Origin of the sequence: Marinomonas foliarum, from assembly GCF_003337275.1 — a bacterium.
GTDB lineage: Bacteria > Pseudomonadota > Gammaproteobacteria > Pseudomonadales > Marinomonadaceae > Marinomonas > Marinomonas foliarum.
In genome coordinates this window covers 57672-115342 of record NZ_QPJQ01000004.1, presented here as the reverse complement: position 1 = coordinate 115342, position 57671 = coordinate 57672, and the positions used below count along the sequence as shown (strand labels likewise).

The 57671-nt window shown below is 42.0% G+C and carries 54 protein-coding genes, 2 tRNA genes and 1 pseudogene (1 of these 57 only partly in view); 37 read left to right on the top strand and 20 right to left on the bottom strand.

Annotated features, from left to right (window positions below; genetic code table 11):
- From DFP77_RS03380 to sthA, 6 genes are all read left to right on the top strand, one after another.
- Positions 1–133, top strand: partial view of an NADH:ubiquinone reductase (Na(+)-transporting) subunit D gene (locus DFP77_RS03380; protein ID WP_114410888.1) — the end only. Its footprint begins 530 nt before the window's first position; 133 of the gene's 663 nt are visible here — the last part of the coding sequence; its start codon lies off the left edge, out of view; its stop codon occupies positions 131–133.
- A complete protein-coding gene (nqrE, locus tag DFP77_RS03375) occupies positions 134–742 on the top strand; it encodes an NADH:ubiquinone reductase (Na(+)-transporting) subunit E (protein WP_114410887.1) in 609 nt (202 codons plus the stop codon).
- Between the two features lie 42 nt (positions 743–784).
- A complete protein-coding gene (gene nqrF / locus DFP77_RS03370) occupies positions 785–2011 on the top strand; it encodes an NADH:ubiquinone reductase (Na(+)-transporting) subunit F (protein ID WP_114410886.1) in 1227 nt (408 codons plus the stop codon).
- 64 nt (positions 2012–2075) lie between these two features.
- Entirely contained in the window at positions 2076–3089 is a 1014-nt protein-coding gene (locus tag DFP77_RS03365; RefSeq protein WP_114410885.1) for an FAD:protein FMN transferase, read from the top strand.
- A gap of 28 nt (positions 3090–3117) precedes the next feature.
- On the top strand, positions 3118–3351 hold the full coding sequence (gene nqrM, locus DFP77_RS03360) for a (Na+)-NQR maturation NqrM (protein WP_114410884.1): 234 nt from the start codon (positions 3118–3120) through the stop codon (positions 3349–3351).
- A gap of 21 nt (positions 3352–3372) precedes the next feature.
- A complete protein-coding gene (sthA, locus tag DFP77_RS03355; RefSeq protein WP_114410883.1) occupies positions 3373–4767 on the top strand; it encodes a Si-specific NAD(P)(+) transhydrogenase in 1395 nt (464 codons plus the stop codon).
- A gap of 79 nt (positions 4768–4846) precedes the next feature.
- Here the strand turns inward: sthA and DFP77_RS03350 are convergent, their stop codons facing one another.
- A complete protein-coding gene (locus DFP77_RS03350) occupies positions 4847–5398 on the bottom strand; it encodes a hypoxanthine-guanine phosphoribosyltransferase (RefSeq protein WP_114410882.1) in 552 nt (183 codons plus the stop codon).
- 37 nt (positions 5399–5435) lie between these two features.
- Entirely contained in the window at positions 5436–6296 is an 861-nt protein-coding gene (locus DFP77_RS03345) for a YihY family inner membrane protein (protein WP_114410881.1), read from the bottom strand.
- 334 nt (positions 6297–6630) lie between these two features.
- On the opposite strand from DFP77_RS03345, the gene DFP77_RS03340 reads away from it, so the two are divergent.
- The 8 genes from DFP77_RS03340 to DFP77_RS03305 all read left to right on the top strand — a co-directional run bounded on the left by DFP77_RS03340 (position 6631) and on the right by DFP77_RS03305 (position 15150).
- A tRNA-Arg gene (locus DFP77_RS03340) sits at positions 6631–6707 on the top strand.
- Positions 6708–6827: 120 nt separating this feature from the next.
- Complete coding sequence (gene tig / locus DFP77_RS03335) at positions 6828–8153, top strand: trigger factor (protein WP_114410880.1); 1326 nt, start codon at positions 6828–6830, stop codon at positions 8151–8153.
- A gap of 74 nt (positions 8154–8227) precedes the next feature.
- A complete protein-coding gene (clpP, locus tag DFP77_RS03330) occupies positions 8228–8860 on the top strand; it encodes an ATP-dependent Clp endopeptidase proteolytic subunit ClpP (RefSeq protein WP_114410879.1) in 633 nt (210 codons plus the stop codon).
- Between the two features lie 16 nt (positions 8861–8876).
- A complete protein-coding gene (gene clpX, locus DFP77_RS03325; RefSeq protein WP_114410878.1) occupies positions 8877–10157 on the top strand; it encodes an ATP-dependent protease ATP-binding subunit ClpX in 1281 nt (426 codons plus the stop codon).
- 213 nt (positions 10158–10370) lie between these two features.
- Entirely contained in the window at positions 10371–12764 is a 2394-nt protein-coding gene (gene lon / locus DFP77_RS03320) for an endopeptidase La (protein ID WP_114410877.1), read from the top strand.
- Between the two features lie 126 nt (positions 12765–12890).
- The gene (gene hbs, locus DFP77_RS03315; protein WP_012069435.1) at positions 12891–13163 is read left to right on the top strand and encodes a non-specific DNA-binding protein Hbs; all 273 of its coding nucleotides are present in this window, start codon (positions 12891–12893) and stop codon (positions 13161–13163) included.
- Positions 13164–13170: 7 nt separating this feature from the next.
- Positions 13171–13247: transfer RNA gene (locus DFP77_RS03310), tRNA-Asp, on the top strand.
- Between the two features lie 76 nt (positions 13248–13323).
- Positions 13324–15150: a SurA N-terminal domain-containing protein gene (locus DFP77_RS03305; RefSeq protein ID WP_114410876.1), complete on the top strand. Its 1827-nt coding sequence runs from the start codon at positions 13324–13326 to the stop codon at positions 15148–15150.
- 98 nt (positions 15151–15248) lie between these two features.
- On the opposite strand, the gene DFP77_RS03300 is transcribed toward DFP77_RS03305, so the two are convergent.
- From DFP77_RS03300 to DFP77_RS03270, 7 genes are read right to left on the bottom strand one after another with little or no spacing between them, the layout of a single operon-like run.
- Entirely contained in the window at positions 15249–16172 is a 924-nt protein-coding gene (locus tag DFP77_RS03300) for a Dyp-type peroxidase (protein WP_114410875.1), read from the bottom strand.
- 27 nt (positions 16173–16199) lie between these two features.
- The gene (locus DFP77_RS03295; protein ID WP_114410874.1) at positions 16200–18017 is read right to left on the bottom strand and encodes a BatD family protein; all 1818 of its coding nucleotides are present in this window, start codon (positions 18015–18017) and stop codon (positions 16200–16202) included.
- Positions 18011–19747 carry a VWA domain-containing protein gene (locus DFP77_RS03290; RefSeq protein WP_114410873.1) on the bottom strand — a complete coding sequence of 579 codons (1737 nt, stop codon included), beginning with the start codon at positions 19745–19747 and terminating at the stop codon, positions 18011–18013. Before DFP77_RS03290 ends, DFP77_RS03295 begins: the two co-directional genes overlap by 7 nt.
- Positions 19744–20772 carry a VWA domain-containing protein gene (locus DFP77_RS03285; protein ID WP_114410872.1) on the bottom strand — a complete coding sequence of 343 codons (1029 nt, stop codon included), beginning with the start codon at positions 20770–20772 and terminating at the stop codon, positions 19744–19746. The genes DFP77_RS03290 and DFP77_RS03285 overlap by 4 nt, the downstream gene beginning before the upstream one ends.
- Complete coding sequence (locus DFP77_RS03280) at positions 20765–21268, bottom strand: DUF4381 domain-containing protein (RefSeq protein WP_114410871.1); 504 nt, start codon at positions 21266–21268, stop codon at positions 20765–20767. The genes DFP77_RS03285 and DFP77_RS03280 overlap by 8 nt, the downstream gene beginning before the upstream one ends.
- On the bottom strand, positions 21268–22179 hold the full coding sequence (locus tag DFP77_RS03275; RefSeq protein WP_114410870.1) for a DUF58 domain-containing protein: 912 nt from the start codon (positions 22177–22179) through the stop codon (positions 21268–21270). Before DFP77_RS03275 ends, DFP77_RS03280 begins: the two co-directional genes overlap by 1 nt.
- Positions 22180–22212: 33 nt before the next feature.
- The gene (locus tag DFP77_RS03270; protein WP_309477155.1) at positions 22213–23199 is read right to left on the bottom strand and encodes an AAA family ATPase; all 987 of its coding nucleotides are present in this window, start codon (positions 23197–23199) and stop codon (positions 22213–22215) included.
- A 111-nt stretch (positions 23200–23310) separates the two neighbouring features.
- On the opposite strand from DFP77_RS03270, the gene DFP77_RS03265 reads away from it, so the two are divergent.
- From DFP77_RS03265 to DFP77_RS03245, 5 genes are all read left to right on the top strand, one after another.
- Entirely contained in the window at positions 23311–23532 is a 222-nt protein-coding gene (locus DFP77_RS03265; RefSeq protein ID WP_114410868.1) for a DUF2835 family protein, read from the top strand.
- A 123-nt stretch (positions 23533–23655) separates the two neighbouring features.
- On the top strand, positions 23656–24696 hold the full coding sequence (locus DFP77_RS03260; RefSeq protein WP_114410867.1) for a quinone-dependent dihydroorotate dehydrogenase: 1041 nt from the start codon (positions 23656–23658) through the stop codon (positions 24694–24696).
- Between the two features lie 118 nt (positions 24697–24814).
- Complete coding sequence (rlmKL, locus tag DFP77_RS03255) at positions 24815–26980, top strand: bifunctional 23S rRNA (guanine(2069)-N(7))-methyltransferase RlmK/23S rRNA (guanine(2445)-N(2))-methyltransferase RlmL (protein WP_114410866.1); 2166 nt, start codon at positions 24815–24817, stop codon at positions 26978–26980.
- Positions 26981–27087: 107 nt separating this feature from the next.
- A complete protein-coding gene (gene purU, locus DFP77_RS03250) occupies positions 27088–27948 on the top strand; it encodes a formyltetrahydrofolate deformylase (protein ID WP_114410865.1) in 861 nt (286 codons plus the stop codon).
- 239 nt (positions 27949–28187) lie between these two features.
- Positions 28188–28448 carry a formyltetrahydrofolate deformylase gene (locus tag DFP77_RS03245; protein WP_114410864.1) on the top strand — a complete coding sequence of 87 codons (261 nt, stop codon included), beginning with the start codon at positions 28188–28190 and terminating at the stop codon, positions 28446–28448.
- 221 nt (positions 28449–28669) lie between these two features.
- On the opposite strand, the pseudogene DFP77_RS19735 reads toward DFP77_RS03245, so the two are convergent.
- Positions 28670–29632: pseudogene (locus tag DFP77_RS19735) on the bottom strand (integron integrase).
- 366 nt (positions 29633–29998) lie between these two features.
- Between DFP77_RS19735 and DFP77_RS03230 the strand changes: the two are divergent.
- The 8 genes from DFP77_RS03230 (at position 29999) to DFP77_RS03190 (ending at position 36141) form a co-directional block, all read left to right on the top strand.
- A complete protein-coding gene (locus DFP77_RS03230) occupies positions 29999–30883 on the top strand; it encodes a potassium channel family protein (protein ID WP_114410862.1) in 885 nt (294 codons plus the stop codon).
- Positions 30884–30885: 2 nt separating this feature from the next.
- The gene (locus DFP77_RS03225) at positions 30886–31833 is read left to right on the top strand and encodes a nucleotidyltransferase domain-containing protein (protein ID WP_114410861.1); all 948 of its coding nucleotides are present in this window, start codon (positions 30886–30888) and stop codon (positions 31831–31833) included.
- Positions 31834–31880: 47 nt separating this feature from the next.
- Positions 31881–33791: a tetratricopeptide repeat protein gene (locus DFP77_RS03220; RefSeq protein WP_114410860.1), complete on the top strand. Its 1911-nt coding sequence runs from the start codon at positions 31881–31883 to the stop codon at positions 33789–33791.
- 86 nt (positions 33792–33877) lie between these two features.
- Entirely contained in the window at positions 33878–34558 is a 681-nt protein-coding gene (locus DFP77_RS03215) for an HNH endonuclease signature motif containing protein (protein WP_114410859.1), read from the top strand.
- Entirely contained in the window at positions 34548–34949 is a 402-nt protein-coding gene (locus DFP77_RS03210) for a hypothetical protein (RefSeq protein WP_114410858.1), read from the top strand. Before DFP77_RS03215 ends, DFP77_RS03210 begins: the two co-directional genes overlap by 11 nt.
- Complete coding sequence (locus DFP77_RS03205; protein WP_147270548.1) at positions 34930–35295, top strand: nucleotidyltransferase family protein; 366 nt, start codon at positions 34930–34932, stop codon at positions 35293–35295. Before DFP77_RS03210 ends, DFP77_RS03205 begins: the two co-directional genes overlap by 20 nt.
- A 218-nt stretch (positions 35296–35513) precedes the next feature.
- Complete coding sequence (locus DFP77_RS03200) at positions 35514–35771, top strand: type II toxin-antitoxin system prevent-host-death family antitoxin (RefSeq protein ID WP_114410856.1); 258 nt, start codon at positions 35514–35516, stop codon at positions 35769–35771.
- A 79-nt stretch (positions 35772–35850) separates the two neighbouring features.
- Positions 35851–36141 carry a BrnA antitoxin family protein gene (locus tag DFP77_RS03190; protein ID WP_114410855.1) on the top strand — a complete coding sequence of 97 codons (291 nt, stop codon included), beginning with the start codon at positions 35851–35853 and terminating at the stop codon, positions 36139–36141.
- Between the two features lie 37 nt (positions 36142–36178).
- Here DFP77_RS03190 and DFP77_RS03185 read toward each other — a convergent pair whose 3' ends face one another.
- Positions 36179–37060 (bottom strand): SDR family oxidoreductase, encoded by an 882-nt coding sequence (locus DFP77_RS03185; RefSeq protein WP_114410854.1) that lies wholly within the window; start codon positions 37058–37060, stop codon positions 36179–36181.
- A 95-nt stretch (positions 37061–37155) separates the two neighbouring features.
- Between DFP77_RS03185 and DFP77_RS03180 the strand changes: the two genes are divergently transcribed.
- Positions 37156–37764 (top strand): TetR/AcrR family transcriptional regulator, encoded by a 609-nt coding sequence (locus DFP77_RS03180; RefSeq protein ID WP_114410853.1) that lies wholly within the window; start codon positions 37156–37158, stop codon positions 37762–37764.
- Between the two features lie 80 nt (positions 37765–37844).
- Here the strand turns inward: DFP77_RS03180 and DFP77_RS03175 are convergent, their stop codons facing one another.
- A complete protein-coding gene (locus DFP77_RS03175; protein ID WP_114410852.1) occupies positions 37845–38921 on the bottom strand; it encodes a DUF3549 family protein in 1077 nt (358 codons plus the stop codon).
- 100 nt (positions 38922–39021) lie between these two features.
- On the opposite strand from DFP77_RS03175, the gene DFP77_RS03170 reads away from it, so the two are divergent.
- The 5 genes from DFP77_RS03170 (at position 39022) to can (ending at position 43908) form a co-directional block, all read left to right on the top strand.
- A complete protein-coding gene (locus DFP77_RS03170) occupies positions 39022–39363 on the top strand; it encodes a YqcC family protein (RefSeq protein WP_114410851.1) in 342 nt (113 codons plus the stop codon).
- The gene (locus tag DFP77_RS03165) at positions 39360–40223 is read left to right on the top strand and encodes a DUF1853 family protein (protein WP_114410850.1); all 864 of its coding nucleotides are present in this window, start codon (positions 39360–39362) and stop codon (positions 40221–40223) included. Before DFP77_RS03170 ends, DFP77_RS03165 begins: the two co-directional genes overlap by 4 nt.
- A gap of 49 nt (positions 40224–40272) precedes the next feature.
- A complete protein-coding gene (locus DFP77_RS03160; protein ID WP_114410849.1) occupies positions 40273–42306 on the top strand; it encodes a putative bifunctional diguanylate cyclase/phosphodiesterase in 2034 nt (677 codons plus the stop codon).
- Positions 42307–42425: 119 nt separating this feature from the next.
- A complete protein-coding gene (locus DFP77_RS03155) occupies positions 42426–43283 on the top strand; it encodes a putative RNA methyltransferase (RefSeq protein WP_114410848.1) in 858 nt (285 codons plus the stop codon).
- The gene (gene can / locus DFP77_RS03150) at positions 43276–43908 is read left to right on the top strand and encodes a carbonate dehydratase (RefSeq protein WP_114410847.1); all 633 of its coding nucleotides are present in this window, start codon (positions 43276–43278) and stop codon (positions 43906–43908) included. The genes DFP77_RS03155 and can overlap by 8 nt, the downstream gene beginning before the upstream one ends.
- A gap of 100 nt (positions 43909–44008) precedes the next feature.
- On the opposite strand, the gene DFP77_RS03145 is transcribed toward can, so the two are convergent.
- Both DFP77_RS03145 and DFP77_RS03140 read right to left on the bottom strand, forming a co-directional pair.
- Positions 44009–44962 (bottom strand): LysR family transcriptional regulator, encoded by a 954-nt coding sequence (locus tag DFP77_RS03145; protein ID WP_114410846.1) that lies wholly within the window; start codon positions 44960–44962, stop codon positions 44009–44011.
- A 104-nt stretch (positions 44963–45066) separates the two neighbouring features.
- Complete coding sequence (locus DFP77_RS03140) at positions 45067–46257, bottom strand: AGE family epimerase/isomerase (RefSeq protein WP_114410845.1); 1191 nt, start codon at positions 46255–46257, stop codon at positions 45067–45069.
- 188 nt (positions 46258–46445) lie between these two features.
- Here DFP77_RS03140 and DFP77_RS03135 point away from each other — a divergent pair, with 188 nt between their 5' ends.
- Positions 46446–47672: an ROK family transcriptional regulator gene (locus tag DFP77_RS03135; RefSeq protein ID WP_114410844.1), complete on the top strand. Its 1227-nt coding sequence runs from the start codon at positions 46446–46448 to the stop codon at positions 47670–47672.
- The gene (locus tag DFP77_RS03130; RefSeq protein ID WP_114410843.1) at positions 47669–49171 is read left to right on the top strand and encodes a TyrR/PhhR family helix-turn-helix DNA-binding protein; all 1503 of its coding nucleotides are present in this window, start codon (positions 47669–47671) and stop codon (positions 49169–49171) included. Before DFP77_RS03135 ends, DFP77_RS03130 begins: the two co-directional genes overlap by 4 nt.
- 61 nt (positions 49172–49232) lie before the next feature.
- On the opposite strand, the gene DFP77_RS19515 is transcribed toward DFP77_RS03130, so the two are convergent.
- The 4 genes from DFP77_RS19515 to DFP77_RS03115 all read right to left on the bottom strand — a co-directional run bounded on the left by DFP77_RS19515 (position 49233) and on the right by DFP77_RS03115 (position 52200).
- Positions 49233–49394, bottom strand: a complete 162-nt coding sequence (locus DFP77_RS19515; protein ID WP_181858487.1) for a hypothetical protein — start codon at positions 49392–49394, stop codon at positions 49233–49235.
- A gap of 236 nt (positions 49395–49630) precedes the next feature.
- Positions 49631–50452, bottom strand: coding sequence for an HAD family hydrolase (locus DFP77_RS03125; protein WP_114410842.1), 822 nt, complete (start codon positions 50450–50452; stop codon positions 49631–49633).
- Positions 50453–50594: 142 nt separating this feature from the next.
- The gene (locus DFP77_RS03120) at positions 50595–50945 is read right to left on the bottom strand and encodes a HopJ type III effector protein (RefSeq protein ID WP_114410841.1); all 351 of its coding nucleotides are present in this window, start codon (positions 50943–50945) and stop codon (positions 50595–50597) included.
- A gap of 55 nt (positions 50946–51000) precedes the next feature.
- Entirely contained in the window at positions 51001–52200 is a 1200-nt protein-coding gene (locus DFP77_RS03115; RefSeq protein ID WP_114410840.1) for a Bcr/CflA family multidrug efflux MFS transporter, read from the bottom strand.
- Between the two features lie 296 nt (positions 52201–52496).
- On the opposite strand from DFP77_RS03115, the gene DFP77_RS03110 reads away from it, so the two are divergent.
- Positions 52497–54380 (top strand): ABC transporter ATP-binding protein, encoded by a 1884-nt coding sequence (locus DFP77_RS03110; protein WP_114410839.1) that lies wholly within the window; start codon positions 52497–52499, stop codon positions 54378–54380.
- Positions 54381–54422: 42 nt separating this feature from the next.
- A complete protein-coding gene (locus DFP77_RS03105; protein WP_114410838.1) occupies positions 54423–54752 on the top strand; it encodes a DMT family transporter in 330 nt (109 codons plus the stop codon).
- A 91-nt stretch (positions 54753–54843) separates the two neighbouring features.
- On the opposite strand, the gene DFP77_RS03100 is transcribed toward DFP77_RS03105, so the two are convergent.
- Positions 54844–55710: an ABC transporter substrate-binding protein gene (locus DFP77_RS03100; RefSeq protein ID WP_114410836.1), complete on the bottom strand. Its 867-nt coding sequence runs from the start codon at positions 55708–55710 to the stop codon at positions 54844–54846.
- A gap of 141 nt (positions 55711–55851) precedes the next feature.
- Positions 55852–57609, bottom strand: a complete 1758-nt coding sequence (locus DFP77_RS03095) for an alpha-amylase family glycosyl hydrolase (RefSeq protein WP_114410835.1) — start codon at positions 57607–57609, stop codon at positions 55852–55854.
- Positions 57610–57671: the final 62 nt, after the last annotated feature.

Genomic DNA, 57671 nt, shown 5'->3' with positions numbered 1-57671 from the left:
GATGTTGCTACCTCCAAGTGCATTCTTTGTAATCGGCTTGGTTATTTGGGCTTTACGTTCTTACAAAAAAGAACAAGTGGAAGAGCCTGAATTTAAAATTGCAGCGAATTCTCGTTCTCAGGAGGCGCTATAAATGGAACATTTAATTAGTCTGTTTGTTAAGGCTGTTTTTGTTGAAAACATGGCTTTGGCCTTCTTCCTTGGTATGTGTACTTTCTTGGCATTGTCGAAGAAAGTAGAAACAGCGATAGGTCTAGGTATTGCGGTTGTAGTTGTATTGGCAATTACGGTTCCGCTAAACAATTTGCTGTACCAAAATCTATTAGCTGATGGTGCATTGGATTGGGCTGGCTTACCAGGTGTCGATCTTAGTTTCCTAGGTTTGTTGAGCTATATTGGTGTTATCGCCGCTGTCGTTCAGATCTTGGAAATGACATTGGATAAATACATGCCTGCGTTATATAACGCGCTGGGTGTATTCTTGCCTCTTATTACTGTGAACTGTGCCATCATGGGTGCCTCTTTGTTTATGGTTGAACGTGACTATAACTTTAGTGAAAGTCTTGTTTACGGTGTAGGTGCTGGTGTTGGTTGGGCGTTGGCGATTGCTGCGCTAGCTGGTATTCGGGAGAAACTTAAATATTCAGATGTTCCTGCAGGTCTTCGTGGTCTTGGTATCACGTTTATTACTGTCGGTTTGATGAGTTTAGGTTTTATGTCATTTTCTGGTGTTCAGCTTTAATTGGCTGCACATTTAGACAACCAAGAATAAGGTTTAACTAACATGGTCAACTTAGAAATTATTCTAGGTGTGGTGATGTTCACAGCTATCGTGCTTGCGTTAGTGGCAATTATCCTTGCTGCTCGTGCGCGCTTGGTAAGTTCTGGGGACGTAACAATCCGCATCAATGGCGAAAAGGAAGTGACAGCACCTGCTGGTGGTAAGTTGCTTCAGACTTTAGCGAACAGTGGTATTTTTCTATCATCAGCGTGTGGCGGTGGTGGTACTTGTGCTCAATGTAAGTGTAAGGTGACTACTGGTGGTGGCTCTATGCTGTCTACTGAGCAGTCTCATTTTACCCGTCGCGATGAAAAAGAAGGTTACCGCTTGTCTTGTCAGGTTTCTGTGAAACAGGATATGGACGTAGAGGTACCTGAAGAGGTGTTTGGTGTTAAAGCTTGGGAATGTACCGTTGAGTCAAATCCTAACTTAGCAACCTTTATCAAAGAATTGACGTTGAAATTGCCTGAAGGTGAGAACGTTGATTTCCGTGCTGGTGGTTATGTTCAGCTTGAAGCGCCTGCTCATACAGTCGAATACAAAGATTTTGATATCGAAGAAGAGTATCGTGGTGACTGGGATAAATTTAATCTTTGGAAATTTGTTTCTAAGGTTGATGAAACCGTTATTCGTGCTTATTCAATGGCGAACTACCCTGAAGAAAAGGGCATTGTGAAGTTTAATATTCGTATTGCTTCTCCACCTCCAGGTAAGGATGACTTACCACCGGGGCAAATGTCTTCTTATGTGTTCAGTCTTAAGCCTGGCGATAAGATTAAGGTATACGGCCCATTCGGTGAGTTCTTCGCGAAAGATACGGAAGCTGAAATGGTGTTTGTTGGTGGTGGTGCAGGTATGGCGCCAATGCGTTCTCATATCTTCGATCAGCTTAAACGTCTGAACTCTAAGCGTAAGATTTCTTTCTGGTACGGTGCTCGTAGTGTACGTGAGGCTTTCTACTCTGAGGAGTATGATAAGCTTCAAGAAGAAAACGATAACTTCGAATGGCATTTGGCGCTTTCTGATCCTCAGCCAGAGGATAATTGGGAAGGTAAAACAGGTTTCATTCATAACGTTCTTTATGATAGTTACTTGAAAGATCACCCTGCTCCAGAAGATTGTGAGTACTACATGTGTGGGCCTCCAATGATGAACGCATCTGTTATCAAGATGCTAGAAGATCTAGGTGTAGAAAAAGAAAACATCTTGCTTGATGATTTCGGTGGCTAACACTTGAATAAAGACCCACCAATTGGTGGGTCTTTATTTTATAAGTAACTAAAAAAAGATTTATATGCGTAAAAAAATAGTATTTTTTGCTCTTCTACTTGTTGCCGCTACGGCTGTGTACCGCTTCTCTGTATTCAGTCCTGAGTTAGTGAGTTTTTCTGGTCCCACCATGGGGACAACTTATACAGTTAAGTTTTTTACAACTAAAGATGTGTCAAATGCCACTGACTTAAAACAGGATGTTGATTCTGCTTTAGTAAAAGTCAATAAGTTGATGTCCACCTATGACTCTAACTCAGAACTTTCGCTTTTTAATGGGTCGCCAGCAGGCCAATCTACTATTATTAGTGAAGAGATGGCTTACGTAATTGATAAGGCTTTATTGATTAGTGAAATGAGTAGTGGTGAGTATGATGTTACAATAGGTCCACTAGTAAATTTATGGGGGTTTGGACCTGGTAAGCGAGAAGATGTGGTTCCAAGTCAAGCTGCAATTGACGAGGCGAAGTCTCGAGTAGGATATCAATTTCTAACGTTGGATGGTCTTAGATTAACTAAACAAAAAGACATTTACGTTGATCTGTCTTCCATCGCAAAAGGTTACGGCGTTGACGCTGTTGCTATGGTGTTACGAGATTATGGTGTTGAAAGTTATTTGGTTGAGGTAGGTGGTGAAATTTTATCGAAAGGGATGAAATCTGACGGCTCTCCTTGGCGCATTGCAATTGAAAGCCCTTCTGGTGGTCATGACATTGCCGAAAGAATTATTGCAGTGACGGATATTGCAGTTGCAACCTCAGGTGATTATAGAAATTATTTTGAGAAAAATGGTGTGAGGTATTCTCATACTATTAACCCTGTTACGGGAAGACCGATAACTCATAAGCTGGTTTCTGTGACAGTAATTGATAAGACGGCCACAATGGCGGATGGTCTCGCAACGGCCATTACGGCGCTTGGTCCTGACAAGGGTCTTGATTTCGCACAGCAGAATGGAATTGCGGCGTACTTGTTGGTGAAGACTGATTTCGGTTTTGAAGAGTATTCTTCTAAAGCCTTTGAGCCTTATTTGAATTAAAAGCAATTAATTTTTCTGGAGAGATCATATGTTAACTATTGTTCTTGCATTTGTTCTGATGCTTTTGTTGGTAACAGCCATGTCTGTCGGTGTATTGATGGGTAGAAAGCCTATTTCTGGCTCTTGTGGTGGTATGAGTGCGTTGGGGATGGAAGTTGCCTGCGATATTTGTGGTGGCGATAAAGGTAAATGTGAAAAAGAAACGAAAAAAGGTATGGCGGCAACGGTTTCTGATGACACGTTTTATGACGCATCTAAATAATTGAACAGTGAAGAGGGTATTATGACGACGAGACATTATGATGTGGTGGTTTTAGGCACAGGTCCTGCCGGAGAAGGTGCCGCGATGAGTGCGGCGAAGGCTGGCAAAAGAGTGGCTGTGATTGAAGCGAGTTCGCAAGTTGGCGGAAGCTGTACGCATTTAGGAACTATTCCATCAAAAGCGTTGCGTCACGCTGTTAAGGAAATTATTGCATTCAATACTAATCCAATGTTTCGTGATATTGGTGAGCCTCGTTGGTTTTCGTTTCCAAAAGTGTTGGATCGCGCAAATAGAGTTATTGATCAGCAGGTTATGGGTCGTACAGAGTATTATGCGCGTAACCGAATTGATATTTACTTTGGTAAAGGTAAATTCAAGGATGCCAATACAATAGAAGTAAATACTTATGAAAAGGGACCGGAGCTGCTAGTCGCGAAGAAAGTTGTTATTGCAACAGGTTCGCGTCCGTATCGTCCAGCTAATATCGATTTTTCACATCCTCGTATTTATTGCTCTGATACCATTCTAAGCTTGAGTCATACTCCGCGTTCATTAATTATTTATGGTGCGGGTGTCATTGGTTGTGAGTATGCATCAATTTTTTGTGGTCTGGGTGTGCGCGTTGAGCTAATCAATCCAGCCAAAAAACTATTGAGCTTTCTTGATGATGAAATTACCGATGCGTTGAGTTATCACTTGCGCGATGGTGGTGTTCTAATTCGTCACAACGAAACGTATGATTCTGTTGAAACCACGGAGCGTGGCGTTGTCATGCATATGGCATCTGGCAAAAAATTACGTGCAGATGCTTTGTTGTTCTGTAACGGGCGTTCTGGTAATACTGATAATTTGGGTCTAGAGTCCATTAACTTAGATGTTAATACTCGTGGCCAACTTGCCGTTAATGATACTTACCAGACTCAAGTTGAAAACGTTTATGCGGCTGGTGACGTAATTGGTTGGCCAAGTTTGGCGAGTGCGGCTTACGATCAAGGTCGTGCTGCTGCTGCAAACATGTTTGGCGCTGCTGGCGGGGAATTTATCAGTGAAGTGCCAACAGGGATTTATACCATTCCTGAAATTAGCTCTGTTGGTAAAACCGAAGCGGAGCTGACTGCTGAAAAAGTGCCTTATGAGGTTGGCCGTGCTTTCTTTAAGAATACTGCTCGTGCACAAATAACAGGTGAAGCGGTAGGTATGCTAAAAATCCTTTTCCATCGTGAGTCTCTGGAGTTGTTAGGAATACACTGTTTTGGTGACCAAGCTTCAGAGATCGTGCATATCGGTCAGGCTATTATGAAGCAACCGGGCGAGCAAAATACGCTTAAGTATTTTTTGAATACGACGTTTAACTACCCGACTATGGCAGAAGCCTATCGAGTGGCGGCACTTAACGGCTTTAACCGAGTGTTCTAAGTGTTGTGAGTTTAATAAAAAATACCCACTTTAAAGTGGGTATTTTTTTGTCAGTCTTTTGGTATTTTGTGTAAGGGGCTTAGCTGTCTTTAACGGCGTAAATGCCTTTTAGATTTCTGAAAAAGCCTTTGTAGTCCATGCCATAGCCGAATAAAAAGCGGTCAACAACATCTTCTCCAATATAATCTGGAGTCATGTCTGTTTTTCTATCGTGCAGTTTGTTGATTACTGTTGCTGTATAAACGCTATGAGTCTCTTGGGTTTCTAGCCACTTAGCGATAGCTTGTAGTGTGTGTCCTTGGTCAAAAATATCATCAACAACAAGAACATGTCTGTCTTTTAGTTTTGTCTGTGGATAGCTCAACCAATTGAGTGAAGTGCCTTCAGTTTCCATTCCGTAGCGAGTTGCGTGGATGTAATCAACTTCAAGAGGGAAATTAAGACGTTCGATTAGTGCTGCAGTCGGAATTAATCCCCCATTCATAACACACAGCACAAGAGGGAGCTTATCTGATAGATCTGTTGTTATCTGGGTGGCCATTTTATCTAGAGCTTTGTTGAGCGTAGCTTCGTCGACTAAGCAATCTGCTTCTTCTAAAATTTTGTTTAGTTCGTTGATTGTGTTCGTCATGGTGAGCCCTATTGTGAAAAATTGGCGGGATTTTACATTAATCCTGACCAGATGATAAGTTTTTATCTTGGCTAGTGTTTTTTATGCTGTGCAGGGTAGCGCATAGGCAAATGGATGCTAAAACAATAAGCCATGAGGTTTGTAGCCATATCAGAAAAATCGGAATTGCGGCAAATGCACCATAAACAACCTGATAGCTGGTGAAGAAATGTGCGAACGAGCTAAAGATTGTATTGAGGGTATAAAGTCCAATACTACCTAATAATGCTGAAATAGATGCCCATTTTACTGAAACGTCAGCGTTAGGTGTTAAAAAGTTAAGAGTCAGAAGCATTAAAAAGTAAAGTACAATAGTGGCTAGTTCGAGCAAATTATTTACCCAGGAGCTTGTCTGGTTATCCTGTATTTCCATTGAGATGAGCGTTCCGTAAAGGCTTAGTGAGGCAGCAAACAATATAGGTCCTAATGTAAGGATGGCCCAATACGTCAAAAGGCGTTCTCTTATTTTACGGGGTTTCTCTATTCTCCATATAGATTGCACGCTGTTTTCAAAGCTATTGAGTAATAATAGTGCGGTTAAAACGAGGGCGATAAGACCTGCAATGGGGAGATTTTTAGTTTGAGCTGAAAATTCTATTAAGTAGGGGAGCATGATATCGCTTGTGCCTGGCGCCATATGTTGTTCAATAAGGCCAAATAGCTGAGATTGCATATCTTTTAGTGTAGGCGTGAAGCTTAGTATCCCGACAATGATAGTGATGATCGGGACGGCAGCTAACAAGCTGGAGAGTGTTAGTTGGGCTGCTTTTTGAGAAAGGTTGCTGTTTTGAAAGCGGCTTTTTGTAAGGTGCCCATAACGTTTTATAAGAAGGTATATTTGATTAAATAGCTGTGGCATCTTTGGCGTGACTCGATTTGGATTAGTTAATGTATTAACGATATCACAGGTCAAAAAAAATTATAAAATTTCTTGTTTGTGCACATTGCACAAATACAGTGCAATGTGTTTTGTTTTGGCGCATTGAACTTGTTTTTGCAAAGGCGGCGCTGTATTATCTGCTTTGTTCCTTTTGTGATATTTGTACTTTGGAGTAGTAGATCTAAGCTATTCTAGGTTCCTTGGTTGCAAATAATCATTTTAGCCCAGTTTTACTGGGCTTTTTTATGTCTATTGGTTGACGATTGCTATTCCATCCCTATAATAGCCCACCACATGAAATGTAATGACCTAGGTTCCGTTAGCTCAGTTGGATAGAGCAACCGCCTTCTAAGCGGTAGGTCACTGGTTCGAATCCAGTACGGAGCACCATTTCAGTCCATTACTTTAATTGAATTTTTTATTTAGGTTTTGCTGGCTGTAATTGAATAGATGCCTTGTTATTAACAAGGAAGCCAACAAATTAAAAGCAAGTTCCCGAGAGGAAGTTTTATGCAAGTTTCTGTAGAGACAACGTCTCCAATCGAGCGCGTTTTAACAATTAGTATTCCTGCTGCTCGTGTTGACGAGAAAGTAAATTCTGAAGTGGCTAAAACAGCGAAGACAATTCGTATCGATGGATTCCGTAAGGGTAAAGTACCTGTTAGCGTTGTTAAAAAACGTTACGGTCAAGGTATTCGTATCGACGCAGTAGAACAAATTATGCGTGATGCTTATGTTGAAGCTATTCAAAAAGAATCTATTCAGCCTGCAGGCATGCCTTCTATTGAACCAAAGAACTTCACTGAAGGTGCAGATCTTGAGTTTGTTGTAAAAGTTGAAGTTTACCCAGAAGTTGCATTGGCAGATAACTCTGCGATCAAAGTTGAACGTGTTGTATCTGAAGTAACAGATGCGGACGTTGATACTATGCTAGAAACTTTGCGTAAACAAAATGCTGATTGGTCTGCTGTTGAGCGTGAATCTGCTGATGGCGATCAAGTGACAATCGATTTTGTCGGTTACCTTGGTGATGAAGCCTTTGAAGGCGGTGCTGCAGAAGGTCACAAGCTTGTATTGGGTTCTAATACAATGATCCCAGGTTTTGAATCTGGTATTCTTGGTGCTAAAGCAGGCGAAGAGCGCACAATTACTGTGACTTTCCCTGAAGATTACCAAGCAGAAAACCTGAAAGGCCAAGAAGCAACATTTAAGATCACTGTATCTGAAGTTGCAGAGCAAATTGTTCCAGAGTTGAATGATGCTTTTGTTGAGAAATTTGGTTTAGAAACGGCAACTGTTGATGCTTTGCGCGCTGAAGTTCGTAAGAATATGGATCGTGAGCTTAATCAAGCTGTTAAATCTAAATTGAAAAATGCGTTGTTTGAAGGCTTGTCTTCTATTAATGAAGTTGAAGTACCTTCTGCGCTTATTGATCAAGAAGTTGATGCACTTCGTAAGCAAGCAGCTCAGCAGTTTGGTGGCCAAGAATTTGACGCCTCTCAGTTACCTGCTGAGTTGTTCCAAGAAGAAGCGAAAAAACGCGCTAAACTTGGTTTGTTGATTTCTGAAGTGATCAAAAAAGATGACTTGAAAGTGGATGATGATCGTGTTCGTTCATTCTTAGAAGATATGGCGCAAGCTTATCAAGAGCCACAGCAAGTAATCGATTTTTACTTAAAGAACAAAGAGCAATTAGCTCAAGTCCAATCTGCTGTACTTGAAGAGCAAGTTGTTGATAAACTGTTAGAATCTGCTCAAGTTACTGAAGTGACTTTGGGTTATGAAGACGCTATCAAGCCAAATGCCCAAGCCGAAGAGGCTGGGGAAGAAGCATAAGACGAGTCTTATCTTTTTTAATAAGGTCGACATAGCAAATGCTATGTCGACTTTTTTGTTTTAAGGAATGCGATATGAATTTGACGAATCCAACTACTGGTCCTGTTGCAATCACAAGTAATGGTCTTGTTCCAATGGTTATTGAACAGACTGCTCGTGGAGAAAGGTCGTTCGATATTTACTCGCGCTTGCTCAAGGAGCGAGTAATTTTTTTAGTTGGTCAGGTTGAAGACCACATGGCTAACTTGGTAGTGGCTCAGCTATTGTTTTTAGAGTCTGAAAACCCAGACAAAGACATTCACTTGTATATTAATTCTCCTGGTGGCTCTGTTACAGCAGGGATGTCTATTTATGATACGATGCAGTTTATAAAGCCAGATGTTAGCACTATGTGTATTGGTCAGGCGGCTAGCATGGGTGCTTTGTTATTGACTGCAGGTGCAGAAGGTAAACGTTATTGCTTGCCTAATTCACGAGTGATGATTCACCAGCCATTAGGTGGCTATCAGGGGCAGGCTTCTGATATTGAAATACATACACGTGAAATTTTAAGTATTAAACATAAGCTAAATGAAATTATTTCTTTTCATACAGGCAAGCCGATTGAGCAAGTTGCTATTGATACGGATCGTGATAACTTCATGAACCCTGAGACAGCAAAAGAATACGGCTTGATTGATGAAATATTGCAGAAACGAAAAGTTTAAGAAAAGGGTGGAATAAATGTCGGATGATAATTTTAGCCGTGGCGACCACTCCGATCGGTTATTGTATTGCTCTTTTTGCGGAAAGAGCCAAGATGAAGTTAAGAAGCTGATTGCTGGTCCTTCTGTTTATATTTGCAATGAGTGTGTAGATCTATGTAATAACATTATTACGCAAGAGCTATCTCAAGCAGGTGAAGACGGCGAGTCAGCAGATGAATTGCCAACACCAGCTAAACTTAGTGCTGCTTTAGATGATTATGTTATTGGTCAGGATAAAGCCAAGCGTGTTCTGGCTGTGGCTGTATACAACCATTACAAGCGCTTACGTCACCAAGGTAAAACGGATACAAGTATTGAGCTTGGTAAGAGTAATATCTTATTAATTGGTCCGACTGGTAGTGGTAAAACGTTGCTGGCTCAAACGCTTGCACGAGTTTTGGATGTTCCTTTTACGATTGCTGATGCAACGACGTTAACAGAAGCCGGGTATGTTGGTGAAGATGTCGAGAACATCATTCAGAAGCTGCTGCAGAACTGTGACTACGATGTTGAAAAAGCACAACGTGGTATTGTTTATATTGACGAAATCGACAAGATTTCTAGGAAGTCTGATAACCCATCTATTACACGTGATGTATCAGGTGAAGGTGTTCAGCAAGCTTTGCTAAAATTGATTGAAGGTACGGTTGCCTCTGTTCCGCCTCAAGGTGGGCGCAAGCATCCGCAACAAGAGTTTTTGCAGGTAGATACGTCTAATATCTTGTTTATTTGTGGTGGTGCGTTCGCTGGTTTGGAGCGTGTTATCAGTGATAGAACAGAAAAAAGTAGTATTGGTTTTTCTGCTACGGTGAAGAGTAAAGAAGAGGGTCGCACTTTTTCTGAAGCGGTACATCGAGTAGAGACAGAAGATTTGGTTAAATTTGGTTTGATTCCTGAGTTTGTAGGTCGTTTGCCGGTTGTTGCAACACTTTCAGAGTTGGATGAAGAAGCACTGATGATCATCCTAAGTCAGCCGAAAAATGCCTTGGTTAAACAGTACCAGCATTTATTTGAGTTAGAAGGGGTTGAGCTAGAGTTCACACCTGAGTCTTTGCGTGAAGCGGCTAAATTAGCATTAGAGCGTAAAACGGGTGCACGTGGCTTGCGTAGTATTTTAGAATCCTCTTTATTGGATTGTATGTATGAGCTTCCAACTCGTAATGATGTTGAAAAAGTTGTAATGGACGGCGCGTCTATTCGCGGTGAGTCAGCACCTTTAATGGTATTAGAAAAAGAAGACGTTGCTAAAAAAGCGTAATCTTTTAAATACCTGATTAATCTAAAGCCGAATTTAAGTGTAATTACTTAAATTCGGCTTTTTTTATGATGTTTCGCTTTAAAACACTGTGTAGACTAAATTCAAATGGTTACGATGCTTGTAATTTCGGGCATCGCCCTTATCTCTTTCCTAATCGTTGTTTAAATTTGAAAAGTGCGCTTTGTTAATATGCGCCCCGGATTGGAAGAAAATATGACAGATTCTTTACTACTGCCAATGTTGCCACTTCGCGATGTGGTTGTGTATCCCCATATGGTCCTGCCGTTATTTGTTGGACGTGCTAAATCCATAGCGGCATTAGAGTCTGCTATGGAAAATGATAAGCATGTTTTTCTTGTTGCTCAGCAAGATGCATCGAAAGATGACCCAGTGTTAGGGGATCTGTACTCAATTGGTACCACTGCAAAAGTGATGCAGTTGCTACGCCTACCAGATGGAACGGTTAAGGTTCTTGTTGAAGGTGGAAAGCGTGCTCGCCTTGAGTCTATGGAAGAGGCCGAAGGGTTTGTGCTTGGTCGTATTACCGAGTTAGATATTCAAGAAGAAGATGACGCTGAGCATAACGTGATTCGTAATGCGCTTATTAAGCAGCTGGATGAATATGTGGCTGGTAGCAAACGTATTCCGGCTGAAGTGGTGTCTTCTTTAAAGTCTATTGATGACCTATCAAAATTGATTGATAACATCACGGGCCATATGAGCCTGAAGCTTGAAGATAAGCAAAAAGTATTGGAAATAGATTCATTAACTGGTCGTGGTGAATATTTAATAGGTTTGATGGATGGCGAGTTAGATATTGCTCACCTTGAAAAAAGCATCCGTAGCCGTGTTAAAAAACAGATGGAAAAAAGCCAGCGCGAGTACTATTTGAATGAGCAGATGAAAGCCATTCAAAAAGAACTGGGTGATATGGAAGACAGTGGAAATGAGTTAGACGCACTTCAAGAGAAAATTAATGAAGTGGGTATGTCTGATGAGGCAAAAGACAAAGCGGAAGCTGAATTGAAAAAGCTACGCATGATGTCACCAATGTCAGCAGAAGCAACGGTTGTCCGTGGTTATATTGATTGGTTAACATCACTGCCTTGGAAAAAACGCAGTAAAGTACGTAATGACTTAGCTTATGCTGAGAAGATCCTTAACCAAGACCATTATGGCCTGCAAGATGTTAAAGAGCGCATTTTAGAGTTCTTGGCAGTTCAGCAGCGAGTAAAGAAAGTAAAAGGGCCTGTGCTTTGTTTGGTTGGGCCTCCGGGTGTTGGTAAAACCTCGTTGGGTCAGTCTATTGCCAAAGCTGTGAATCGCCAATACGTTCGTATGGCGCTTGGTGGGGTGCGTGATGAGGCTGAAATACGTGGTCATCGCCGTACCTACATTGGTTCTATGCCGGGTAAATTGCTGCAAAAATTGGCGAAAGTGAAAGTTAAGAATCCACTCTTTTTATTGGATGAGATCGATAAGATGGGTATGGATCAACGTGGTGATCCTGCGTCTGCACTGTTAGAGGTGCTTGATCCAGAGCAAAATCATACTTTTAATGATCATTACCTTGAAGTAGATTTCGATCTTTCAGATGTGATGTTTATCTGTACGTCTAATAGTATGAATATTCCTGGTCCATTACTTGATCGTATGGAAGTAATTCGTATTCCTGGTTATACCGAAGACGAAAAACTTAACATCGCGAAGCGTTATTTATTGCCTAAGCAAATTAAGCAAGCTGGACTAAAAGAGAAGGAAATTCAGGTGACGGATGAGGCGCTTATGGACGTCATTCGTTACTATACAAAAGAGGCTGGTGTGCGTGGTTTGGAGCGCGAGTTAAGTAAGATTTGCCGTCGTGTAGTTAAAAAACAAGCTCTAACCAAAGCAAAAGACGCAAAAGCAGTGGAAGTAACTAGTGCTAATTTAGAGGATTTTTCTGGAATTCATAAATTTAGTTACGGTAAAGCAGAAGAAAAAAATCAAATTGGCCAAGTTACAGGCTTGGCTTGGACCTCCGTTGGTGGTGAATTATTGACCATTGAGGCGGCTGGAGTGCCAGGAAAAGGTCGTCATGTTAAGACAGGTTCGCTTGGCGATGTGATGCAAGAATCTATTCAAGCAGCATTAACAGTTGTCAGAAGTCGAGCTGTTGGTCTGGGAATTGATGAAGATTTTCATGAAAAAACCGACCTTCATTTACATGTTCCGGAAGGGGCGACTCCGAAAGATGGGCCTAGTGCGGGCGTGGCGATGTGTACAGCTATTGTGTCAGTGCTAACTAAGATCCCCGTTAAGGCCTCTGTGGCGATGACTGGCGAGATTACCCTGCGTGGGGAGGTGCTACCTATTGGTGGGCTTAAAGAGAAGCTTCTAGCGGCTCACAGGGGTGGGATAAAAACAGTTCTTATTCCGCAAGAAAATGCTCGTGATTTGAAGGAAATTCCTGATAATATCAAAGCAGACATTGAAGTCATCCCTGTCAAATGGATTGATGAGGTACTGGATATTGCTTTAGAGTACATTCCTTCACCAAAAAAGGTAGAAACCTTACCTTCTAGTGAAAAAACTGTTGATGAACAAGAAACTGTAAGTCATCATTAAGGTCATATCCTGTGTTGACAGGGAGTAGGTCGGGCTTGTATAACTTCTCGCTCGGCCTTGTTGGTAGGTATTTATACTGAGCCGAAAAAAAATTAAGGAACCACGAAAATACTGAAGGGGTACAACGTGAACAAATCTGAATTGATTGATGCTATTGCAGCTTCTGCTGATTTATCTAAAGCTTCTGCTAGCAATGCTCTTGACGCAACACTAAAAGCAATTGAAGCGGCTTTAGCAAAAGGTGACCAGGTTACACTAGTTGGTTTTGGTACTTTTGCAGTAAAAGAACGTGCGGCACGTACAGGCCGTAATCCTCAAACTGGTGAGGAAATCCAAATTAAAGCGGCGAAGGTTCCTGGCTTTAAGGCAGGTAAAGGTCTTAAAGACGCTGTAAACTAATGTTTTTGGAGCAGTAGTTCAGTTGGTTAGAATACCTGCCTGTCACGCAGGGGGTCGCGGGTTCGAGTCCCGTCTGTTCCGCCATTAGACACAAAAGGTGTATTCCAAGCGGAATGCACCTTTTTTATTGGACATTTAATTCATTCATTTGGAGGCAGTAATGCTCCAGGATATCAGAGATAAGTCACAAGGAATTGTGGTAAAGATCATTGTTGGTTTTATCGTTGTGACTTTTGCTCTATTTGGCGTAGATGCCTTGGTTCAAAGTTTTAGCTCATCCGACAAGGTAGCAGAGGTTGATGGTGTTGATATTAGCCGCACTCAAATGCTACAAGGTGCAGAAACGCAGCGTAGACAATTAATTTCGATGATGGGTGGGCAAATTAATCCAGCATTATTGGAAGACAATTTACTGCAGCGTCGGGCATTAGACGAGCTTGTCCAGCGTGTAGTATTAGCTAATCAAGCAAAAGAATTGGGCTTGGGTGTTTCTGATGCTCAGGTGAATGCGTATTTACTACAAGCTGAACAGTTTCAAACCAATGGGCAATTTGATGAAAATAAATACCTTAATTTCATTCGCTCTCTTGGATTTACGCCTTTAGCTTTTAAAGAGCGTATTAAGCAAGATGTTCTTATTCAGCAGCCACGTAATGCCATTGCAGGCTCTGAATTTGTTTTGCCTTATCAAGTGGATGGTGTTTCAAAGCTTCAGTCACAAACTAGATCGTATGATTATGTTTCTTTTTCATTAGCTGATGAGTCAGAAGTAACAAGCGTGACTGATGAAGAGCTGAAAGCCTATTATGATGAGCATAAAGACAGTTTTAAAACACCTGAGCAGGTTAAGCTAAACTACGTTGTTGTTTCCAGCTCAGACTTTTACAACAAAGTGAATGTCACCGATGCTGAATTGCAGGACGCTTACCAAGCTTCTATTTCAAGTTTGCCTCAAGAAGAAAGATCAGCGTCGCATATTCTAATTGAGACATCAGATAGATCGGATGAAGAAGCGCAAGCACTTATCGATGAAGTTCAAGATAAGTTAAAATCAGGCGCAAGCTTTGCTGATTTGGCGGCAGAATACTCTGATGATATCGGTTCGAAAAATGATGGTGGTAACCTAGGCTATGTTGAGCAAGGTACCATAGACGAAGCGTTCGATAATGTGTTGTTTTCGATGAAAAAAGGTGACATTGAACAGGCTAAAACTCAGTTCGGTTATCACCTAATTAAGTTGGATGATGTGACAGCGCCAGATGTGCCAAGTTTTGCCTCCAAAAAAGCAGAACTAGAAGAAACTCTGCGTAAAGACAAAGCTAGAGATGCTTTACTAACTGCGCATGAAGATATTACTGATTTGGCTTATGCAAGCGACAAGCTTGATGCTATCGCCAAAGAGTACGATGTAGATATCCTTCAGAGCGCGTACTTTGGCAGAGAAGGTGGTTCTGATGAAATCACTAGTAACCCTTCTGTTATTGCTGCTGCGTTCGATGTTGCGGTTTTGGAAGATGGCCAAAATAGTAATTTGATTGAACTGAGTGATGATCAAGTTGCTGTTGTCCATTTGAATGATTTCCAGCCAGAGTCTTTCCAGTCTTACGATGAAACGAAAGAGCAGGTAGCTTCTATTGTCGTGCAGAATAAGGCGGTAGAGTCGCTACAGGCGAAAGCAGAGAAGACTAAAGAGTCTAACTCAGTGTCATGGACATCTGTAGAGGCCGCTAAGCGTGGGCAAGACGAAATTACGTCTTTGGCTTTTTCTCTACCGCACCCAGAAGCAAATACTCCAGTTGTTGGTATCGAAAGTTTGTCTAACGGTGATTTGGTGCTGATTCGCTTAAATGATGTTGCAGTTGGTGATTTGACACTTTCTGATGATCAGAAATTGGCTTATGAGCGCTACTTGAATCAAACTCAAGCGAGTTTGAGTACTCAAGCCCAACAAGATCTTTTAAAGAATAATGCGAAGATCGAACGTTAACTGATCGACATATAACGTATAGAAAAAAGTAAAAAGCCACTTCAATTTGAAGTGGCTTTTTTATTGGATAACTATTGTTAGGTATTAGTAATTAGGTGCTATTTATTGGCGCAAGACTGCAGCCAATCATTGGATGGGATAAAGAATGCTTGCCCTGTTGTCGCTTGGGTGTATTTCATTAGATTATCTGTGTTGCCATTTTCATCACCTTTCACCATGCTTTCTAACATCATATTAAAAATAACAGGAGTTTTGCTGTAGCTGGCAAACATTAGACCTTTTTCGGTTAAAGACGCAAAGGGCATGCTGTGACGTAATATCTCCAACGACTCGCCATTCTCATCTTTTAATGAAGTGCGTTTAGTATGTGCATGTACCGATTTTTCTGATGATGGATATTCTTGGTTTGTATGTTTAGTTCTGCCGTATACGTCTTCTTGAGTTTTAAGGTCTTCTTTTTCCCATTTTTCTAAGTCATGAACAAAGCACATCAGGTTGAAATACGAACCCTGTTTAAAGCTAGAGTCTTCATCACCTACCAAAGCTACCGACTTACGCTGTTCGCCTGCAGGGTTTTCAGTGCCGTCAACAAAGCCAGTTAGATCTCGGTTATCAAGATATTTAAAGCAGCTGACTTCATCTACTAATGTGACGCTTTTTCCAAGAGCAGTAAACAGAACCTGACCTAGCTGGTAAGTCACATCGTGGCGAGAAGATCGAATGTGAAGAACTAAGTCAACGTCCGTTGATACCAACTCAATATCTTTACCTGTGATATGAGGGAAAGGTGCAAGAAATTTTGGTCGTGCAGAGTCTAGTTCATCCCATATTAAGCTGCTAAGGCCTACAGCAGCATGAAGTTCAGCGTCTGGGAATTGTGCTTGTAGTTCTCCAATAAGGGCTGGAGTGGCAGCTAGGGCGCTTGTAAGCGTATCGATTTCTGATCTATTGACATTAAGTGTGATGAAAAGGGCGTCACTTGACGCTTCGGCGATTATGCCAGATTGAAAAGGTGTCATCATGATGGTCCTTTTTAAATTAAATGTCGGTTAAAAATTTGGGTAGAGCGTTTTTAATTGACTGGCTTTAGAAGGCTTTTCTTGCCCGCTTGTGAATTCTTCTAAAGCATCCGCAAGTGGTTCACCGTGCCATTCGTGGGCGGGGTTATTTGAGTAAAGCATTATTTCGGCTTCCATCAGCAATTGGGTGACCTGAACTGATGTGAGGCGTTTAATGTCATCTACGCTACGAATTTCATCATCTCCCCAGCGGTGACGAGCCCATTCCAATAGGCTTGGTCTTAATGACTGTAGGTTGTTCTGCTGGCAGCACTCAATTAATGCTTTATAAGCGCTTTGTTCACTTAAAGTGCTGAGAGGAGCAAACTCTTGCAGTGTCGGAACATCACTGTCTGTGTTTGTTTTTAGTTTTTTGCGTTTTAGCCAAGAGGCTATCCATGCGCCTAACATAAGAACGGCAAGGATAAGCAATCCACTAATGAGGTAGTCTCGCAGCGATTTACTCTCGTTTGACGTTTCGGGTACTACTTCTATTTGGTTGTCTGTATTGGCAGGTTTAACCGCTTTTTTGGCCAAAGATATCGGAGCAATGGATCGGCTTTGAGCGGGTAATGGATCGCTAATCGTTGGGTTGTTGCCTGCTGTTTCGTCTGATTGCCCAGTGCTGTTTGGAAGCGGAGCAATCTCAATACTGTCTGTTGACGCGCTCGCGGTACTTATGGCTCTTTCGTCTGTGTTCCAATAAGTAATGTTTATATCGGGCAGCGATAGGCTCCCTTCCTCGGTTGGAACAACTTCAACAACGATCGTTTGATTGCCAGTTACACCGGTTGAATTCTTCTGGTTATTAAACTGAGGTGGTTTTGGGTACAGTTTATAGTCTCGCGTGCTATTAAACTCTAGCGTTGGAATTTGCTCAGGCAGCGCACCATCGGCTTTGATGTCAATTGTCCAAATCAATGTGTCACCAACTCTTGGTGCATCATTTGTTTTCTCTAAACTAGTTGAGACAGTCACTTTTTCGCTTGGTAGCCAAGCGTCACCTGTAAAGCTTGCTGGAATCGGAATGACTTGAAGGTTAAGGGGCTCACTTTGAACCTTAATCATTCGTCGGCCTGTCGATGTATTGATCATCGCCTGAATACTTTGTGGTGGAATTGTCAGTAGGCCGCTGCGCTGTGGAAAGGCTAAATATTCACGTGTAATGACCTGATATTGTGTGCCATTGACGGTTTGATAATTCATTTGGTCATCGATCAGTCTTTCTACTACAATATCTGGGTGCGACGGTACTGAACGATTCGCATTTTGTAAGGCGACAGACGTATAGAGTTTTACGCTTAGGATGACCTCTTGTTGAAGGTAAGGTTCCACTTCAGATACTTCTGTTTTGATCATCACGGGCGGATTGCCATTGTTGTCCAATAGCTGAGGCGAACTTTTTACAGTCAGCCGAATCGGCTGAGACTCAAGGTCGCCTATTTTGATAGGGGGTATTTCAACGGTGCCGACGGATTTTGGCATCAGGGTAACAACCCAAAAATTCAGTGCTGTACTCGTGCCTAAATTAAAACTAAATTGGCTGTTTTGGCTTTTTCCTAAAATATCGAAGTCGCGTTCTAATGGTGTTAGATCGGGGCCGTTGCCCGTATCTGAGAAGTCAGCACGTAGAGTTAGTTGCACCACTTCATTTTCGTTGGAAACATTCTTATTAAGTGAAGCAGTAACGCTGGCAGCATGAAGTGAGCTTGATAATATAATAAAAAGCAAAGTTGTCATTAGTGAGAAAAACAAGCGATGTGGCTTGTTTTGCGATATTAATGAAAGAAGGTATTGCTTCATTACCATGGGTTTTGCCCATCCTCTTGCGAAAATCGATTTTCATTGCGCTTTTCTTGGTGTAAATACCAGAGCTTACGTTGTAGCAGCAATCCTGGATCGTCTTGAATTTGTCTCAACCACTGATTCAGCGCCTGTGTTTTTTCTTTGTCTAATTGTGTCTTTTCTGACTCATTTGGATCTTGTTTGTCTGAGTTTTCATCTTGCTTATTATCCTCAGGAGTTTTGGTGTTGTCTTGTTTTTCGTTATTTTTCTCGTCTTTTTTTGGTTGTTGCTCATCTTTTGAGTCATTTTTGTCACTTGAATCCGATTGCTTATCCTGATTCTGGTCTTGGCTCTGCTGTTTAGACTTTTCTTGTTCTTTTTTTTGTTGGTCTTTCTTCTGTTGCTCTTGTCGCTGCTTTTTTAAATAGTTGAGATTGTCTTTGGCAGCTTTTAACGATGGATCTTGCTCAAGTGCTTTTTCATAAGCCTTAATGGCTTGGTCGGTTTCGCCAGATAATGCCAAAGCATTGCCTAAATTATAATTATCAGCGGCATTTCTGCTCAAATTATTTAATTGTTGGACGGTTTCTGGGTAATTTTCTAATGCGTATGACGATGCCGCTTTCCACTCTGGCTGCTGAAAGTATTGATCAGCCGCTTGCCAGTTGCCTTGGTCGACTGCTTGCTGGCCTTTTTGATCCGGTGTTAGAAACCAATCAAGCGGGGCGGCATAAGATTTGTCAGAAGGAAAGTAAAACACGCTTAGAAGTAGCATAAATAGCATGCCTTTTCTAAATTGGAATGCCAGCCAAAGCAAAAAGGGCAGGGCAAACCAATGGCCTTGCTCTATCCAGTGAATGCTTTTGTTTTGCGCTTTCTGAGTCTGCTCGTTACTCAATGAGGTGTCTGTGATTTGGCTTAATGATTGAGGTGTTAAACGCCCCTGATAAAAGCTTCCACCAAGAGATGAGGTTAAAGCTTTTAAATCGTCAATGGGAGTCGATGGCATTACATTTTGGCCATTTTTTCTTAGGATCTGCCCATCGGGTAGTTTAATTAACGATGCGTTTTGGGTGCCAACAGCAACAAGGTCTAGTTGTATGTTTTTACCTTTAAATAACGCGGGAATGCCTTTCTGGTCTTGTTCGCTTACGTCATCGGTTAGCACAATAAGATGCAGTGGCTCAGTAGTATCTTGGCTAAGTGATAAAGCTGTTTCGATACCACTGGTTAAATTACTGCCATACACTGGCATGATGATTGGATCTAATGCGAGTAAAAAATGCGTGATGGTTTCTCTGTCTTGGCTAAAAGGGCTGATAACAAAACCTTCACCAGCAAATGCGACTAAGGCAATTTCGCCTTCCTTGCTTTGTTCCAAAATGTCTCGAACGGTTTGTTTTAACTGAGTTTGGCGATTAGGCTTAAGATCCGTGGCGTACATCGACATAGATTGGTCGACCACCAAGACCGTTTTTTGAGTATTTTCAAACATGGTTGTTGGGGCTTTCGTCCAGCTAATGCCCGCTAAACCAATCCAACACAATGAAACCGTCGCTAACCCTAGCCATTTGTTTAGGTTGCTAGACGTATTTTCGTATACCAAATGCTGCATGAGGCGCTGGTCGACGATCTTGCTGAGAGTGTGGCTGTTGGCGCTTTTTGCAGTAATGAAATATGCCATTATTAAGGTAATAGGCAATAAAAAAAGCCATAAAGGGCGCTCAAAATGAATAAGGTCAAAAAGCATCATGGTTGATCTCCTCTGACGGGGCCGCTTTTACGACGAGAAGATTTTTTTAATTTAAGTTGCTGACTGGCAAGCAGTGATAAAGCCAAAAAGGCGATAGAGCCAAGACCCAACCAATGAAATAAGCTGGTTAATGGTCGCTGCCAAATATCTTCCGTAGGTGTTGGCTCTAATGTATCCAGCGTTTGATAGATAGCTTGTAAGTCTTGTGTGCTTTTGGCACGGAAATATTCACCACCTGTTTGTGCTGCAATATTTTTTAGTAACGTTTCATCTAGATCGCTAGAGGGATTGATCGCTTTAGGGCCAAAGAAGCTTTGTACAATCATACTGTCTGCCCCTATCCCAATGGTGTGAATGCGCACACCTTGAGAGGCCGCAAATGCAGCAGCTTGTTGAGGTTGCACTCGGCCTGCGGTGTTCGCGCCATCCGTCATTAAAATCAGCACTTTTTTATCAGATGGTTTGTCTTCAAGTCTTTTGATGCCCAATCCAATAGCGTCGCCAATGGCGGTTTGTTCGCCAGCAAAACCGATTTGTGCTTCTTGAACCAATTGATTGATTGTTTTTGTATCAAAACTTAGAGGTGCTTGAAGGTAGGCTTTTGAGCCAAATACAATGATACCAATACGATCACCCCGGCGAGCTTGGATAAAGCCAGACAAGACAGATTTTGCAGCTTCTAATCGATTTGCAGGTTGGTCGTTCAGTGCCATGTCACTAACTTGCATACTGCCAGATAAATCGAGGGCAATCAGCAAATCACGGCCCGATGGCGTTACTTTTGTGGGTTCACCCAGCCAAACAGGTTGCGTGATAGCAAAGACTAATAAAATCCAAGACATCAGTAAGCAACCATAGCGAAGGCTAGGACGCTTGGTGAGTGCTTTGTTATCTTGATGGTTAACAAAGTGTTCGCTGTTGCCCCACCAAATCCCATCACCTTTGGGTTTGGCTTTTGGTGAAAAATACATAATAACAGGCAAGGGCAAAAGCAGAAGAAACCAAGGCCAAGACAATTCAAGCATGGTGCTTCCTTATCCAATAACAGGTGTTTTTAATCATAGTGCTGCGTTGTTCTTGGCTTAGCTCAATTTGGTTTCTATAAGGGCCGTCAATAAACTCGCTGGAAAGCGAGGCAAATTGGTGTTTTGCCTGCATGGAGTTATCCAATATAGAGAATAGAGCTTGGCTTGGCAGTGCAGCTGTTTCGGTTTTGCCTTCACTAATTAAACAGCGACGAACCATTTCATGGCAAAGCTGAATGCATTCTTTATCAGTTAGGTCGTCGGCTGCTTTACGGATGTTTGATAAAGCCTCTCGCCGATAAGTGCGCTTTTTATGGCGCTGATACCACAAAATTAGCAAGCCTATAATGATTAGAGTAACGGCTGCAACAATGAGCCATGTCCACCAAACTGGTGGCCACATAGGAACAGATTGAGGTAGTAAGTACGCTTTGTGTGGTAAATCGATTGCTTGTGTTTGCGCTTGAGATTGTATTGGAGCCAGTGCCGCAGTCATTAGTGAAGTGCTCCTTGCGATAACAAATATCGGGCAATTTTCTCTGGCGATTCGGTGATATCAAAAATTTGATGGCGAATGCCAAAGGATGCCAGTTTTTTGCGCATCAGGGTGTTCTGAGTGAAAAAATCCGCCTTGGCTTGCTGCATACTCTTCTTACTAACTGATACAGATTTGATGCCGTTGCTGTCTGCCATTTGATATTGGCCAGAGGGTAAGTTAAAGGTGTTGCTGTCGATGACCTGGACCCAATGTACAGTATTGTGCTCTGCCAGTTTCATCAGTTCGCTTTCTTCGTCTTGGTTCCAGCTTTGCTTGTCCGTCAATATGATGACATCTTTATTGTGAACTTTGCTAGTGAGTAGCGTATTGGACCAAATGCTTGAAGAACTGTTGCCCTTGGCTCTATTTCCAACTGTAGAGGCATCTTTAAGGGCGTTTAGTAATATTGGCAGAGAGCCTGATTTATTGCTGGCGTAGTCTTGGTTTCCATAAGCGATTCGATAAGACAAGGTGTCGCCTTGTTGTTTGGAGCGCCATGCAATAATGCCAGCTAATTGGATAAGGCGTGTTGAAATAAAGGTATGGCGCGTGCCGAAATACGCGCTACTGGAAAGGTCCAATAACAAAAGTCGCTGGTGGTCATTTTCCTGAGCATACAGACGAGTGTGGGCTTGGCCTGTTCGCGCAGTTACTCGCCAATCTATATGACGTAAATCATCACTGGGTTGGTAAGCACGAAGCTCAAGCATTTCCATGCCATGACCTTTTTGTCGTGTGCGACGCTCCCCGTTATTCGTTGCAAAACGAATGGCTTTGGGAGCGCGTCCTAGATGCTTGGCGTAATTAGCCAACAGAGCAAAATGGGCGTCATCTAGCTCAGGAGATTCAGGTGATAATAATGGGCTCATCGTACTGGCTGCCTTGTATTTCGATTCTTTAAACTACAGCGCCGGAACGTGGCTAATTAATCGCTTCAATAAATCATCAACGGATAAACCGGCGGCTTGAGCTTCAAACGTGGTAATGACACGATGACGCAACACGGGCAAGGCAATCTGGCGGACATCATCAGGCGTGACAAAGTCTCTGCCATTTAGCAAGGCGTTGGCACGAGCGCAACGATCTAGTGCTAAGGTACCACGTGGGCTAGCACCAAATTCAATAAGGTTTGTGCCTTTGGCTGCATCACCTAAATAAAGCTCCGGCTGTCTTGTCGCCATGACCAGTTGCACTATGTATTCTTCGACACTCTCAGACATATACAAAGACAATGCTTTTTGCTGAAGCTCAAGAATGTCACTTGGTTGGCAAAGTGGCTGAGGTGCACTGGCCGACGTTTTATGTAGGTCCTGTTGGCGAACTAACCTGAGTACTTCCAATTCGCTAACAGCGCTTGGATAACCTAGGTTTATTTTCATCATAAAACGGTCAAGCTGCGCTTCTGGTAAAGGATAAGTACCTTCTTGCTCGATGGGATTTTGTGTCGCAATCACAAAAAATAAAGACGAAAGGGCATAGCTGTGATTGCCCACAGTGACTTGCCCTTCGCCCATTGCTTCGAGTAGCGCTGACTGTACTTTGGCCGGTGCTCGGTTGATTTCGTCGGCGAGTACTATATCGTTCATAATCGGGCCGGGGATAAAGCTAAACTGACCGGTTTCTTGCTGATAAATATCAGAGCCCGTGACATCGCCAGGTAAAAGGTCTGGTGTAAACTGGATGCGTTGAAAGCGGCTGTTTATGGAGCTGGCCAATGCTTTGGCCGCTGTGGTTTTGGCTATACCTGGAGGCCCTTCTAACAGGACATGTCCATTGGCGATTAAAGCGACAAGTAGTTCATGGGTTAAATCTGGTTGGCCGACAACGGCATGATTTAGGTGATCTTTTAATTGCTCAATTACAGTTACCATTGAACCTAGGTTCCTTATACTTCTGTCAATAAAAGTGTCAACGCAATATAATAGTCTTCATCTTATCGGATTCAAATCTTTACGCACAGAGCGTTCTCTGTAAGGGTAACGTAAGCACAGGACGAAAAAATGGCAAAACTTGTATTAAATGTGGCTTTGCCCGCGTTTAAATATGAAGCTATGTACGCAGGTTCAGCAAAAAACTTAGTAGCAAGCTGTCTAGATGGGCGTAAAGTTCAGTTGCCTTTATCAGCTTTTCAGCGGTTCGTAACCCATGAAGGGATTTATGGTTTTTTTGAAGTAGAATTTGACAACATGAATAAACTGATCGCAGTAACTAAGATTAGATAGCCTAAAATTAGATAGTACATAATCAGATAGCGTAAAGTTAGATAGTAAGAATTAGATACTATTATTAAATAGCAAAGATCAGAAAAGTATTTTCCTGATCTTAACAGCCAAGGAGCCCTAACAATGTACCAACTTGCTCGCTCATTACTTTTTAAATTGGACCCAGAAGTGTCCCATGAACTGTCATTGGATCTTCTTGCAGCAAGCAGTCGATTGGGGTTGAACAAATTTCTAGGCGGTTTACCTTCTACTAAGCCAGTAGATGTTATGGGGTTGCGTTTTCCTAATGCCGTTGGATTAGCGGCAGGTTTAGATAAAAATGCTGACGCTTTTGAGGCGTTAGGCGCATTAGGTTTTGGTTTTGTGGAGGTAGGAACAGTGACGCCAAAAGGCCAAGCTGGTAACCCAAAACCACGTTTGTTCCGCCTGCCGGAGCATGATGCCATTATTAACCGCATGGGCTTTAACAACAAAGGCGTTGATCACCTAGTATCTCGTATTAAGTCTCATCGTTACCCAGGAATATTAGGCGTTAATATTGGCAAGAATCTAACGACTTCGGTAGAAGATGCCGCAGCGGATTATCTAGCTTGTTTAGAAAGCGTAATTCCATTCGCAGATTACATTACCGCGAACATCAGCTCACCAAATACCCCAGGTCTTCGCAGCCTGCAGTTTGGAGAAAGTTTGGCTCAGCTTATTGCGCCTCTAACAGTTGCCCGTGACCGTTATGAAGCCGAACATGGTAAGCGTGTTCCATTAGCAGTGAAAATTGCGCCTGATATGACGGACGATGAAATTAAAATGGTTGCTGATACACTGGTCGAACAGGGCGTTGATGGTATTATTGCCACTAATACCACCTTGTCTCGCGAAGCGGTTCTAGGTCATAAATTCGAAAAAGAAGCGGGAGGTTTGAGCGGTGCGCCAGTACGTGATGCATCGACTCATGTAGTAAGAACCTTAACTGAACACCTGAAAGACACCTTGCCAGTTATTGGTGTGGGTGGTATTTCAAGTGGCGCAGACGCCGTTGAAAAGCTGCAAGCTGGAGCGCGATTAGTGCAAATTTACTCAGGCTTTATTTATCAGGGCCCAGAGTTAATCAAGGAAGCAATAGCAAGCACTGATGCTTATTACCGAGAACTTGATCTGGGTATCTAATATTATCGAACTAAAAGCAAGGCGCGTATTTTGGCGTCTCGTTGGATAGGCGGAATTTTATTCCGCATTCTTTATGTGTCTTGCAACATTCACTGAAATTTAAAAAAGTATTTTATAAATGAGCACTATATTACAGACAACTGATTCCACAAGTCAGGTTTACGCACTAGAAATAACCTGTCCACTTGGGTTAGAAAATGTCTTGGAAAAAGAGTTGCATGGCGAAGGCCTAACGCAAACTCGGTTGGGTGAAGCGCAAGTCAAATTGAACACAGATTTAGAAGGTATGTACAAAGCCTGTCTTTGGTCTCGTGTCGCCACTCGCGTTATGTTGCCGATTGCCAACTTCAAAATAGAATCGGCTGATGACTTATACGATGCCGTGAAAGCCATTCCGTGGTCTGACCACATGAAAGCGACCAACACCATGGCGATCGATTGTCATGGTACTAATCACCATATTCGTAACACACAATTTGGTGCAGTTCGTGCAAAAGATGCGATTGCCGATTATTTTGTGGCATTAACAGGCGAACGTCCTAACGTCGAAAAAGAACAGCCAGAAGTACGCATTGCTTTGCGCATTAAACGTGAAGTCGTAACGGTAAGTATCGATTTGTCTGGCGAAAGTATGCACCGCCGTGGCTACCGTCAACATGGCGGCATGGCACCACTTAAAGAAAACTTAGCAGCAGGTCTTTTGCTGCGCGCAGGTTGGGGAACCGATTGCGGTTTAACGCAATTGATCGACCCTATGTGTGGTTCTGGTACGTTTCTTGTTGAAGCCGCTTTGATGTCTTTGGATATCGCACCGGGTTTACGTCGTCAATATTGGGGATTCAAAGGCTGGAAACAGCACGATCACCGTATGTGGCAACAATTAATGGATTTTGCCAAGAACCGTAAAAAAGACCCAGCAACCTTGGGAATTCGTTTTCAAGGAACGGATAGAGAGCAAAAAGCCATTGCTGCCGCGCGCGAAAACATCAAGCGTGCAGGTTTAACCGATGTGATTGATGTCTCCATGATGTCATTCCAAGAGCATGAGTTCGACATCACGCCAGACGTACCGGGCCTTGTGATCACCAACCCACCTTACGGTGAGCGTATTGGTGATGAAATGGCTTTGATCGCATTATATCGTCAACTAGGTGAATGGGTCGTAACACATGTGCGCGGTTGGCAGTTCATGATGCTGACCAGCAATGATCATCTGGCGCGTCAAATTCCCGTTCGTCCAGAAAAAAGCACGCGTGTTATCAACGGTGGCATCGAATGTCGTGCTTATCGTTTTCCTTTGCTGGCTGGCAGCATCAAAGAAGACGTGGTTGCGCAATCCGTGATGACACCAGGCGCACAAATGTTTGCTAATCGCCTACAAAAAAACGCCAAGAAACTGAAAAAATGGGTCGAGAAGAACAAGATCCAGTGTTACCGCGTTTACGATGCCGACATGCCTGAATACGCGGTTGCTATCGATGTGTATGGTGATTGGGCACACGTGCAAGAATACCAAGCGCCTAAAAGTGTTGATCCAGAAAAAGCTAAGCAGCGTTTGTTTGAAGTCATGTCTGCGATTCCGACCGCATTGAATATTTCAGAGTCCAATGTGATCTTGAAAAAACGCCAAAGACAGACTGGCAAAGAGCAATACGAAAAAATAGATCAGACGAAACACGAAATGATCGTAGAAGAATACGGCTGTGACTTCATTGTTAATCTAAAAGATTACTTGGACACTGGTTTGTTCCTTGATCACCGTCCAGTGCGTAAATTAATTCAAGACAAAGCCAATGGTGTACGTTTCTTAAACTTGTTCTGCTACACCGCAACCGCGTCGATTCATGCCGGACAAGGTGGCGCGCGCAGTTCATTGAGTGTTGATATGTCGAACACCTACACTGAGTGGGCGCGTCGTAATATCGAATTGAATGAGTTTTCAGACCTTCATCACCAAGTGGAACGTGCGGACTGTATCGAATGGCTAAAACAAAGCCACGATAAATTCGACTTGATCTTCATGGATCCGCCAACGTTTTCTAACTCGAAAAAAATGGCGGACGTGTTAGACATTCAGCGAGATCATGGTGAACTTGTGCGTTTGGCAATGGCAAGACTGGCGAGAGGTGGCGAACTTATCTTCTCCAATAACTACCGTCGTTTTGTATTGGACGAATCGTTAGAGCAAGAATACAACGTGAAAAACATCACTCGCGAAACGCTAGACCCAGATTTTGATCGTAATGACAAAATCCACCAGTGCTACATCATTAAGAATAAGTAAGCATAATTACCTGGGTTCAGTATAATTTGCTGACGTTTTATTAAGGCTAAGCAGCTTGTTTAGTCTTTTTAGCTTTTAAGAGTTTTTTAAGGTTTATAAGTTTTACTATGAGAAAGAAAACATTTCGACTTGTGATTAGTTGTCCCGACAGAGTGGGGATTGTAGCGGCCGTTAGCCAGTTCTTGAACGATCGCCAAGGCTCGATTATCGAAGCAAGTCACCACACAGATTTAGAGCAAAAATGGTTCTTTATGCGTCACGATATTGATGCAGAAAGCTTAAATATTGACGTTGAAACCTTCCGCAAAGAATTCGCGCCAATCGCCGAAAAATTCGACATGCGTTGGTATGTAAAAGACAGTGAAGATCGCCCTAAGGTCATTTTGTTAGCAACCAAAGAATCCCATTGCCTAAATGACATTATGCACCGTTGGCACACCGGCGAATTGAACTGTGAAATCGTTGGTGTGATTGCTAACCATGAAGACCTTCGTTCTATGGTTGAGTGGTACAAGATTCCGTATTTCTGCATTCCTGTGCCGAAAGAAGACAAAATGCCTGCCTTCCAAGAAATTGAAGCCTGCATTGATCAGTCCGGTGCTGACACCATTGTGCTAGCGCGCTACATGCAGATCTTTCCTGAATACTTGTGCGAGAAATACCGTCACAAGGTAATCAATATTCACCACAGCTTCTTACCATCTTTCATTGGTGCTAAGCCTTACCACCAGGCTGCCGTGCGAGGTGTGAAATTGATTGGCGCAACCTGTCACTACGTCACTGCAGACTTAGACGCAGGTCCGATTATCGAACAAGACGTGATTCGTGTTCGCCACAGCCACGCGGCAGAAGACATGGTTCGCCTTGGTAAAGACATCGAAAAACTTGTACTGTCACGTGGACTTCGTTACCACTTGGAAGATCGCGTTCTTGTACATGGTAATAAAACCGTCGTGTTTGCTGAATAAAGCAAGCACTGCAAGGTTTGTGAAAAGGGAAGGCTTCATGTCTTCCCTTTTTTTTGGCTTTTTGAGACTGTTAAGCGACGGTTCAACCCTTGGCAGGACGAAAAGGTTTCTTTTTTTATCTTTTTGTAATGTTAGAGGTAGAAAATTACTGTTCTTGAAAAAAGTGTCTATAGTTAACATGAACGATAAATGATCAATTGATTTACATTTAAGAGACGGCAGGCAATGTGAGGTGAACAATGAAACTCAAGTTAACGCCAACTCAAAACTTATGTGTTGGGTACCTAGAATCTGGTTTTAAATTGATCCAATTGGGTGAGCAATTTTACTTTATTAAAGGCGAACGCCGACAAAAGGTGTTACCAAAAACCTTAGACGCACTCGTCAACCGTGGTGCACTGGCTCACACCGAGCAGGGCGACTACATGCTAAGCGACGAATTTGTCGAACATCGTAAACGAATGCGTGAAACGAACGACCCAGAACAGACCCGCCATTGATAACAGATTTATGTCTACCTTGGCCCCATTTTTTCTTCTCAGGTAAATGGGGCCTTTTTTATGGCAAGGATTCAGATCCTAGATAAAACCAAACGGCGTTTATCTTCGAAACTAACGCCTACCTCATCAAAACGCCGTTTGCTTTCATCGTAAATCGTCATGAACCAAGATTCCACGTAGGTCGCGTATTTATGCCGACAATGTAATTATTTCTTCCTGTTTTATAAGATTTGATCAAGAGGGCTATTTGTTCCCGCAAAATGTTGACCAATTACATGGGTATAAATTTGTGTTGTTGATACGTCATTATGACCTAATAACTCTTGAACCGTTCTTATGTCTCTACCAGCCATTAATAAATGCGTTGCAAAAGAGTGACGAAAGGTGTGGCAATTTACTCTTCTCTCATTAACTCTAGCGTCATTGACGGCTTTTTTTAATGACTTACGAGGCACTGACTCATGTAAATGATGCCTGCATAATTCACCCGTTAAAGGGTGCGGGCAAATTGATGTAGAGGGAAATAAAAACATCCAACTGAATTGACGAAATGCATTTGGGTACTTTCTTGATAACGCAAATGGCAAAGAAGGGCCATAACCCTTCGCGTTGTCATTTTGTTGGATTTGTTGGGCATAGGACTTTTGTTTGCCTAAAGGTTAAGCTAATTTACGGCTAAGAATGGTAGTTCTATCTTTATTACCCTTACTGCAACGAACAGCTAAACTACCCTGATCCAAATTAATATCTTGAATGCGAATACGTAAACATTCGCTAATTCTAAGGCCTGAACCATACAGTAACGAAAATATTAAGTGGTCTCGTTCATTCATACAACCTAATATGTTTTGAATCTCATTGGGAGCTAAAACAATAGGTAAACGCCGCCCTTGTTTAGCATGCTGGAACCCTAAATCACCCAATGGTTGATTTAGCAATTTGTTATATAAAAAGGCGAGGGCGTTGAGGGCCGATTTTTGTGTATTAATTGCAACATTTTTCTCAACCGCCAAATGCGATAAAAACACTCTTACTTCTTCCGCGCCCATGTTTTGAGGGTGCTGTAGCTTATGGAAACGAATAAAGTATTTAATCCAATACAGGTACGATTTCTCTGTTTTTAAGCTATAACCGCGTAGGCGCAGCTCTTGACGAATAAGATTGAGGAAAGGGCTAGAAGACATCACACACTCCTTGTGGATAATAGATTTATAACTGTACAAATATACAGTTTATTTTTTGAGCTTGCCAATTTTTGGCACGCTTTGTCTGAAAAATAATCAAAAAAGTGCGTGTTTTTACTGGTGACTGGTTAGAAAGTCCTCTAATATCAATGAATAAGGATTCGTAGAGCCAAAATAACGCGCTGTGGATAAAAGGAATAACACGCATGCTCGTTTTTCCTGGTTTAGACTTTGTTGATATCCATATTAATGTTTTTAAAGTCAGTAATTTATAGAGACATTAAGAAGATTTTAAAGATGTGTAAATGCGCATGCGCACTATTAAACTGTTAGCCTTTAAAACGAGAAGCAAAGCAAGTATAAATAATGGCCGCAAATAAGTTTTCAATTTCCGGAACACCTAATAGGACAAACTCTCTTGAGGAGTTTCTGAATCAAGAGCAGTTTTTGGATCAAGAGGATCCGGATCATGGTTTTTTTGAAGATGTTCTGTATTTCCCAGAACAGTTCAATCCAGGTCCATCAAGGGTTCTGAAGCAGAAGAGAAAAACATATAAGAACGTATCATTTAAGGATACTGAATTTCGCAATGTCAGCTTTGTGTCTTGCGTTTTCAATGGTTGTTTGCTGCTCAGTTCTAAATTTATTGACTGTGAGTTTATCGACTGCACATTTATCGACACAAACACCAATAAGTCCCAATTTGAAGGAACCCTTATTGACCCTGCTTACTTTAAGAATAATTTTGATCTAAAGGCGGATACAAATATAGCTGCTGATTTATACCATAGTCTATATAAGAACCTAAGTAATGAAAGACAGCCTGATAGAGCAAAACAGAGTCTCTATATGATGCATCGTGCAGAGAATGCACATTTGAATTCTCAATATAAGAGAGGGCGCATTGGAATAGCTACGTTTCTATGGAAAAAGTCTGTCCATCTTTTCGATTTTTTGACATCTGGATATGGATTAAAGCTCTATCGAGTGTTTTTAACATTTTTGATTGTTGTTTCGAGTCTCTCCTTAATGAACTACATATTCAGAGATGATTTTTTTAAAACTGGAAAAATATGTTCATTGATGGACTCAATATATTTTACAATAGTTACTTTAACAACTCTTGGGTACGGTGATGTTTATCCGCAAACACAGCTTGGAAAAGCTGTTATCGCGGGGGAAGTTACACTTGGAATAGTAATAATATCCTTATTCCTAACTTCTGTTAGTTCAAGAGTAATAAGGTCTTAATTATGTTCGCCATAGTTATTTTTGGGTCACAAGTTTCTGGTGGGAATGATGATAAGAGCGATCATGATCTACTCATCGTTTGTGAAGCCGGTAATAAAAGAAGTCTCATAGAAAAGTACTCTAAAATAGGATATAGCGTGTCTGCATATACACCAAAGCAGTTGGAGCTTATGCAAAAGAAAGGCTCGCTATTTATTCAGCACTTAAAATTTGAATCAAAAATACTCTTCGATAAGGATGGTGAGTTTAAAAGATTTATCGAGTGTTGTTCATTTATAAAACCAAAAACTAAAGAAATTAACCAGTCTAGAGACAGCATACTTAATGCTATTCAGTCGCCACAAGACCGAATCTTGTTAGGCTGGAAGGCAGATTATTTATTTGTGCTTTCAAGGGATTACTTTGTTAAGTATTTAGCAAGAAATAATGATCTTGTATTTAATACTAAAAGATTGAGTGTTGAAATATCTAAGAAATTTAATCTAAGTATAGATGAAATTAATACTTTTTTACGGTTAAGGGAGCATAAATCCAATTACAGAAATGGTGAGGTTAATCAACAAATAGTGGCGAGAGACGTCGATGAATGGGTTAGTATTTTATCAAAAGTTCTAGCACTAAAAGGGTGGGGTTTACACAAAAGAGATCGGTATATCAATTGCCTAGATTATCATGACTTCAAATCCACATACGACCTTCTTAGGTATGTTGAGTCTCTGAGGATACTTTTTCCAGAAATTACGCTTTCTTCAGATACGGAGAAACGAATTCATAAGATTATTACACGCCCTAACCATTACTCAAGTACTTCAGTAAGTAGTAAAAGTTTTTTAAATAACTATCTCTTGGAGTTTCGAGCAAGGGCTAACAAGTCAAAGCACGCGGACTTGCTGAAGCTGTCACCTTTTTTGTTCCAAAAAAGCCGCCAGCTTCAGCAAGCCGGTGTTTGAGGCGTTAGCAGTCTTTTCACCAAGCTTGGAGTTGGGATAAATTTTGTATGAGCAATAAGGGTTACTTTGGAAAAATAAAAACAGGAGGAAGCAACTCTTCTATTGGATTTGCTTACCAAGATCTGTGTGCGGCCTTTTATTTTCTAAAGCACCTTAATGTGAGCGAGTTCAATTCTATCGGAATAGAAACAGATGATGACTTTTCACTGCTGTTTGACAATAAGAAAATAAATGTTCAGGTCAAGTATGAAGAGCTATCAATACCAATTGTTAAGAAATATATTTGTGAAAATCAAATTGTTTTAGGGCCATCAAAAAATAAAAGCTTGTCGACGCTTCTCTCTTACTTAAATCAATATAGAAATAATAAGTTCTCTAGTGAGGATCTTCTTTCAAAGATATCAGTATCGGAAGATTTTAGAGAGGTTTTAAAGCGGAATGGCACTGCAATAGAAAATGTCAGGGAAATTCCTAATACTTGGAGTGTCGACGTTCTTCCTGAAGATAAGATTAGAGAGATAATTAAATTAGAGATGATTGAATGGGGTATTGATCACTCTCTTTTATTAGATGCGGATGAATGCTTAAAAGAATTGATATTTATTATATATGAAAGTCGCAGTGAGAGGGGGTATATAGAAAGATCTGACATTGAAAATATTTTTAAAAAACACTCAAAAAAACTTATCCTCAAAGAAGAGGGTGGAGCATCGTTAAATTTTCTTGAAAATTTGGATTTAGAACATAGTGAGATTTTAAGCAGCGTTAATTCAAAGGTTAGCAAGGCAGAAACCTTTCTCATCGATGGCCATTATGAAGAGGCTTTAAGAGAATATATAGAGTTATCTAAGGCAGTGAAATCCGAGAAACTGTATATAAAGTGCGCTGGAATTTTGCAGATTTTGGGTGAAATAGATAACGCCATACTCTACTGTGATAATGCTCTAAAGATTAATCCTTTGTACGCCATGGCCTTAGCAGTAAAGGGGACTTTAGTTGCTGAGAAAGGAGATGACGACTTCGCTTTAGAGTTATTGAAAAGCGCTGAGTTCCAGGATAACACTGATCCTTTCATTATTTATAATGTCGGTGTCGCATACCTAAATTTAAGAAGTGTTGACGAAGCGGTAAGTTACTTTGAGAAAACAATAGAGCTGAATTCTAATTTAAGCTCGCCGCATCTGAATCTTGGCGTTTGCTATTTCAACAAAGGAGTGTTTTCCGAGGCAGCTAAACATATTGATTTTGCCTTGCTCCTAGAGCCAGGACTTCCAGAAGCATTGTCTCAAAAGGGTGAAATAAAACGCTTTTATGGGGAGGTGGATGAAGCAACTAAGCTCTTTGAAAGGTGCTTGCTTAATACTCCGGACAATCTCGTCGCCAATTTAGGCTTAGCTTTTTGCCTGATAGAAAAAGGCGACCCACTGGGGTTTGGGAATTTGGTATTGAATTATCAGAAGCAGCTCTCTGAACTTGAAGTAGATAAGTCATTAGTAATTGTTGATATCGGTTGGGAAAGAACGTTATCAATTTCAATAGAAAATATAGATAGATCCTCATATTTGGTAAATTATGACGGTCTTGAAGTCTATGTTCCCAAGCCAAACAAAGATCGGATTGCTATCGGTGTTCTGAATACACAAGAAATCGAGCTTCCTCTGATCATGAAGTCTTACACTGACTTAAATTCTTACAAAAATGCAGTTAATGCTATTAAGCTAAGCCAACCTATAGATCTATTTGTGTCCGCGAATGGTTTTGTTAATGGAAAATCCGACCATTGTGAAATTAAGATTGATTTACAGCACTATTCTATATATGGAAAAACGGATAAGAGCGATAACAAGGGGTATCGTGCTTTCATAGATTGTTTTGATGGGTGGTTCCTGCTAGTAGTTACCCATGACGAATCGAAACAGCAAGAAAGTTTTAATGTGGTTGGATTGGAGTGCAACTGAGCAATATTAACTGCTAACAAGCGCATTAATTAGGACGCTCACAAGTTCGCGCCAATTATGCGGGCGTTAGCTCTTCGAGGAGAGTAATGAGTATATCCACGAAAGATTTGAAAAAACTGTGGGGAATGGCCGCTGGTAGATGCTCTAAGCCAGGTTGTTCTGTCGAATGTATAAGGTTTTTAGATGCTGATGATCCAACTGTAATAGGCGAGATGGCGCATATTATCGCTAAGAAGCCAGATGGTCCTAGAGGCCAAGCCGAGGGCGGTGAGGACACTTATGAAAATCTAATCTTGTTGTGCCCTACTCATCATACTGAAATTGACAAAGCTCCAGAGGGTACATTCACAGTTGAAGAAATTCATAGATGGAAGTCAGTGCACGAGCAAAATGTGAGTGATTCCTTTCTGAGTCCAAAATTTGAATCAATGCCAGATCTTGCCAAAGCAATTAAAAGGCTACTTGTCCAGAACCACCAAGTTTGGCGGAGTGCTGGGCCCGAATCATCTGAAGCTAAAGCGAACCCAATGAGTAATTTGGTCGAAGTATGGAATTTACGAAAACTAGATACTATCGTTCCGAACAATAGAAAAATCATAAACATCATTAATATTAATAGCCATCTTGTTGATGTTAGTGATCTTGAATTATGTTATGAGTTTATTGAGCACGCAGAGGGATTTGAAAGGAATTGCTATGAAAGAACCGAGGGCGTTTTACGTTTTCCTAAAGGATTTGAAGAGGTTGTAAACAAATATGTCATTTAATGATTGGGGGGTTTCCTATAGCGCTATCTCTTTTGCGGAACGAGCATTAGGCGGTCATGATAAAGTAGCCAGCTTTGTAAGAACAAAAGATATATTGTTCACAATTACTCACATAAATGGTGAGACAATATATATGCTGCTTGTCGATGAGTATTGCCTTGGCCTTGCAGCAATTCATCGGGCTAGAAATGAATTTCCAGAGGCTGATTACATAGTTACTTGTGCTAACTGGAATGGCTATACACGAGAAGCGAAAGAGTATGGGGATGAGAATAATCTAGGTATCTTTAATATAGGTGAGTTTTTTGGGGCACTTAACTGGACTAACCCCAAAACCTATTATCAAAAGGATCGGGATGGTAATCGAATTTATGCTTACAAAGTTGCCTGAAGGAACAGAAGTGTATGTTTTTGGGTCTTTTATAAATACTGCATCTCCAAACGACTTAGACATTTTGTTTTTGTATGATCCGAGCAAGTGCCTCCCGCAGAATGCTTACAAAGAGCACCTAAGCTTTATTGAGTACTTAGAGGTATGCAGTGAGCTCAAGGTAGATGCAACTTTGCTAACCTATGAAGAACAGCTGGAATCAAACTTTTTGGCCATTTCAAAAGCCATCCCGGTCAACGAGTGTGAAGAGCTAACAAAGCGCTTCACGCGGATAAATTACTCGCTGCGCTCCAAATTTGCCGCAGAGCGCGGCGTTAGCCTTACGACCATAATTACTATTTTTTAGAAGTCTGTCTTATCAAGGCGTTTACTTTTAAATATCACATCGCAAATGCTTACCGAGCTTGTTTCGTCAGATCACGCCTCGTTCCTCGTCTCATCAGACCTACGTGATCGGTGGGTGAATGTTTGCCAATTATTGAGACTAGTGGGAATAATCAGCTGGTGATGGCAGCATTAGTTCTTTCCAAATTGGAGTGATACATTTTAATTTGAGATGTTGCTATGAGAGCCGAAGTCGTTACTACGCTAAAGAGGCAGGCATCGAAGCTGCTTGCTGATTTACGTGAGTTAAAAGAGCCTATTTTCATAACCGAACATGGTCAGCCATCAGCCTATTTGCTTGACGTAGCTGATGACGAGTTAATGGTGCAACGGATGAAGATCTTGGAAGGTATCGCGAAAGGCGAGCAGGCCATCCGTGAAGATCGAACAATGGATATGTCGCAAGCCAAAGAGAAAATGAGTAAATGGCTCAAGTAATTTGGACTGAGCCAGCACTGGATAATCTGAATGATATTGCTGAGTATAGTGCAGTTAGTAATCCGTACGCTGCGAAGCAATTTCAGTCAAAAAACCTTACGCTAAAAAGCTTAAGAAGCAGGTCACGATAAGGCTTGATGAGGATACTGTTGAGTATTTTAAGGCGTTGGCGGACGACAAGGGAATTCCTTATCAAAGCTTAATTAATTTGTATTTAAGGGACTGCGCGCAATCACACCGTGACTTGAAGATGGAGTGGCAATTAGTCATTTCACGCATTCCAAAAAAAAGAGTCTGTCTCATCTTTAAATTCAGACGTCCAGACTCCAATTCATTTCTCAAACACGACATTCACTTGATGTCGGTCTAAAAAGAGGCAAAGTATTGTTTGCCTCTGATGACGAATATTATACGTCAGCGCCGCCTAGAACTTTGTCTAGTTGCATTTCTGTTAAAACACGGTCTTGGACAGGTTGTTTAGCGGCGTTAATTTCATCAACCCCCCAAACCAAGCCAACAGGTGTGCGTGTTGGGCGCTTACCAGCAGGCATGTCTGCTAGGGCTAAATAAGCATCTACTACCATTTGTGGATTAGGTGCTTGATCACTCTGCATAAATTTACCGAATTCTTCGAACATGGCGGTAGGGATGTTTGCCAATTCACCGTAGCTATCCAGTATGTCTGTACGTGATGGTTGTTGTCCTGATGCTGTTAGACCTGTTGGGAATGGGCCAGGTTGTACGATGGCGACATCGATGCCAAATGGCGCTACTTCGTAGCGTAAACCTTGAAGGTAGCCTTCTAAAGCATGTTTGGTCGCGGCGTAGGTAGAAAAGTACGGTGCTGAAATTTGGCCAACCATGGATGAGGTGTTAATGATAAGGCCAGACTTAGCTTCACGCATCGCAGGTAAAACGGCCAGAATAGTGCGCATAGCGCCATAGTAGTTGGTTTCCATTTGCTCGCGAGCTTGGTCAATACTAAATGCTTCTGTAATGCCAAGATACATCACGCCTGCATTGTTAAGTAAAATATCAATTTTGCCTGCTTTATCTAGTACGCTTGCAATGGCGTTTTTGACTGATTCGTCGTTGGTAACATCCATATCAACAACTTGAATTGAATCGCTATACGCTTCCAGCTCTGCTTTAACTGCAGAATTTTTACCTTCTGGACCGCGCATAGTGGCGAACACTTGATAGCCTTTATCTGCAAAATCTTTTACTGATTTTTGACCAAAGCCACTGCTGCTTCCTGTAATAACGATGCTTTTTTTTGTATTGCTCATTTTTTCTTTCCTATTCGATTTGCTAATTAAGTACCAGGCGGTACAATAAGCGCAAAAGATTAGTATGTCAAATTAAAATACTGGGTGGTATTAAAATGAGTTTAGATTCAATTAAGCCTTCAAGGGGGCGACCAAAGACCCTAGATCGCGATCATATTTTAGATGTGGCAATGAATTCTTATTGGAAAGAGAACATAGCCAATTTGTCTCTTAATGAAATTTGCAGGAGGTCTGGTGTATCAAAGCCTGGTCTTTATCGTGAGTTTTCAAATGAAGATGGCTTGATGAAGGCTGTACTTATCAGGTATCAAGAGCAAGTGTTAGGTCCAGTTCAGCAGATGCTGAATAGTGACGTTCCATTTAGAGAGGCTCTTGATAACCTTATATCGTTTGCCGCTTCAGTTAGTTGTCATGATGAATCTCCAAATGGCTGTCTTTTTATAAAAATGCGTGAATCACGAACGCATTTGGGTGAAGCGACTCGAGCGCAGGTAGACTTTCTTGAAGAGCAGGGTCTTGTTACTTTTCAAAAATGGGTAGAGCGTTCAAAGGCTAAAGGTGAGTTTTCTGCAGAGATGTCGTCAGAATTTGCCGCTACTTATATCGATGCACAGCTAAGTAACGCTTCGTCTCAGGTGGCGCGCGGTGAAGATCCGCAGATGGTTCAGAAAATACTCGTGGCTGCTCTTTCAATACTGAAGTAGGACTATGTTAAAAACCAGAGTCTGGGTTGTTCATTTCAAACGCTCCAGACTCCAATCCCTCTATTTCTAACCTTTCCCAATTACTGCACTGACTTTGGTGTTTGTGTGAATATATAACTCACGGCTTGGGCCAGTTGTGGGCTGGCGTGTCCGCTGCGCAGTAATGCCCAAAGTGGTTGTTTGGCTTCTGGGTGTTGGCTGAGTTCGGCGGCGATTTGTTTGAAGGCGATGTAGCCATCTTCTCTGTGAGCCAGTTTTTCCATGATGATGCGCATTAGTTGTGGGTTTTGACCCAACCAATGGGGGCATTTTGCGGCAAGGGCAGCGATAGGGTGAAGGTCGTCGTCTTTGCATTCGGTTAGGCTACCAAGTAGACCAAACAGCGGCAGTAATAGCGTGTCGTTTAAATCGGCTCTGGATAGGGCACGTAAGTAACTGGCTTGCATCAGCGCGTCTTGCTCGGTTTGCAGTTGTTCGATAAGCGTATCTTGTAACTGGTTAGATAGAGTCTCGTGCTCAAGAGCGTGGCATAAAGCACTAACTACGGGCTTAGCAGCATGTTGAATGGCTTTTTGTATAAGTGCTTGGTATTTGTCTTCATTTACTCTGGCGGCAAGTTCAGCAATGCCTTGTAAACCAAGTGTTTGCCAGCCGTCGTTAGCATCTGTTAGATCAGATGACAGGTATGCAATGACGTCATCGAAATAGTGCGACTGTGTTTTATGCAGGTCTTTGCCAAGAATGGCGTGAAAACTAGCCATGCGCTCTTGGTCTGGTTTGAAGGCATAGGGGTTGTCCTCTAGGGCTTCTGATAACCCCGCTTCTTCACCTTTGTGCAGTATTTTATCAACAATACTTTTAATGAAGTGGTCACGTGTGCCTAGGTTTAAGCAGCCAGCTTCGTCTAGTGGCATTTTAATAAACCAAATAACACTTTGATCTTGAGTATTTTGGGCTGTTGTTTTGGTATTTTTCATTTTTAACAGGCAGGCCAACCAAGCGTGTTGACGAAATGGGAATGGGTAAGCCTGTTGTTTGCGATCAAATTGGATGGCTTGTTGCGGTGTGATTTTTGTGATGTTGCGACCTAGGTCGTAGTAGCTTACATCGCAACCAACCGTGGTAAATAGGTCTGAAAGAGATTCGATTTTATTCATACTAAAGTTTGGGCTCATATGGTCGATAAAGGTATTTAATGTACCGTTATCGCTTTAAAAAAGATTCGCTATCTTACCGTTTTTCAAAGGAGAAATCAGGTTGAAAAAAGCCTTTTCTGCCCATCATGTGTTGGCTGATTTATTGATGGACTTGCAAATGGCAATGCAAGACTGTGGTGTTTGGGAATGTGAGATACCTTCAAAAGAGGCTGTAGCAAGCACAGAGCCTTTCTGTGTTGATTCTATGTCGTTCGAGCAGTGGTTGCGTTTTGTGATGATAGAGCGTTTTAAAATGATGTTAGCGTCGGGTGAAACTTTACCTAGTCGATGCCATATATCTCCGATGGCGGAAGAAGCTTTTAAAGGTAAGCCACAGTCTAAAGTCCGTTCTTTGGTGGCTTGTTTAAACCGTATTGATCAACATTTAAGTGGTGCTCTGTGATTTCGGATCGCGTTCAACATCCTTTTGTAAAAGATATTGCTTGGCTAGTTGAAGGGCATTATATTGAGCGCGATTTTGAGCTAGAGCCTTATTGGCTGTCAGATGTTGAAGCGCAGCTGCTAGCATTAGATGATCAACCCCAGCCATTGATAGACGCTGTAACAGAGTGCAAGTCTCATTTTCTTGGCAGCTATTTCGAGACCTTGTTCTCGTTTGCGATTCGTCATTTGTCTGTTTTGACGGTTCATTACGAGCATGTACAGATTGTTGGTGAGGGCAAAACTCTAGGCGAAGTAGACATGCTGGTGGAAACGCCAGCAGGTCAGCTTCATCAATTTGAAATTGCCATTAAGTTTTATTTAGAGCGTCAAGATTTATATCCAGACCATTGGATTGGCCCAAATAAAAATGACAGCTTACTAAAGAAAGTATCTAGAGCCAGAGGTCATCAGTTACGAATTTTAGAAACAGACGCGGGCAAGTGTGCCATTGCGGATATTGCGCAAGGTCGAATGCCTCAGGCAAATTTGTTGATTTTTGGTCGATTGTATTCCTCGCTTAATGCAGGGCAGGATATATCAACTTGGTTAGCTCAATCAGAATACGGTGGTTGGATCAGAGCGTCTGATTTTATCTTGCTAAAGTCATATTTTTTAAATTTTTTAGTTTTACCGAAACCTCATTGGTTGTCTTATCCTGCTGTAAATGAGAATATTCCTTTCAATTATTCGCAATTTGCCTACAATCTCGTAGGTGAGATCCTACATGATTCACGTCCAAGACACGTGTTTATGTGGAGTGCTGCTGATGCAGCAGGGGACATATGCAAACATGTGTTTGTTGTACCAGATTCATGGTGATAGTTTGCGAGGCCTCTAGTGTCAAAACGTATAGTAGTATTTAAAGTTGATGACTGATTTATCAATGCTTGTGCATGCAAAAATGCCATTAGCTGCCTGGATTATAGATATCGAGCAATCGAGTGTTCCTTGGTGCAATGACGCTGCAGAGGCGCTGTTAGCCGACTCTTTGAATGATATTAAATCCGGCCAACGCCTGATTGGCGATGCGTTACAAAAACGCTTGTCTTTGTACATCGAGGCTCTTGAGTTAGGCGAAGAGTTGCCTTTCAAATGGCCCTATGTGTCCAAAGATGGCGCTCGCTATAAGGTGATTGGATCGGTTATCTCATTAGGTAATGGTCGTAGAGGTTTGTCAGTCGAGGCTCATCCAGACCTTTCCCACGTTAGTTTGCCTACTCCTACTTCTATCACTGCTTCAATTACTTCGTCAACGCTTCCCCGGGCACCAGAGTCATCTGGTTTGCTGACACAATTTAGAACCTTATCTTTTGCTGCTTTTAATCCGAAGGGCGAGATGATTGAAGCAAGTGAATGCTTTATAGGTGTTTTTGGAGATATCCAATACATTAGAGATTTATTTGCTGTTTCTGGCGCTGCTAATAGCTTTATACAGCGCTTAGAAAGGCTGGAGTGCCTATCTCAGGAAATACGACTTTCAAGTAAACAAGGCGTGCGTTGGTATAAAGTAGAGGTGTCTTACCATCATTTAAATAATAATGTTTACTTATTAACGCATGATATTCAGGAAGAAAGAGACCACGAAGTCGCACTTTATCGCCTTAATAACTACGACAGTCTAACCTTACTGCCAAACCGCAATTTACTTTATCAGCAGCTGGAAAGCGCGCTGGTTAATGCACGTAAACGTGAGCGAGAGTTTGGCCTTTTATATATAGATTTAGATAGCTTTAAAGTTATTAATGACAACTTTGGCCATCGCGTTGGTGATGAGCTTATCCAGCGAGTCGCTGAACGAATCAAAACCTGTATTCCTCCTCGGGCTTGTTTGTACCGTTTGGGGGGCGATGAGTTTGTGGTGGTGTTGGAAAATACAACCGGAATTGAAGAGCTACAAAATATTGCTGAAAGCATTATGCAAAACGCCAGCAATACCTATCTTGTCGCCAAAATGGAAATGATGATTACCGCCAGCATTGGTATCGCAAGCTACCCTCAACATGCTGATGATATAGACAATTTACTTAAAAATGCCGATGCCGCCATGTATCGTGCGAAATCTACTGGCCATAATATGTATTTTGTTTACGAAAATAACATGGCTGAAAATATTGATGCGCATCTTACTTTAGGTGGTGGTTTACGAAAAGCCATTGAGGAAGAGCAGTTTGTTTTGCATTATCAGCCTAAAATTCGTTTATGTGACGAGGAGGTTGTAGGGGCTGAAGCTCTTATTCGTTGGGTGCATCCCGAACTTGGGATGATCAGTCCAGATCAGTTTATCCCTTTAGCTGAAGAAAGTGGTTTGATTCTTCCTTTAGGCGAGTGGGTTATTCGACGAGCTTGTAGGCAGTTAAAAGAATGGCGTGAGTCGGGGGTTGCTCCTATTAAAATGTCGGTGAATTTATCTAGTCGACAATTTATGCAGGCTGATTTGGTGGATATGGTCGAAAGGGTGTTGCAAGAAACGGGTGTTGAACCTGAGTATTTCGAACTTGAATTGACCGAAAGTATGTTGATGGCAGACGCTCAGCAGTCTATCGACAAATTGCATGGTTTTCGAAAGTTGGGCTTAACCTTGTCAATTGATGACTTTGGTACGGGTTATTCCTCATTAGCGTATTTAAAAAAATTCCCCATTCAAACTTTAAAAATAGACAGGTCTTTTATTAATGATTTGGGGCTAGATAGTGATAACGATGCAATCGTAAAAGCCACCATAGCTATGGCAAAAAGTTTAAATTTAAAAGTCATTGCCGAAGGCGTAGAAACCCGATCGCAGTTTGACTTATTAGATGGATATGGCTGCCAAGAAGTGCAAGGCTATTTGTTTTCCAAACCCTTATGTGGGGAAGATTTTTTGCGTTATATGAGCAGTCAGAATGTGGTTACTTTTGCGTAAGTAGTAGTCCTTTAGCTTGTTAAATAAGAAATGATTATGTCTTTAGGATTTTTGATGTTCAGAGTGTTGGTAAAAGGGTATCCTTTTTGAACGTGAAATTATTAACCGATGAGTAAACTGTGTTGACGCTTGAAAACCTGTCTTGTCCGATAGATGCCACGCCATTACGCCGCGAGCAGCGCAGCTTAAAATGTGAGCAGGGACATTCTTTCGACTTAGCTAAAACTGGCTATGTGAACCTTCTTCCAGTACAAAATAAACGATCCAAAGATCCTGGCGACAGTAAAGAAATGGTCGCTTCCAGACAATCCTTTCTTAATCAAAACCACTACTTTCCTATTGTTCAGGCCGTTCTTGATTCTTGGCCAAAAAGTCATTTTTTAAAGGGTATGCGTGTTCTCGATGCTGGGTGTGGGGAAGGCTATTATCTGGATGAAATCAGTCAGGCGTTATCGAATCAAAATATCCAGATGGAACGTTGTGGTCTTGATATATCTAAGTGGGCGATTGCCGCGGCGAGTAAGCGCGATAAAACCGTCAGTTGGATAGTTGGCAGCAATGCGAGCTTGCCTGTGCCTGACGAACGTTTTGATCTTGTCTTATGCTTATTTGGCTTTCCAGTATTCACAGAATTTTCACGTGTGCTCAGTGACAATGGTTTGATGTTGCTGGTTGAGTCGGGGCCAGAGCACCTTATTGAGTTGCGTGAGATACTCTATCCTTCTATTCATGAATACAAACAAACATTTTCTGATGGCGTGTCTGGCTTTGATTTGGTGTTAGAGCAAGCGGAAACTTTTACTTTCAGTTTAGACTCGCAAGAAAAAATACAGAATTTATTAAGTATGACACCGCATATTCATAAGGCGTCATATGAAGGCCGAGAGGCCGTTCAACAACTTGAATCCATTATTTTAACGGCAGACATCAAACTCCGCTGGTATCAAAAACAAGCTAAGGAAATGAACCATGTCTAATTATTTAGATGATCTTTTTGCTAAAAATAGAGAGTGGGCTGCCAAAGTAACGGAAGAAGACCCAGAGTTTTTTTCTACGCTGTCAAAGCAGCAACAGCCAGAGTACCTTTGGATTGGTTGTGCCGATAGTCGTGTGCCAGCAAACCAAATTGTCGATCTTTTACCGGGTGAAGTTTTTGTACACCGTAATATTGCTAACGTTGTGGTGCATACGGATTTGAACTGTTTATCGGTTATCCAATTTGCGGTTGATGTACTAAAAGTAAAACACATCATGGTGGTTGGTCATTATGGTTGCGGTGGTATCAAAGCGGCTATGGGCACCGAAGAGCATGGCATGATAGACAACTGGTTGCGTCATATTAAAGACGTATATCGACTACATAAAGACGAGCTTGATGCTATTGCTGACGAGCATACTCGCTTTGATCGTATGTGTGAGTTGAATGTGGTTGAGCAGGTAGCAAACGTTTGTCAGAGCAGTATTGTTCAAAATGCTTGGAAAACCGGCCAAGAACTTCACGTTCACGGCTGGTGTTACAGTATTGATAATGGACACATTACTGATTTGAAAAGAACTGTATCGAGTGCTGAAGAGTCCGCCCAGCAGATGCTGACTATGTAATATTTTGCTTCCTAAACTTTAGCAAAATATTGCCATAAAAAAACGAGCTTAGAGCTCGTTTTTTTATGTTTGATTTTCACTTTTAAATGGCACCAGCCAGTTAGAGATTATTGTTTTCTGCTATGGTTTTTGCACAACCTGCAATACTGGAGCGTATCCAAATATGGCCTGGGTCATGTTGAAGTAATGGGCTCCACAACATTTTAAGTTCGACAGGCGGTATTTCAAATGGTGGTGGAAGTACCACTACCTTGTCATTATCTTTCATTAGGCGAGTGGCTAAGGAAGGTAGTGTAGCGATTAGTCCGAGCTGTTCTGTGGCGCGCATAGCAACGTTGTAGTTGCGAGTAAATAAACGAATATTTCGTTTAAAACCTAGATCAGCCAAGGAGCCATCGACCCAACCCAATTTTTGAACTTCTTCTGGTTGAATACCAACTCCAACACCAAACCCTGTTTTACTTACCCAAACGTGTCGGGATTGAAGATAGGTTTCTAATGAGAAATTTTTCGCGATCTCGGAGTTAGCAGGTACTAGGCAAGAGAAATGATCGACCCACACTGATTTTTGATGGAAAGATTGCGGTAGCGTGTCAAAGCGGTTGATCACTAAGTCTACTTTACCTTTCTCTACATCGTGAAAGCTAACATCACTTGGGTTCATGACATCAAGAATAACGTTAGGCGCTTCTTCCTGGAGCTTTTTCATCAAGGGTGGAATCAAGGTTGCTTCTGCGTAATCGCTCGCCATGATACGAAACACGCGTGAGCTGGATTCTGCTTCGAAGCTTTGCCCGAGATGAAGTACTTCATCGACGGATTGTAGAATACTTTGAACACGAGGTTGGAGTTGGATTGCTAAGGCAGTTGGCATCATGCCATCGCTGGTTCTGACCAGTAATGGGTCATGAAATAGGTCTCTTAGACGTCGTAAGCCGTTACTCATGGCAGGTTGGGTAATGCCAAGCTGATTGGCTGCATGGGTGACGTTTTGCTCCCGTAATAAGGAGTCTAAATAACGAAGTAAATTGAGATCTATTTTGTCTAACTGCATAAAGAAAGGGGCTCGCGTCCACTAACGTAGGGGCTGCATCATACTCCATTTTGGCTATAAATAGAATGATCGCCCTTTAGTTAGTGGGGATTTGTTAGCGAGTTTTAATTCTGTTTGGTGAGTTGTTCTATGACCTCATAGCAAGCGCCCATGGTGTGGTAGTCTGTTTTGCCCGCAGGGCTTTTACAATCATCAAAGGCTTTATTGTCTTGAGTCAGAATTCGAAACCAAGCACCATATTTATGATCTATCATATGTGACCAACTGTATTGCCAGAGTTGTTGGTATTTGTCCCAGTAATGGTTTTCTTTCGTGTATATGGCAAGCATTGCTGCCGCGGCAAAGGACTCCGCTTGAACCCAAAAGTACTTGTCGCCATCGCAGATATTCCCTTTGGGGTCATAGCCGTAGCACAGACCACCATTAGTATGGTCCCATGATTTTTCCCATGCCGAATTGAATAGCTTCTGCGCGGTTGGAATTAGCCAATCATCATGCGAACGTTGGTGTATTAATAACAGTAGTTTAGACCATTCAGTTTGGTGGCCAGGCTGAAATCCCCATGGGCGGAATAAATGCTTTGGGTCTGCTTTATTATAGTCCCAATCAACTTGCCAGTCGGTTGTGTAATGTTCCCAAATTTCACCGCCAGCGAGAGCTGCTTGGCGTACGCAAATGTTATGAGCAAGCAAGGTAGCTCGTTCAAGGTAATGGACTTCTTGTGTGGCATCGTAAGCTGCCAATAGTGCTTCGCAGCTGTGCATATTGGCATTTTGGCCACGATAAGGTGAAATCGTTTGCCAATCACTGGATATTTCGTCTTTGTACAAGCCAAATTCAGCGTCCCAAAAATGTGTTTCCATGACGTCGAAGGTTTCTTTTACCCATGCTTTTGCTTCTTTTATTCCCGCTTTATAAGCGGTTGAATAGGCAAGCATGACAAATGCAAAACCATAGCAATGATTGGTTTCATCTAGGTTTTTATCTTTGTTAAGTAGCCAAACATAGCCACCATTTTCACGACGGTGGCGGTTTCTTAAATACTCTAGACCGTGCTGAGCGGCTTCTAAATAGGCGGTGTTTTTAGTGGCTTGATAGGCTTTGGCGTAGTTGAAAATGAAGCGAGTGCTGCTAACAAGGTGGCGAGTGTCGGTATCATAAATATCGCCGTTATCTTTGAAGAATTGAAAAAAACCGCCAGATTCATCGATGCAGTTTGGGTGATAAAACGCCATGGTAGATTGAATATGGTCGTTTAAAAAATCAACAGATTTAAAGTCCGGAAAAGAGTTCATGATGAGGTCCTTTGTTTTGGGCTTTTGTTCAGCGTAATAGCCCTTTATTGTTTTGCAAAAGAAAAATTGATCAAAAATGGAGCGTTTAAAGACGTATCTCTCATCTTAATGAGTTATATTATTAAATCAATTAGATTTATTAAATGGTAGCGATTAGTTTACAAGCCAAAGTATGAGAGTAGGGTTATATGAAATCTTCTGGTAGCACCTCAGAACAAAGTCGGATTTATAATGAGCGGATAATACTCCGTTTGGTTCGACAGCATCCTGACATTTCGAGAGTGAGCATTGCAGAGCAAACAGGGCTAAGTGCGCAAACGATTTCGGTCATTACTTCGTCTTTATTAGAGCGTCAGCTGCTTCATGTCGCAGGTAAGGTCAAGGGGCGAAGAGGCCAGCCTTCAATCAAATTAAGCATTAATAAGAAAGGGGCGTATGGCCTGGGGATTAATGTTGACCGCGATCATATCAGTGCTGCTTTGTTAGATTTTAGTGGCGAGTGCGTTTTATTGGTTGAACGAGCGGTGTCTTTTCCGACGGAAAATATGGCCAAACAGATTGCGAGCGACTTAATTGAAGAGGTCAAAGCTACCTTGGGTGATGATTGGAGTCGAGTACAGGGTATAGGTTTGACTCGCCCAGATTATATGGACTCTTGGTTGGAAACATTAGTGACGGATCAAGATCAGCTGTCTAATTTAGATTCTCTGAAAGACGCTTTATCTTATTGGCGTTCAGATGCATTTGAAACTTGGTTAGCGGAGTCAACTGGGCTGGTGTGCTTTTGTGAGAATGATGCGGTTGCCGCAGCAACCAGTGAGTTGTTATTAGCGCCGGGTGTATTGCCGTTCGATTTCTTTTATTTGTTTGTCAGCACGGCATGTGGCGGAAGTGTGGTGACAAATGGCGAATGTTATTTTGGCTCACATGGCAAAGCTGGTAGCTTTGGGCTTATTCCAACTGCAACAGGCAAACACGGAAAATGGATTTTAGAGGCCTTATCTTTATCATCATTACGACGTTTTTTATGGTCGAATCAGCTTACTTGGCCAGACTGTGATGAAGCATGGCAGGATGATGTGTATATAAAGGCCGTGTCGCAGTGGTCGAATGACGTTGCTCATGAAGTGGCTTCTGCTTTAGCAGCCGTGGTGGCTTTATACGATCCTGAAGCCATTTTGATTGGGGGGCGTTTACCAACGACGGTGTTAACGGCGTTGATTACTGAGCTTGAACAAGTGGTAGCCCAGCAAAGTACCTTGCCCATACCACCGATTCGTCATGCTCAAACAGGGCAGACGGCTGGCGTGCTTGGTGCAGCTGTTTTGCCACTTTATGAAATCTTCGCGCCACAGAAGAATTTACTGTTGCTAAGCTCCAAAGACAAACAGCGAAATACTAGAGAGAAACCATGAGAGTAGAGATACAGTGTGAAGATAGAATCGGCATGGTGCGCGAAGCGCTTGACCTATTTATTCCTCATGGCATTGATATGCGGTTAGTTGAGGTAGATACAAAGCGCCGCTGTATTTATTGTGGCTTTCCAGACATTCCTTTTCCAAAACTGCAGCAGCTGTTGGCGGATATTCGTCGCTTAGAAAGTGTTGAGGATGTTAAGACTGTGATGTTTACTCCGTCTGAGCGTGAACACAACGCGATTTATACTTTGTTAGAAGTCTTGCCGGATGGTGTGATGTCGGTTGATCTAAAAGGTCACATTACAATGGCAACGGAGCTGGCGGCTGAAGATTTGAATGTCTCTGTAGCAGATTTACTTCATCAACCGCTACAGCATTTTATAAAAGGTGTGAATGTCGCAAAGGAAATTTGGGCCAATCCACGAGAAGGGATGACGAAGCGCATTCGCATTCGTAATAAAATGCTATTGCTAGAAATGAAGCCGATTTTTGTCTCCGATGACGATGGTGTGACCAACCCTGCCGGAACCGTCATTTATCTTAAATCGAAAACGCGGCTAGATCGTCAAGCTGCCAGCTTGAAACAAGCACCGGATGCGGAGGCACATTTTGAAGCCTATTTTAAACCTTCGGTCATCAAGAGTGAGTCCATGAGAGAGGCTTTGACGCAAGCAAAAGTCTTTGCAGATGTGTCGATGCCTTTATTAGTTCAAGGCGAAGTGGGAACAGGTAAGCGAGATCTAATTGATGCTTTGTTTCAATATTGGAACAAACGACAAGGTGAGCTAGAGGCGCAATTGATCGTGCGTAATGCTCGTGATATTGAGCGCTCTGATATCGCTTCGTTAGATCAAATGTCTGGTTGGCTTGTAATTGAGGATATTGAGTACTTAGATAAAAACGTACAGATTGAGCTGGCTCATTGGCTGGCTCGACAGCCTGGCACCGGAACCAGCCTAGATTCTAATTTACGCATCATCAGTACTTCGGTGTTAAGTCAGTCCCAGCTAGCGAATGGTAAAACGCTGCATTCAGGTTTGTATTTTTCATTAGCGACACTTGTGTTGTCTGTCCCTGCACTTCGAGATCGTCGTGAGGATCTTGAAGGCTTGGCCCAGCAAGTTATCTCGACTCAAGCAGAGCGTTATCGCCTACCCGTTGCTAGCTTGTCAAAACCTGCTTTGATTAAGTTAGCTTTATATACTTGGCCTGGTAACCTAAAAGAATTGCAGAATACATGTTTGCAGACACTACTGACTGCAACAAATAGGGAATGGGCGGCAGATGATATCCACTTGCCTGAAGTGAATAATGGCAAAGCGGTGACTATGGTTTTACAGCAGAATTCGTTAGAGAAAACGGTAAAGCAATGGGAGGCTGAATTACTAAAACAGTTGTACCCAAGCTACCCAAGTACAAGACGGTTGGCGAAAGCTGTTGGAATGAGTCACAGTGCAATAGCAAACAAACTAAAGGAATATGACATTAAAATATGATTAATTAGCTAGACTCACCAAGCGGTGTGTCCAGCTAGTATCGTATTTGGAAAAGAAATGATTAATAAGAGCGTTTACGTTGAGGGTGTGGGCGTTTTGCTTTTTCTCGCTCAATCTTAATAGGTTGTAGTGTTGCTTTTGGTTGAAAAAAAGATTTCTGAACGTTGGCTACCAAGAAAGCAATTGCTGCACAGGCAGCTATGAATAACAAAAATTCAAACATGGTGCTTCTCCAAACTAATTATTCTGTAACAATCATGGTTCATTATGATCGTTGGGTAAAGTCAATTATGTTGTTTTTTGGTTAAAGAATGTAGAAATATACACTCTTTACGCAACTTATCGCTCTAAAAAAGTCTTTGTAGCATCGTAATTATGAACACTTACCTAGCAATAATGGCGTTAGATTTTATAAAATCAACCATTCGGCAGTGAAAGAGTTCGTCACAAGCTAAAAAACTACAAATCGTATCTTTTTCTTAGATACTTGGCGACGCCGTCTTCGTCATGGTGGCCAATAACATCACTTGCCGCTTCTTTCACGTGGGAAAGTGCGTTCTCAGTGGCAAACGCCTCATCCGACTGAGAGAACATGGTCAAGTCGTTATCACCATCTCCAAAGACGATTAACCTTTCGGCACCAACTTCAGCTTTAAGTTCCATTAGTGCGGAACCTTTACACACATTACTATGATGGATGTCCAACCAAAAAGCGTCAGGGTTATAAATTCCACCACCTGAATAGGCGGTTAAGTGGCTGTACTTTTGAGAGTCTTCAATTATTTTGTCTATAAATGTAGGGTGCCCCATGGCACTTATGTTAGTGATCTTTGAGTTATTAGAAAGTTCGCTTATAGGGTGAAGACTCATGTTGGTATGGTTGCCTAGCTCATTGGCAATATGATCGCTTAGGTGGCCAGTTAATGGCGAATGGTAGACTTTATGAGAGCCATCATCTTCTAAGCAAAAGACAAAAGGCGTGACTTGGTTTTCTTCAAAAGAAGTAAGTAGTTCAGAGATGTGGCTTTGTGATAACAGGCTTCGATGACGGTAAGTGTTTTGCTGAGGATCCCACCATTCAACCCCATTTTTGAAAATTTGCCAATTTGGAAAATCATGACCTACGAGGCAAGGCGTCGCAGCGAAATGTGTTCGCCCTGTTGCAACAGTATAAAATATGCCAGCAGACTTTAAACGCTCTAGCGTTTCAAGTGTGTAATCAGACAGTCTTTGATGTCTATTCAGTAGGGTACCATCTAGGTCAAATGCCACTAATTCCATAATCACCTCATCTTTTCATTGTTCAGCACTATCGCATTTTATGAGAGAGAAGTTCAACCTATTTACATTAGGTTTATTGAAGGTTTTTTAGACCGAAAGGGAAGGTAGGGCAATCAGTAAAGAGCTATGATTGCCCTGTCGGCTAGGCTTTGTGTGATAGTGCTTGTGCTGTAAAGTTAATGCCAGTCCAGCCATTTTCGATGAACTGTCGGATGTTTTGATGGTCGCTGGCTTCAGGGTTTTCTAATACATCCACACGGTAAAAATCACCAAATAAATGCAGCGTTTCTGCAGCAGCTAGCTGATTTATAGAGGCAAAGGAAAAAATCTTACAAGAACCATTGTTCTCGTTTATCGCATTGTTTTGTGTGCCATTAGAAAATGCTGTTGGCGTGAAATCGTATTCGCGCTCTATGACATCAATCACTTCTTTGAATTGAACTTGTTCAGGAGTGCTTTTGATTTTTTCGATGAGCGTTGCTGTGCTTAGCATGAGAGCCTCGTATAGTCAGTTATAAGAATGATAAGTTGAAAGATAAATGGCGATATTATGCCTGTTCTTTGTCCAATGATTTTGAGTAACGCACTGTGGCTTTAAATGTCACAAAGGCAATAATACCGCATGCAGCCATGGTGCCAAGCATTGGAACAAATGTGCCATTGTGAAGGAGACTCACGACAACGCCGCCTAATGCTCCCATGGCAAAGCGAGACGTTCCAGCTAACGCCGTAACGCTGCCATTATGGTTACCAGAATATTTAAGGGCACCAGCCATAAAGCCGCTGCCTAAAATCCCCATGGGACCAACAAAAAGCATGCTTGAAAGGACGATAAGCCAAATAGGCGGGTGGTTGAAAAAGCTCAAAACAATCATCATGCAAGAAGCAATAAGCGGGATGAAAATCGCGTATTTCGAAAGTAATTCTGTTCCAAGTTTTTCTACGTAACGGCCATTTATTGTAGAGGCGATCATCATAGAAATAACATTAATGCCAAGCAAGAAGCCGAAGTTTGCTGGGTCAACACCATACACTTCAATATACACAAATGAAGAGCCCGTAATAAAACTCATCATGCCAGTAAAGTAAAAGGCAGAGGCGACTACATACCCCATCACCGCGCGATTTTTTAGGAGTGTTTTATAGTTCTTAATTGCGTTGAGAAATGAAAATGGCACTCTTTTTTCTATTGGGAGCGTTTCTGGTATGGTGCGCAAAAATAAAAATATTGCGAGTGCGGCTAAAACACCTAAAAACACAAAAATATAATGCCAGCTAAGGATGGTTAAGATAAAACCACCAAGAATTGGAGCTGCTAAAGGAGCCAAAGCCATCACCAGCATAATCATGGACATGGCTTTGGCAAATTGGTTAATCGACATACCGTCTTTAACTAGAGCCGGAACACAGACGGCGACAGCAGCACCACCCAGTGCTTGTATGGCTCTGCCTACCAGCAGCATTTCGTAGCTTTGGGCTACTGCGCAAACAAAGCTACCAACAGCAAAAATACCTAATCCGCCGACAATTACCTTACGGCGGCCAATGGCATCAGAAATAGGGCCAAACAGAATCTGCAAAAAGGCAAAAACCACTAAATACATACTGAGTGTCATTTGGATAAGGCTAATATCCGTATTTAGTGCTTTGGAAATAGTTGGAATACTTGGAAGGTAAGCGTCAATCGCTAATGGTGTTAGCCCTGATAACAGGCCAAGTACTAAAACAATGGGGAAAGTGAGCTTCATATAATGACTTATTTAATAGGTTAACCGAGTTTATTCGGCAGAATTAATACCACCTAAAAAGGTAGAAACGAATTATAATAGGTTTGTGATAGGTAAGAGAACGTAATTGTGCAAACACTAAGTAAAGCTTGAGAATAGCAAATTATAACCTTTGATCTTTTCTGGTCTTCAATTATATATCATGGTTCAATTTCGTCCCCCCTTATCATGAAAATGCTTCTTGCCTAGTTTGGCTCTGCTTTTGTGGCGTTTTATTTTTTAATAGTGTCAGATTTAACGGTTTTATAAGGAACAACATGTTACGTTTTTTTGAAAAATGGGTGTCAGCATATCCTGATATTGAAGCCGGACAGGCGCCAAAAACACTTTATGCATTTTGTCGCCATTTCTCTAAAGGGGTTGAGTTACCTCTGATATTAATGTCACTGCTTACGGCTGCTATTGCGATACTCGAAGTGACTCTGTTCAGCTTCATGGGGCAATTAGTCGATTGGTTGATTAACAAAGACCCCGCGACCTTCTTTGCGGAAGAAAGTACGCACCTATTGCTAATGTCATTGATGATTTTAGTTGCTATGCCTTTGGTTACTTTTTTGCATTCGGCAATCATTCACCAGACGTTATTGGGAAATTACCCAATGCGAATTCGCTGGTTGTCTCATCACTATATTTTGCGCCAAAGTATGTCGTTTTTTCAGGATGAATTTGCTGGGAGAGTGTCAACTAAAGTGATGCAAACGTCATTGGCGGTTCGTGAAACCGTTATGAAACTACTGGATGTGCTGGTTTACATCGGCGTGTACTTTATCTCCATGGTGGTGTTGATTGCTAAAGCGGACTATCGCCTGATGATTCCTCTGTTAGGCTGGTTAGTTTGCTATGTTTTATTGCAGCTGTATTTTGTTCCAAAACTAAAGAGAATTTCATCAGAGCAGGCGGATGCGCGTTCAACGATGACAGGCCGTGTTGTAGACAGCTACAGCAATATTTCAACGGTGAAACTGTTTTCTCATCATAAGCGTGAAGCGGATTATGCTAAAGAGGGAATGGACGGTTTCTTGCAGACGGTTTATAAGCAAATGCGTTTGGTCACCATGCTTAACGTAGGTGTGCAAACTTGTAACTACATTTTAGCATTTTCGGTGGCAGCATTATCTATTTGGTTATGGACTGGCAGCATTATAAGTGTGGGTGCAATTGCGATTGCGGTGAGTTTAGCGCTGAGATTAAATGGCATGTCCCAGTGGATTATGTGGGAAATTAGTGCTTTGTTTGAAAACATCGGCATGGTTAACGACGGCATGAAAACACTTTCTCGCCCTGTTGAGATCGAGGACAAAGTAAACGCTCCAGCGCTTTCTGTTCCGAATGGCCGCATTGAATACGACGCCATCAATTTTCACTATGGTAAACAAGACGGTAAAGTAATTGAGAACCTTGTTTTATCTATTAAAGCAGGCGAAAAAGTGGGTTTGGTTGGTCGCTCTGGCGCAGGCAAGTCTACTATTGTAAATCTATTGATGCGTTTTCATGATGTAGAATCAGGTCAAATTCGTATTGATGGGCAAAACATTAGTGAAGTTCAGCAAGATTCGCTACGATCTCAAATTGGCATGGTGACGCAAGATACATCCTTGTTGCACAGGACCGTTCGTGAAAACTTACTTTACGGTCGACCTGACGCTTCGGAAGAAGAAATGATCGCGGCGGCGAAGCAAGCAGAAGCCCATGAATTCATCCAAGACTTGACTGATCCATTTGGTAACGCAGGTTATGATGCCATGGTGGGTGAACGTGGTATCAAACTTTCTGGCGGTCAGCGTCAGCGTATTGCGATTGCTAGAGTCTTATTGAAAGATGCGCCTTTGTTGATATTAGACGAAGCGACATCCGCATTGGATTCAGAAGTAGAAGCGGCGATTCAAGAGAGCCTATATAAACTGATGCAAGGCAAAACTGTGATCGCGATTGCTCACCGTTTATCGACGATAGCCGCAATGGATCGATTGATTGTATTGGATAAAGGCAACATTGTAGAGCAAGGTAGCCACGAAGAGCTGATCCAGCATAAAGGCATATACGCTTCGCTATGGGCGCACCAAACAGGCGGCTTCTTAGCTGAGGACATTGACTTAGAAGACATTGATATTGAAGATGTTGAGCTGGCAGGCGCTAAGTAAAAAAACGGTTCCGTTTGGAGTCGACAATTTGGGGAAGGGCTTATGACGTATTTTATTTTGTTTCTCGCCATATTGGCGGAAGTGATCGCAACCACCGCGTTAAAAGCATCAGAGTCTTTCACTAAATTGGTCCCAAGTGTTGTGCTGGTGATAGGTTATGGCGTGTCTTTTTACTTGTTAACCATTGTTATGCGATCTATGCCGACAGGGGTGACATACGCCATTTGGTCTGGGTTAGGGATAGTGTTGATCTCGGTGTTTGGTTATCTCTTTGCTAACGAAAAACTCGATCTAGCGGCGTGTATTGGTATGTCTTTGATTATCGCTGGTGTGGTGGTTATTAATGTTTTTTCTAAAACAATAAGCCACTGATAAAAAGCGGAATACTGAATGCATAAAAATCCCTCGTTGATGATATCAGCGAGGGATTTTTTGTATTTGGAATGGCCTGTCGGACTCAGTCTTACAGACCTTCAGCGATTTCTTTTACCTGCATACGCACGCTTTGCAAACCGTTACCGGATAAGTACCAAAGCTTAGGCGATAAATACGTGACTTTAATAGAGCCCGCACCTTGGGCGGCAAGATCTGCTTCTAATTTATTTATGTCGAGCGCTTCGTTTGTATTGCCAATAGCTTCGCTGCGGTCAACGATAAATAAGGTTGTCGGGTTTGTTTCAGCGATATCACTAATGGTAAGTGGTGTAAATGTTCGAGTGCCTCGCGTATGGGATTTTACATGAGCTGGGATGTTTGCTGTTTTCAAACCCAAAAGCTGGCTGCTAATGGCGTCTTCTCGTAGCCCTAAAGAACCGCTGTTATGAGTAACAATCAGAACCGTTGTGTCTTTATTTAGGGTCTTCTTGGTGGATTTTATGTAGCCTTTCAAATCCGCAAGGGCTTTATCTGCTCTGTCTTGAACATGAAATAGTGTGGCAATCGAATTGACGTTGTCACTAAAATCATGCCAATAGTTTTCCCCTGACATGTTGACTTGTTTTACCGCGCTAATTTTAGCCAGCTCGTCTTTCTTGCCTGCTTGGCGTCCAGTAATAATGATAAGGTCTGGTTTAACTGTGCTTAGTGCTGTTAAGTCTGGCGATTTTAAGCCACCAATGTCGCTATAGCTTGCGCTGTCAAACTGTTGTAAATACTCAGGAATCATTTGTTTAGGAACGCCTGTAACTTGGCTTTCAAGACCTAGCTCTGCCATGGTGTCTAAGCTACCAAGATCAAAAACAGCGGTGGTTGGTAATCTCGTTTCAGCGGTTGATAGCTGACTAAATGCAACCAATGTCCCTATGGCTAATATTTGTTTTAACTTTGTCATCTTCACAATTACCTATTTATGAGTCTTGAAATAAAAATAACCATTATCGTTATTTGATAATGGTTATCATTGTCTCACTTTTATAGGTAAGTGTTGTTACTAAAACGAGATACGATACGTTGCTGAATATGAAACAGGTAATTAGCTGGTTTTTACTTTCCCTTTTTTGTTCGCTAGCCAAACAAACTGATACGGCATTAGAGTGACTTTGCCTAAATGGTCTTCATATACCTGCTCAGAAACAAGATCTGTCCAAATATCTGTGGCAATCAGGTTTAGTTCAGACAAATTAAAGTGTTGTGGTTGATCTGTCATGTTATAGACCGCAAATAAACTTTGTCTACGGTCTAGGCTTTGACGCCAGAAGGCAAACAGGTTTTCACCCATGTGCAAAATATACTGAGTTGCATTAGGGTGAAAAGCGGGCTGAGCACGACGAATTTGTGTCAACTTAGTGATGCTCTGGAAGACTTTTTGGTGATGGGTTGGGGTGTTAAGAACATGGTTCAAATCCTCCATATCCCAAATGTGGCGATTGATAGAGCGGAAATGCCCTGTATTGTTCACGCGCTCCAAATCGTTTTCTGTACCAAACAGGCTGTGAATATAAAAAGCAGGCACGCCTTCCAAAGCCATCATGACGCCAGCCGCGCAAAGGAAGCGAGCGAACTGCCATTTATCTGGCCCATGCAGCGCCGACCCAGAAAAAGCGTTCCAAAGGCTGATGTTAATTTCATACGGCTTAGCTTCACCTTGCGGCGTAGTACGTGAGCTAATTTTGCCACCAAAGCGTTTCATGGTGTTAATCAGGGTTTCCAGTTCCCATTCCGATAAGAGCCCCTCGGTTGGGCGTAGGCCGATCCCATCATGGGAAGCGAGGAAGTTAAGATAAGTAGTGCCTTGCTGTGCTGGTGGCATGCTCATTAGCCATTGTTTTAAGTGGCTGCAATTGCCTGTGACCAAGCTGTTAATTAGCAGAGGTGGTAAGGAGAAGTTGTAGATCAAATGGGCTTCGTTGGCGTTACCAAAGTAGGTTAAATTCTCCTGATTAGGAATATTAGTTTCGGTAATGATGACGGAGTCTGGCGCATAATGCTCAATCATGAGTCGGAGTAAACGAATGATTTCATGAGTTTGCGGTAGGTTTATACAGCTTGTGCCTGGTATCTTCCAAAGAAATGCCACAGCATCTAGACGGAACCAACGAATGCCTTTTTCGAGATAAAGGTGAATGATACGTAAGAATTCCAACAGCACTTCTGGCTTTTCAAAATTCAGGTCGATTTGGTCATGGCTAAAGGTACACCAAACATGCTTTTCACCATTTTGGGTTTGTACTTCTCGTAACAAGGGTGAGGTTCTAGGGCGAACAACGGCACTTAAATCGGCATTTGGGTCTGCTTCGTAAAAGAAGTTAGCGCCTGGATTAACACCCGCTTTAAAGTTTTCAAACCATAGGCTTCGGCTCGAACAATGGTTTATAACCAGATCGCCCATGACTTTGAAGTCTTTTGATAAATTAACGATGTTTTCCCAACGACCACAAGATGGGTTCACCGTGGTGTAATCCATGACACTAAAACCATCATCGGAACTGTAAGGGAAAAAAGGCAGCAAATGCACTGCAGAGATGCAGTCTGAAAGCTTATTTTTAACGAACTTATGTAAGGTTTCTAACGGTGCTTCGTCTTTTTGTCGCAAGGTGTCAGCGTAGGTAATCAGCATAATATCCGACTGGTCCCACAAGTTTCTGTGCGGGCGAGGGGACTCAGTCATTGGATCTAGGTGAAACATCGCTAAGCATTTGTCAGCTAGGTCTTTGGTATCTAAGTTCGGATAAATTACCTGTAAATGCGCTATGAGTCGCTGCTCTAGGTGCGACAAAGGTGCGTTTTCCATATTTACCTACCAATCTTTTTTGTAAGTGGTTGAAAAGCAACATAGTGTGACGTCCTTTGCAC

What these genes read in the sequence shown, in the direction of transcription:
- nqrE (WP_114410887.1), top strand. Translation starts at nt 134, where the DNA reads ATGGAACATTTAATTAGTCTGTTTGTTAAGGCTGTTTTTGTTGAAAAC.
- nqrF (WP_114410886.1), top strand. Translation starts at nt 785, where the DNA reads ATGGTCAACTTAGAAATTATTCTAGGTGTGGTGATGTTCACAGCTATC.
- DFP77_RS03365 (WP_114410885.1), top strand. Translation starts at nt 2,076, where the DNA reads ATGCGTAAAAAAATAGTATTTTTTGCTCTTCTACTTGTTGCCGCTACG.
- nqrM (WP_114410884.1), top strand. Translation starts at nt 3,118, where the DNA reads ATGTTAACTATTGTTCTTGCATTTGTTCTGATGCTTTTGTTGGTAACA.
- sthA (WP_114410883.1), top strand. Translation starts at nt 3,373, where the DNA reads ATGACGACGAGACATTATGATGTGGTGGTTTTAGGCACAGGTCCTGCC.
- DFP77_RS03350 (WP_114410882.1), bottom strand. Translation starts at nt 5,398, where the DNA reads ATGACGAACACAATCAACGAACTAAACAAAATTTTAGAAGAAGCAGAT.
- DFP77_RS03345 (WP_114410881.1), bottom strand. Translation starts at nt 6,296, where the DNA reads ATGCCACAGCTATTTAATCAAATATACCTTCTTATAAAACGTTATGGG.
- tig (WP_114410880.1), top strand. Translation starts at nt 6,828, where the DNA reads ATGCAAGTTTCTGTAGAGACAACGTCTCCAATCGAGCGCGTTTTAACA.
- clpP (WP_114410879.1), top strand. Translation starts at nt 8,228, where the DNA reads ATGAATTTGACGAATCCAACTACTGGTCCTGTTGCAATCACAAGTAAT.
- clpX (WP_114410878.1), top strand. Translation starts at nt 8,877, where the DNA reads ATGTCGGATGATAATTTTAGCCGTGGCGACCACTCCGATCGGTTATTG.
- lon (WP_114410877.1), top strand. Translation starts at nt 10,371, where the DNA reads ATGACAGATTCTTTACTACTGCCAATGTTGCCACTTCGCGATGTGGTT.
- DFP77_RS03305 (WP_114410876.1), top strand. Translation starts at nt 13,324, where the DNA reads ATGCTCCAGGATATCAGAGATAAGTCACAAGGAATTGTGGTAAAGATC.
- DFP77_RS03300 (WP_114410875.1), bottom strand. Translation starts at nt 16,172, where the DNA reads ATGATGACACCTTTTCAATCTGGCATAATCGCCGAAGCGTCAAGTGAC.
- DFP77_RS03295 (WP_114410874.1), bottom strand. Translation starts at nt 18,017, where the DNA reads ATGGTAATGAAGCAATACCTTCTTTCATTAATATCGCAAAACAAGCCA.
- DFP77_RS03290 (WP_114410873.1), bottom strand. Translation starts at nt 19,747, where the DNA reads ATGATGCTTTTTGACCTTATTCATTTTGAGCGCCCTTTATGGCTTTTT.
- DFP77_RS03285 (WP_114410872.1), bottom strand. Translation starts at nt 20,772, where the DNA reads ATGCTTGAATTGTCTTGGCCTTGGTTTCTTCTGCTTTTGCCCTTGCCT.
- DFP77_RS03280 (WP_114410871.1), bottom strand. Translation starts at nt 21,268, where the DNA reads ATGACTGCGGCACTGGCTCCAATACAATCTCAAGCGCAAACACAAGCA.
- DFP77_RS03275 (WP_114410870.1), bottom strand. Translation starts at nt 22,179, where the DNA reads ATGAGCCCATTATTATCACCTGAATCTCCTGAGCTAGATGACGCCCAT.
- DFP77_RS03265 (WP_114410868.1), top strand. Translation starts at nt 23,311, where the DNA reads ATGGCAAAACTTGTATTAAATGTGGCTTTGCCCGCGTTTAAATATGAA.
- DFP77_RS03260 (WP_114410867.1), top strand. Translation starts at nt 23,656, where the DNA reads ATGTACCAACTTGCTCGCTCATTACTTTTTAAATTGGACCCAGAAGTG.
- rlmKL (WP_114410866.1), top strand. Translation starts at nt 24,815, where the DNA reads ATGAGCACTATATTACAGACAACTGATTCCACAAGTCAGGTTTACGCA.
- purU (WP_114410865.1), top strand. Translation starts at nt 27,088, where the DNA reads ATGAGAAAGAAAACATTTCGACTTGTGATTAGTTGTCCCGACAGAGTG.
- DFP77_RS03245 (WP_114410864.1), top strand. Translation starts at nt 28,188, where the DNA reads ATGAAACTCAAGTTAACGCCAACTCAAAACTTATGTGTTGGGTACCTA.
- DFP77_RS03230 (WP_114410862.1), top strand. Translation starts at nt 29,999, where the DNA reads ATGGCCGCAAATAAGTTTTCAATTTCCGGAACACCTAATAGGACAAAC.
- DFP77_RS03225 (WP_114410861.1), top strand. Translation starts at nt 30,886, where the DNA reads ATGTTCGCCATAGTTATTTTTGGGTCACAAGTTTCTGGTGGGAATGAT.
- DFP77_RS03220 (WP_114410860.1), top strand. Translation starts at nt 31,881, where the DNA reads ATGAGCAATAAGGGTTACTTTGGAAAAATAAAAACAGGAGGAAGCAAC.
- DFP77_RS03215 (WP_114410859.1), top strand. Translation starts at nt 33,878, where the DNA reads ATGAGTATATCCACGAAAGATTTGAAAAAACTGTGGGGAATGGCCGCT.
- DFP77_RS03210 (WP_114410858.1), top strand. Translation starts at nt 34,548, where the DNA reads ATGTCATTTAATGATTGGGGGGTTTCCTATAGCGCTATCTCTTTTGCG.
- DFP77_RS03205 (WP_147270548.1), top strand. Translation starts at nt 34,930, where the DNA reads ATGCTTACAAAGTTGCCTGAAGGAACAGAAGTGTATGTTTTTGGGTCT.
- DFP77_RS03200 (WP_114410856.1), top strand. Translation starts at nt 35,514, where the DNA reads ATGAGAGCCGAAGTCGTTACTACGCTAAAGAGGCAGGCATCGAAGCTG.
- DFP77_RS03185 (WP_114410854.1), bottom strand. Translation starts at nt 37,060, where the DNA reads ATGAGCAATACAAAAAAAAGCATCGTTATTACAGGAAGCAGCAGTGGC.
- DFP77_RS03180 (WP_114410853.1), top strand. Translation starts at nt 37,156, where the DNA reads ATGAGTTTAGATTCAATTAAGCCTTCAAGGGGGCGACCAAAGACCCTA.
- DFP77_RS03175 (WP_114410852.1), bottom strand. Translation starts at nt 38,921, where the DNA reads ATGAATAAAATCGAATCTCTTTCAGACCTATTTACCACGGTTGGTTGC.
- DFP77_RS03160 (WP_114410849.1), top strand. Translation starts at nt 40,273, where the DNA reads ATGACTGATTTATCAATGCTTGTGCATGCAAAAATGCCATTAGCTGCC.
- can (WP_114410847.1), top strand. Translation starts at nt 43,276, where the DNA reads ATGTCTAATTATTTAGATGATCTTTTTGCTAAAAATAGAGAGTGGGCT.
- DFP77_RS03145 (WP_114410846.1), bottom strand. Translation starts at nt 44,962, where the DNA reads ATGCAGTTAGACAAAATAGATCTCAATTTACTTCGTTATTTAGACTCC.
- DFP77_RS03140 (WP_114410845.1), bottom strand. Translation starts at nt 46,257, where the DNA reads ATGAACTCTTTTCCGGACTTTAAATCTGTTGATTTTTTAAACGACCAT.
- DFP77_RS03135 (WP_114410844.1), top strand. Translation starts at nt 46,446, where the DNA reads ATGAAATCTTCTGGTAGCACCTCAGAACAAAGTCGGATTTATAATGAG.
- DFP77_RS03130 (WP_114410843.1), top strand. Translation starts at nt 47,669, where the DNA reads ATGAGAGTAGAGATACAGTGTGAAGATAGAATCGGCATGGTGCGCGAA.
- DFP77_RS19515 (WP_181858487.1), bottom strand. Translation starts at nt 49,394, where the DNA reads ATGTTTGAATTTTTGTTATTCATAGCTGCCTGTGCAGCAATTGCTTTC.
- DFP77_RS03125 (WP_114410842.1), bottom strand. Translation starts at nt 50,452, where the DNA reads ATGGAATTAGTGGCATTTGACCTAGATGGTACCCTACTGAATAGACAT.
- DFP77_RS03120 (WP_114410841.1), bottom strand. Translation starts at nt 50,945, where the DNA reads ATGCTAAGCACAGCAACGCTCATCGAAAAAATCAAAAGCACTCCTGAA.
- DFP77_RS03115 (WP_114410840.1), bottom strand. Translation starts at nt 52,200, where the DNA reads ATGAAGCTCACTTTCCCCATTGTTTTAGTACTTGGCCTGTTATCAGGG.
- DFP77_RS03110 (WP_114410839.1), top strand. Translation starts at nt 52,497, where the DNA reads ATGTTACGTTTTTTTGAAAAATGGGTGTCAGCATATCCTGATATTGAA.
- DFP77_RS03105 (WP_114410838.1), top strand. Translation starts at nt 54,423, where the DNA reads ATGACGTATTTTATTTTGTTTCTCGCCATATTGGCGGAAGTGATCGCA.
- DFP77_RS03100 (WP_114410836.1), bottom strand. Translation starts at nt 55,710, where the DNA reads ATGACAAAGTTAAAACAAATATTAGCCATAGGGACATTGGTTGCATTT.
- DFP77_RS03095 (WP_114410835.1), bottom strand. Translation starts at nt 57,609, where the DNA reads ATGGAAAACGCACCTTTGTCGCACCTAGAGCAGCGACTCATAGCGCAT.